Annotated in this window: 53 protein-coding genes (2 of these 53 cut by a window edge); 35 read left to right on the forward strand and 18 right to left on the reverse strand. The window is 69.6% G+C overall.

What is annotated here, in order from left to right; all coding sequences use genetic code 11:
* The 7 genes from FHW79_RS22885 to FHW79_RS22915 all read left to right on the forward strand — a co-directional run.
* A protein-coding gene (locus FHW79_RS22885; protein ID WP_183181026.1) for an ABC transporter ATP-binding protein crosses the window boundary here: on the forward strand, nucleotides 1-638 show its 3' portion. 424 nt of this gene lie to the left of the window's left edge; only the last 638 of its 1062 coding nucleotides appear in the window; its start codon lies beyond the left edge, outside the window; it ends in the stop codon at nucleotides 636-638.
* A complete protein-coding gene (locus tag FHW79_RS22890; RefSeq protein ID WP_035682465.1) occupies nucleotides 635-1489 on the forward strand; it encodes an ABC transporter permease in 855 nt (284 codons plus the stop codon). Before FHW79_RS22885 ends, FHW79_RS22890 begins: the two co-directional genes overlap by 4 nt.
* Nucleotides 1489-2289 carry an ABC transporter permease gene (locus FHW79_RS22895; RefSeq protein WP_183181027.1) on the forward strand — a complete coding sequence of 267 codons (801 nt, stop codon included), beginning with the start codon at nucleotides 1489-1491 and terminating at the stop codon, nucleotides 2287-2289. The genes FHW79_RS22890 and FHW79_RS22895 overlap by 1 nt, the downstream gene beginning before the upstream one ends.
* 45 nt (nucleotides 2290-2334) lie before the next feature.
* Complete coding sequence (gene speB / locus FHW79_RS22900; protein WP_183181028.1) at nucleotides 2335-3390, forward strand: agmatinase; 1056 nt, start codon at nucleotides 2335-2337, stop codon at nucleotides 3388-3390.
* A gap of 4 nt (nucleotides 3391-3394) precedes the next feature.
* Nucleotides 3395-4201, forward strand: a complete 807-nt coding sequence (locus tag FHW79_RS22905) for a carbon-nitrogen hydrolase family protein (protein ID WP_183181029.1) — start codon at nucleotides 3395-3397, stop codon at nucleotides 4199-4201.
* Nucleotides 4202-4213: 12 nt separating this feature from the next.
* Nucleotides 4214-5458 carry a threonine ammonia-lyase gene (locus FHW79_RS22910; protein ID WP_183181030.1) on the forward strand — a complete coding sequence of 415 codons (1245 nt, stop codon included), beginning with the start codon at nucleotides 4214-4216 and terminating at the stop codon, nucleotides 5456-5458.
* 202 nt (nucleotides 5459-5660) lie between these two features.
* The gene (locus FHW79_RS22915; protein WP_211108434.1) at nucleotides 5661-7022 is read left to right on the forward strand and encodes a nucleobase:cation symporter-2 family protein; all 1362 of its coding nucleotides are present in this window, start codon (nucleotides 5661-5663) and stop codon (nucleotides 7020-7022) included.
* Nucleotides 7023-7184: 162 nt separating this feature from the next.
* On the opposite strand, the gene FHW79_RS22920 is transcribed toward FHW79_RS22915, so the two are convergent.
* On the reverse strand, nucleotides 7185-8624 hold the full coding sequence (locus tag FHW79_RS22920; RefSeq protein ID WP_183181031.1) for an aldehyde dehydrogenase family protein: 1440 nt from the start codon (nucleotides 8622-8624) through the stop codon (nucleotides 7185-7187).
* A gap of 336 nt (nucleotides 8625-8960) precedes the next feature.
* On the opposite strand from FHW79_RS22920, the gene FHW79_RS22925 reads away from it, so the two are divergent.
* The 6 genes from FHW79_RS22925 to argE all read left to right on the forward strand — a co-directional run bounded on the left by FHW79_RS22925 (nucleotide 8961) and on the right by argE (nucleotide 15825).
* On the forward strand, nucleotides 8961-10559 hold the full coding sequence (locus tag FHW79_RS22925) for an ABC transporter substrate-binding protein (RefSeq protein WP_247884552.1): 1599 nt from the start codon (nucleotides 8961-8963) through the stop codon (nucleotides 10557-10559).
* A 189-nt stretch (nucleotides 10560-10748) separates the two neighbouring features.
* Nucleotides 10749-11726: an ABC transporter permease gene (locus FHW79_RS22930; protein ID WP_183181033.1), complete on the forward strand. Its 978-nt coding sequence runs from the start codon at nucleotides 10749-10751 to the stop codon at nucleotides 11724-11726.
* The gene (locus FHW79_RS22935; protein WP_183181034.1) at nucleotides 11723-12625 is read left to right on the forward strand and encodes an ABC transporter permease; all 903 of its coding nucleotides are present in this window, start codon (nucleotides 11723-11725) and stop codon (nucleotides 12623-12625) included. Before FHW79_RS22930 ends, FHW79_RS22935 begins: the two co-directional genes overlap by 4 nt.
* Before the next feature lie 13 nt (nucleotides 12626-12638).
* Entirely contained in the window at nucleotides 12639-13628 is a 990-nt protein-coding gene (locus FHW79_RS22940) for an ABC transporter ATP-binding protein (protein WP_183181035.1), read from the forward strand.
* Complete coding sequence (locus tag FHW79_RS22945; protein WP_183181036.1) at nucleotides 13625-14632, forward strand: oligopeptide/dipeptide ABC transporter ATP-binding protein; 1008 nt, start codon at nucleotides 13625-13627, stop codon at nucleotides 14630-14632. Before FHW79_RS22940 ends, FHW79_RS22945 begins: the two co-directional genes overlap by 4 nt.
* On the forward strand, nucleotides 14629-15825 hold the full coding sequence (gene argE, locus FHW79_RS22950) for an acetylornithine deacetylase (protein ID WP_183181037.1): 1197 nt from the start codon (nucleotides 14629-14631) through the stop codon (nucleotides 15823-15825). Before FHW79_RS22945 ends, argE begins: the two co-directional genes overlap by 4 nt.
* Before the next feature lie 83 nt (nucleotides 15826-15908).
* Here argE and FHW79_RS22955 read toward each other — a convergent pair whose 3' ends face one another.
* The gene (locus tag FHW79_RS22955) at nucleotides 15909-16166 is read right to left on the reverse strand and encodes a hypothetical protein (RefSeq protein WP_014199902.1); all 258 of its coding nucleotides are present in this window, start codon (nucleotides 16164-16166) and stop codon (nucleotides 15909-15911) included.
* A gap of 335 nt (nucleotides 16167-16501) precedes the next feature.
* Nucleotides 16502-17329 carry an NAD(P)-dependent oxidoreductase gene (locus FHW79_RS22960; RefSeq protein WP_183181038.1) on the reverse strand — a complete coding sequence of 276 codons (828 nt, stop codon included), beginning with the start codon at nucleotides 17327-17329 and terminating at the stop codon, nucleotides 16502-16504.
* 170 nt (nucleotides 17330-17499) lie between these two features.
* Here FHW79_RS22960 and FHW79_RS22965 point away from each other — a divergent pair, with 170 nt between their 5' ends.
* Nucleotides 17500-18234, forward strand: coding sequence for a hypothetical protein (locus tag FHW79_RS22965; RefSeq protein WP_183181039.1), 735 nt, complete (start codon nucleotides 17500-17502; stop codon nucleotides 18232-18234).
* 24 nt (nucleotides 18235-18258) lie between these two features.
* A complete protein-coding gene (locus tag FHW79_RS22970; protein ID WP_183181040.1) occupies nucleotides 18259-19251 on the forward strand; it encodes a BMP family ABC transporter substrate-binding protein in 993 nt (330 codons plus the stop codon).
* An 8-nt stretch (nucleotides 19252-19259) separates the two neighbouring features.
* On the opposite strand, the gene FHW79_RS22975 is transcribed toward FHW79_RS22970, so the two are convergent.
* Nucleotides 19260-20444, reverse strand: coding sequence for a pentapeptide repeat-containing protein (locus FHW79_RS22975; RefSeq protein WP_183181041.1), 1185 nt, complete (start codon nucleotides 20442-20444; stop codon nucleotides 19260-19262).
* Nucleotides 20445-20573: 129 nt separating this feature from the next.
* Complete coding sequence (locus FHW79_RS22980; protein WP_183181042.1) at nucleotides 20574-21326, reverse strand: isochorismatase family protein; 753 nt, start codon at nucleotides 21324-21326, stop codon at nucleotides 20574-20576.
* Between the two features lie 279 nt (nucleotides 21327-21605).
* Between FHW79_RS22980 and FHW79_RS22985 the strand changes: the two genes are divergently transcribed.
* The gene (locus FHW79_RS22985; protein ID WP_183181043.1) at nucleotides 21606-22166 is read left to right on the forward strand and encodes a hypothetical protein; all 561 of its coding nucleotides are present in this window, start codon (nucleotides 21606-21608) and stop codon (nucleotides 22164-22166) included.
* Nucleotides 22163-22771: a hypothetical protein gene (locus FHW79_RS22990; protein ID WP_183181044.1), complete on the forward strand. Its 609-nt coding sequence runs from the start codon at nucleotides 22163-22165 to the stop codon at nucleotides 22769-22771. Before FHW79_RS22985 ends, FHW79_RS22990 begins: the two co-directional genes overlap by 4 nt.
* Before the next feature lie 55 nt (nucleotides 22772-22826).
* Here the strand turns inward: FHW79_RS22990 and galU are convergent, their stop codons facing one another.
* The 3 genes from galU to FHW79_RS23005 all read right to left on the reverse strand — a co-directional run bounded on the left by galU (nucleotide 22827) and on the right by FHW79_RS23005 (nucleotide 25347).
* Entirely contained in the window at nucleotides 22827-23696 is an 870-nt protein-coding gene (gene galU, locus FHW79_RS22995; protein WP_145687224.1) for a UTP--glucose-1-phosphate uridylyltransferase GalU, read from the reverse strand.
* Nucleotides 23697-23829: 133 nt separating this feature from the next.
* A complete protein-coding gene (locus FHW79_RS32820) occupies nucleotides 23830-24567 on the reverse strand; it encodes a DnaJ domain-containing protein (protein WP_183181045.1) in 738 nt (245 codons plus the stop codon).
* A 33-nt stretch (nucleotides 24568-24600) separates the two neighbouring features.
* Nucleotides 24601-25347, reverse strand: coding sequence for a VWA domain-containing protein (locus tag FHW79_RS23005; protein ID WP_183181046.1), 747 nt, complete (start codon nucleotides 25345-25347; stop codon nucleotides 24601-24603).
* A gap of 181 nt (nucleotides 25348-25528) precedes the next feature.
* On the opposite strand from FHW79_RS23005, the gene FHW79_RS23010 reads away from it, so the two are divergent.
* Nucleotides 25529-26239 (forward strand): RNA pseudouridine synthase, encoded by a 711-nt coding sequence (locus tag FHW79_RS23010; RefSeq protein ID WP_183181047.1) that lies wholly within the window; start codon nucleotides 25529-25531, stop codon nucleotides 26237-26239.
* Nucleotides 26240-26242: 3 nt separating this feature from the next.
* On the opposite strand, the gene FHW79_RS23015 is transcribed toward FHW79_RS23010, so the two are convergent.
* Nucleotides 26243-27313 carry a BMP family ABC transporter substrate-binding protein gene (locus FHW79_RS23015; protein ID WP_247884553.1) on the reverse strand — a complete coding sequence of 357 codons (1071 nt, stop codon included), beginning with the start codon at nucleotides 27311-27313 and terminating at the stop codon, nucleotides 26243-26245.
* A gap of 177 nt (nucleotides 27314-27490) precedes the next feature.
* Nucleotides 27491-27922: a GIY-YIG nuclease family protein gene (locus FHW79_RS23020; RefSeq protein ID WP_183181049.1), complete on the reverse strand. Its 432-nt coding sequence runs from the start codon at nucleotides 27920-27922 to the stop codon at nucleotides 27491-27493.
* Between the two features lie 93 nt (nucleotides 27923-28015).
* Here FHW79_RS23020 and bioF point away from each other — a divergent pair, with 93 nt between their 5' ends.
* The 8 genes from bioF (at nucleotide 28016) to FHW79_RS23060 (ending at nucleotide 38719) form a co-directional block, all read left to right on the forward strand.
* Nucleotides 28016-29197 (forward strand): 8-amino-7-oxononanoate synthase, encoded by a 1182-nt coding sequence (gene bioF, locus FHW79_RS23025; RefSeq protein ID WP_183181050.1) that lies wholly within the window; start codon nucleotides 28016-28018, stop codon nucleotides 29195-29197.
* On the forward strand, nucleotides 29194-29982 hold the full coding sequence (locus FHW79_RS23030; RefSeq protein ID WP_183181051.1) for an alpha/beta fold hydrolase: 789 nt from the start codon (nucleotides 29194-29196) through the stop codon (nucleotides 29980-29982). The genes bioF and FHW79_RS23030 overlap by 4 nt, the downstream gene beginning before the upstream one ends.
* Nucleotides 29979-31388: a dethiobiotin synthase gene (bioD, locus tag FHW79_RS23035; RefSeq protein WP_183181052.1), complete on the forward strand. Its 1410-nt coding sequence runs from the start codon at nucleotides 29979-29981 to the stop codon at nucleotides 31386-31388. The genes FHW79_RS23030 and bioD overlap by 4 nt, the downstream gene beginning before the upstream one ends.
* The gene (gene bioA / locus FHW79_RS23040) at nucleotides 31385-32689 is read left to right on the forward strand and encodes an adenosylmethionine--8-amino-7-oxononanoate transaminase (protein ID WP_183181053.1); all 1305 of its coding nucleotides are present in this window, start codon (nucleotides 31385-31387) and stop codon (nucleotides 32687-32689) included. Before bioD ends, bioA begins: the two co-directional genes overlap by 4 nt.
* A gap of 40 nt (nucleotides 32690-32729) precedes the next feature.
* A complete protein-coding gene (bioB, locus tag FHW79_RS23045; RefSeq protein WP_211108445.1) occupies nucleotides 32730-33710 on the forward strand; it encodes a biotin synthase BioB in 981 nt (326 codons plus the stop codon).
* Nucleotides 33711-33765: 55 nt separating this feature from the next.
* Nucleotides 33766-34473: a DUF2270 domain-containing protein gene (locus tag FHW79_RS23050; protein ID WP_183181055.1), complete on the forward strand. Its 708-nt coding sequence runs from the start codon at nucleotides 33766-33768 to the stop codon at nucleotides 34471-34473.
* 406 nt (nucleotides 34474-34879) lie between these two features.
* Complete coding sequence (gene ppdK, locus FHW79_RS23055) at nucleotides 34880-37573, forward strand: pyruvate, phosphate dikinase (RefSeq protein WP_183181100.1); 2694 nt, start codon at nucleotides 34880-34882, stop codon at nucleotides 37571-37573.
* A gap of 63 nt (nucleotides 37574-37636) precedes the next feature.
* Nucleotides 37637-38719 carry a serine hydrolase domain-containing protein gene (locus FHW79_RS23060; RefSeq protein WP_183181056.1) on the forward strand — a complete coding sequence of 361 codons (1083 nt, stop codon included), beginning with the start codon at nucleotides 37637-37639 and terminating at the stop codon, nucleotides 38717-38719.
* Nucleotides 38720-38725: 6 nt separating this feature from the next.
* Here the strand turns inward: FHW79_RS23060 and FHW79_RS23065 are convergent, their stop codons facing one another.
* Nucleotides 38726-39385 (reverse strand): chemotaxis protein, encoded by a 660-nt coding sequence (locus FHW79_RS23065; protein WP_183181057.1) that lies wholly within the window; start codon nucleotides 39383-39385, stop codon nucleotides 38726-38728.
* A gap of 109 nt (nucleotides 39386-39494) precedes the next feature.
* Nucleotides 39495-40019 (reverse strand): cold-shock protein, encoded by a 525-nt coding sequence (locus FHW79_RS33325; RefSeq protein WP_282184019.1) that lies wholly within the window; start codon nucleotides 40017-40019, stop codon nucleotides 39495-39497.
* 297 nt (nucleotides 40020-40316) lie between these two features.
* On the opposite strand from FHW79_RS33325, the gene FHW79_RS23075 reads away from it, so the two are divergent.
* The 9 genes from FHW79_RS23075 to pth all read left to right on the forward strand — a co-directional run bounded on the left by FHW79_RS23075 (nucleotide 40317) and on the right by pth (nucleotide 49291).
* On the forward strand, nucleotides 40317-42017 hold the full coding sequence (locus tag FHW79_RS23075) for a long-chain fatty acid--CoA ligase (RefSeq protein ID WP_247884560.1): 1701 nt from the start codon (nucleotides 40317-40319) through the stop codon (nucleotides 42015-42017).
* Nucleotides 42018-42140: 123 nt separating this feature from the next.
* Entirely contained in the window at nucleotides 42141-43127 is a 987-nt protein-coding gene (gene rfaD, locus FHW79_RS23080) for an ADP-glyceromanno-heptose 6-epimerase (protein ID WP_183181059.1), read from the forward strand.
* A 58-nt stretch (nucleotides 43128-43185) separates the two neighbouring features.
* Complete coding sequence (gene lgt / locus FHW79_RS23085; protein ID WP_183181060.1) at nucleotides 43186-43992, forward strand: prolipoprotein diacylglyceryl transferase; 807 nt, start codon at nucleotides 43186-43188, stop codon at nucleotides 43990-43992.
* Between the two features lie 17 nt (nucleotides 43993-44009).
* Nucleotides 44010-45152 carry an SAM-dependent methyltransferase gene (locus tag FHW79_RS23090; RefSeq protein WP_183181061.1) on the forward strand — a complete coding sequence of 381 codons (1143 nt, stop codon included), beginning with the start codon at nucleotides 44010-44012 and terminating at the stop codon, nucleotides 45150-45152.
* A gap of 31 nt (nucleotides 45153-45183) precedes the next feature.
* Nucleotides 45184-45951 (forward strand): peptidoglycan editing factor PgeF, encoded by a 768-nt coding sequence (gene pgeF / locus FHW79_RS23095; RefSeq protein WP_183181062.1) that lies wholly within the window; start codon nucleotides 45184-45186, stop codon nucleotides 45949-45951.
* 120 nt (nucleotides 45952-46071) lie between these two features.
* Nucleotides 46072-46536, forward strand: coding sequence for a hemerythrin family protein (locus FHW79_RS23100; RefSeq protein ID WP_183181063.1), 465 nt, complete (start codon nucleotides 46072-46074; stop codon nucleotides 46534-46536).
* 199 nt (nucleotides 46537-46735) lie between these two features.
* Entirely contained in the window at nucleotides 46736-47671 is a 936-nt protein-coding gene (locus FHW79_RS23105) for a ribose-phosphate pyrophosphokinase (RefSeq protein ID WP_014199935.1), read from the forward strand.
* A gap of 344 nt (nucleotides 47672-48015) precedes the next feature.
* Nucleotides 48016-48627, forward strand: coding sequence for a 50S ribosomal protein L25/general stress protein Ctc (locus FHW79_RS23110; protein ID WP_183181064.1), 612 nt, complete (start codon nucleotides 48016-48018; stop codon nucleotides 48625-48627).
* An 88-nt stretch (nucleotides 48628-48715) separates the two neighbouring features.
* Entirely contained in the window at nucleotides 48716-49291 is a 576-nt protein-coding gene (gene pth, locus FHW79_RS23115; protein WP_109469403.1) for an aminoacyl-tRNA hydrolase, read from the forward strand.
* 18 nt (nucleotides 49292-49309) lie between these two features.
* Here the strand turns inward: pth and yjfF are convergent, their stop codons facing one another.
* The 6 genes from yjfF to FHW79_RS23145 form a co-directional block, all read right to left on the reverse strand.
* Nucleotides 49310-50287, reverse strand: a complete 978-nt coding sequence (gene yjfF / locus FHW79_RS23120) for a galactofuranose ABC transporter, permease protein YjfF (RefSeq protein ID WP_183181065.1) — start codon at nucleotides 50285-50287, stop codon at nucleotides 49310-49312.
* A 4-nt stretch (nucleotides 50288-50291) separates the two neighbouring features.
* Complete coding sequence (locus tag FHW79_RS23125; RefSeq protein WP_183181066.1) at nucleotides 50292-51332, reverse strand: ABC transporter permease; 1041 nt, start codon at nucleotides 51330-51332, stop codon at nucleotides 50292-50294.
* On the reverse strand, nucleotides 51329-52879 hold the full coding sequence (ytfR, locus tag FHW79_RS23130; RefSeq protein ID WP_183181067.1) for a galactofuranose ABC transporter, ATP-binding protein YtfR: 1551 nt from the start codon (nucleotides 52877-52879) through the stop codon (nucleotides 51329-51331). Before ytfR ends, FHW79_RS23125 begins: the two co-directional genes overlap by 4 nt.
* Before the next feature lie 38 nt (nucleotides 52880-52917).
* On the reverse strand, nucleotides 52918-53883 hold the full coding sequence (ytfQ, locus tag FHW79_RS23135; protein ID WP_183181068.1) for a galactofuranose ABC transporter, galactofuranose-binding protein YtfQ: 966 nt from the start codon (nucleotides 53881-53883) through the stop codon (nucleotides 52918-52920).
* A gap of 176 nt (nucleotides 53884-54059) precedes the next feature.
* Nucleotides 54060-55646, reverse strand: a complete 1587-nt coding sequence (locus tag FHW79_RS23140) for an aldehyde dehydrogenase (NADP(+)) (protein ID WP_247884554.1) — start codon at nucleotides 55644-55646, stop codon at nucleotides 54060-54062.
* A gap of 34 nt (nucleotides 55647-55680) precedes the next feature.
* Nucleotides 55681-56096: the final stretch of a dihydrodipicolinate synthase family protein gene (locus FHW79_RS23145; RefSeq protein WP_183181069.1), read on the reverse strand. Its footprint extends 505 nt past the window's final position; the window shows 416 of its 921 coding nt (coding positions 506-921); the start codon falls outside the window, past its right edge; it ends in the stop codon at nucleotides 55681-55683.

A 56096-nucleotide genomic window follows, 5' to 3' on the forward strand; every position in this document is an offset into this window, starting at 1 on the left:
TCGCGATCGCCCGCGCACTCGCCCTGTCGCCCAAGCTGTTCCTGCTGGACGAGCCGCTGTCGGCGCTCGACGCCAAGCTGCGCGAGGCCATGCAGATCGAGCTGAAGCAGCTCCAGCAGCGGCTCGGCATCACCACCATCGTCGTCACCCACGACCAGCGGGAGGCGATGACCATGGCCGACCTCGTGGTGGTGATGTCGCAGGGGCGCATCCATCAGGCCGCCCCGCCGATGGAGGTCTACCGCCAGCCCGCCGACGCCTTCGTCGCCGACTTCATCGGCATGACCAACCTGCTGGAGGGCGAGGTCACCGCCCCTGGCACCGCCGCCGTGCCCGGCGGCACCCTGCATCTGCCCGACCTGCCGCCGACCGGCCGCGTCCTGCTGTCCGTCCGGCCGGAGGACGTGGTCGTCCACCCCGCCGGGACGGACGGGCCGAACCGGCTGACCGGCACGCTGTCCTTCATGCGCGACCTCGGCGCCAGCGTGGAGTTCCGCATCGACGTCGCCGGGCGGGAGATCGTCGCGCTGTCGCGCCCGCAGGACCGTCCGCCGGTCGCCCCCGGCGGCGCCCTGTCGGTGGAGTTCCCCCCGGCGGCCTGCGTCGTGCTGCCGCCGATGGCGGAGCGCCCGCAATGATCCGCCGCGCCCCCCGCGGTCTGGCCGAGCACGCGCCGATCCTCTTCCCGGCGCTGATGCTGGTCGTCTTCTTCGTCATCCCCTTCAGCCTGATGATCGCGGTCAGCGTCTTCCGGCGCGTGCCCGGCGGCTTCTACGAGCCGGACCTCGTCTTCGCCAACTACGAGCGGTTCCTGACCGCCTTCTTCGGCGGGGTGATGTCCTTCTCGCTGGGGCTGGCGGCGCTGGTCGCGGCGCTGTCGGTGGGCATCGCCTTCCCCTTCACCTACCGGCTGGTGAAGCTGTCGCGCGGGGCGCAGATCCGCTGGCTGGTCTTCCTGCTGTCGATCCTGTCGCTGTCGGAAGTCATCATCGGCTTCGCTTGGTCCACCCTGCTATCGCGCACGGCGGGCATCACCAACCTGTTCGTGGCGCTGGGCCTGATGGCCGAGCCGCAATCGCTCAGCCCCAGCTTCGGCGCGCTGCTGGCCGGGCTGGTCTATCAGGCCTTCCCCTACACGGTGCTGGTGCTCTATCCCGCGCTGGCCCGCCTCGATCCCTATCTGGAGGAGGCGGCGCGCACGCTCGGCTCCTCGCCGCTGCGCGCCTTCTTCACGGTGGTGGTCCCGGCGCTGCGCAACACGATCGTGGCGACCACGATCATGGTGTTCGTCTTCGCGCTCGGCTCCTACCTGCTGCCGCAGCTTCTGGGACGGCCGCAGCACTGGACGCTGTCGGTGCTGATCACCGATCAGGCGATCTACCAGTCCAACATGCCCTTCGCGGCGGCCATGGCCGTCTTCCTGGTGCTGGTCAGCCTCGCCCTCGTCGGGCTGGCGCTGCTTGCCGGGCGGCGGGAGGAGACGGCCTGATGCTGATGCGCACGCTGAACTCAGTGGCCGCCGGCCTGATTGCCCTGGTCCTCGCCGCCCCCATCCTCGTGGTGGCCGGCGTCTCGGTGAACGAGAAGAAATCGCTGACCTTCCCGCCGCAGGGCTTCTCGCTCGCCTGGTACGCGGAGGTCTTCACCGATCCCGGCTGGCGCGGCGCGCTGATCACCAGCCTCGTCGTCGCCACCCTGTCGGCGGCGCTGGCGGTGCTGATCGCCTTCCCCCTGGCCTGGTTCCTGTGGCGCTGGCGGGCCCCCTGGGCGCGCGCGTTCGAGGTGCTGGGGATGACCCCCTTCATCCTGCCGCCGGTCATCACCGCGCTGGGCTTCCTCAGCTTCTGGGCAGCGGTCGGCGAGTACGGATCGCCCTGGACGGTAGTGGTCAGCCACGCGGTGTTCTTCGTGACGCTGCCGCTGGTCACGCTGTCGCTGGGCTTCGGGGCGGTGGACCGCTCCTATGTCGAGGCGGCGGCCACCATGGGGGCGGACGACCGCACGGTTCTGCGCACGGTGGTGATGCCGCTGGTGCGGCCCTACGTGATCTCAGGCTTCGCCTTCGCCTTCGTGCTGTCGCTGAACGAGTACATCGTGGCCTACATGGTGGTCGGCTTCACACTGGAAACGCTGCCCATCAAGATCTTCAACGCGCTCCGCTACGGCTACACGCCGACCATGGCCGCCGTGACGGTGCTGTTCGTGACGCTGACCGCGGTGGTCTTCGGACTGATCGCGTGGTTCGGCGACCTGCCCCGCCTGCTCGGCGCCTGGGCCAAGAATGACTGACCGCCAAGAACGACTGACACCCTTTTCCTCAGAGAGATTAGGACGATGATCGACCCTCAGAAGCTTGATCGTTTGCGTACGAAGTACAGCGGCTCCGGCGGCGACGACTTCCACGATCCGGAATTCCAGCGGGTGGCCGCCCTCCAGTTCTCCGGCGGCAAGCGGGTGCAGCCCTTCGCCGGGGTCTCCACCCTGCTCGACGCCCCCTACCGCCCCGACGCGGCGGAGGCCGCGGACTTCGGCGGGCTGGACATCGCGCTGATCGGCGTGCCGATGGACCTCGGCGTGACCAACCGGGCCGGCGCCCGCCTCGGCCCGCGCGCCGTGCGCGGGATGGAGCGCATCGGCCCCTATGAGCACGCCCTGCGTATGGTCCCGGCGGCCTCCTGTAAGCTGGCCGACGTCGGCGACGTGCCGCTGTCCAGCCGCTTCAGCCTGGAGGCCTGCCACAGCGACATCCTGGCCTTCTACAACCGCGTGATGGACGCGGGCGTCGTCCCGCTGTCGGTGGGCGGCGACCATTCCATCACTTACTCGATCCTGAAGGCGCTGGGCCGCGAGCGTCCGGTGGGCATGATCCATTTCGACGCCCATTGCGACACCGGCGGCCCCTACGAGGGCGCCAAGTTCCACCACGGCGGCCCCTTCCGGCAGGCGGTCCTGGACGGCGTGCTGGACCCGGAGCGCACGGTGCAGATCGGCATCCGCGGCAGCACCGAGTATCTGTGGGAGTTCTCCTACGACAGCGGAATGACCGTGATCCACGCGGAGGACATCCCGGAGCGCGGCATCGCCAGCGTCGTCGAGACGGCGCGCAAGGTGGTGGGCGACGGGCCGGTCTACGTCTCCTTCGACGTGGATTGCCTGGACCCGGTCTTCGCCCCCGGCACCGGCACCCCGGAGGTTGGCGGCCTGACCACGCGGGAGGCCCTGGCGATCCTGCGCGGGCTCGACGGGCTGGACATCATCGGCGGCGACGTGGTGGAGGTGGCGCCGCAGTACGACGCCACGACCAACACCGCCCACGCCGGCGCGCAGATGCTGTTCGAAATCCTCTGTCTGTCGGTGCGCGCCCTCGCCAACCGCCAGAAGCAAGGCTGATCGCATGCGGCTGACCCTGTTCCAGGCGGACGCGGAGCCCGGTGCGCCGCACCGCAACCTCGACCGTCTGGAACGGGCGGCGGCGGAGGCGGCGGATCGCGGCTCCGCCCTGCTGGTCGGGCCGGAAATGGGCCTGACCGGCTACGACATCGGCGCGGAGGCGGTGCGCGCCCTGGCCGAGCCGGCGGACGGGCCGATGGCCGCGCGGGTCGCCGCCATCGCCCGGCGGCACGGCGTCGCCATCCTCTACGGCTATCCGGAGCGCGGGGCGGACGGCGCCGTCCACAACGCCGCACAACTGATCGGGGCGGACGGTCGGCCCCTGCTGAACCAGCGCAAGGCGCATCTCTACGGCGACCTCGACCGCAACGCCTTCGCGCCGGGCGGCGATTCCTTCCCGACCGCCGAGGTCGGCGGGCTGCGGGTCGGCGTGGCGATCTGCTACGACGTGGAGTTTCCGGAACTGGTGCGCCGCCACGCCCTGGCCGGGGTCGACGTTCTGCTGGTGCCGACCGCGCTGATGACGCCCTACGAGGTCGTCGCCACCACCATCCTCCCGGCCCGCGCCTTCGAGAACGGCATCTTCGTCGCCTACGCCAACCGCTGCGGGCGGGAGGGGACGCTGCGCTATTGCGGGCTCAGCAGCGTGGCGGCGCCGGACGGATCGGTGCTGGCGCGGGCCGACGACGGCGAGGCGCTGCTGACCGTCGATCTGGACCCTGCCCTGCGCCAAGTCGGCACGCATCTGGCGGACCGCCGCCCGGACCTGTACGGTGCGGTCTCCAGCGCGCCTGGGAAGGGCGGTTCGTAGAGGAAGCACAGCATGCCGGTCACCATCGACGACATTCACGCCGCCGCCGAACGGCTGGCCGGACGCATCAGCCGCACGCCCTTCCTGCGCTCGGAAACCCTGTCGCAGATCACCGGCGCCGAGGTCTGGGTCAAGCTGGAGAATCTTCAGTTCACCGCCTCCTTCAAGGAGCGCGGGGCGGCCAACCGGCTGCTCCACCTGACTCCGGAGGAGCGGCAGGCCGGGGTGATCGCCATGTCGGCCGGCAACCACGCCCAGGCTGTGGCCTACCACGCGAAGCGGCTGGGCATCGCGGCGACCATCGTCATGCCGCGCTTCACCCCCTTCGTGAAGGTGAAGCGCACGCGCTATCACGGCGCCACCGTCATCCTGGAGGGCGATTCCCTCGCCGAGGCCGCGGCCTTCGCCCACGACCTCGCCAAGCGGGACGGGCTGGTCTTCGTCCATCCCTACGACGACGACGCGGTGATCGCCGGCCAAGGCACCGTGGTGCTGGAGATGCTGGCGGAGGTGCCGGACCTCGACGCGCTGGCCATCCCGGTGGGCGGCGGCGGTCTGGCCGCCGGGGCCGCGGTCGCCGCCCGTGCGCTGCGGCCTGGCCTGGAGGTCGTCGGGGTGGAGGTGGAGACCTACCCCGCCGCGGCGCAGCGCCTCGCCGGGCAGCCGGTCAAGGTCGGCGGCCCGACGGTGGCCGAGGGCATCGCCGTGCGCGACGTCGGCGACCGGCCCATGGACATCCTGAAGCAGAACGGCTGCGACGTGGTGCTGGTGCCGGAAGCGGTGATCGAGCGCGCCATCGCCATGCTGATCGAGGTGGAGAAGACCGTGGCGGAGGGCGCCGGGGCCGCCGGTCTGGCCGCCCTGCTCTTCCACCCCGAGCGCTTCCGCGGCAAGCGGGTCGGGCTGATCGTGTCGGGCGGCAACATCGACACGCGCACGCTCGCCAACGTGCTGATGCGCGGCTTCGCCCGTGACGGGCGCCTGATCAACCTGGACATCGACGTGGCCGACCAGCCCGGCGCGCTGGCCCAGGTGGCCCGCATCGTGGCGGAGTGCGGCGGCAACATCATCGACGTGCAGCACCAGCGCCTGTTCGGCGCCTTCTCCGTCAAGTCCGCCGAGGTCGCCCTGCTGATCGAGGTGGAGGACGAGGGCCACGGCGACCGCATCACCGAAGCCCTGCGCGGCGCCGGCCTGCCCGTCCGCAAGGCGGTGGTGGCGGAAGCCGCGCAGCCATTGTCCAGCGCGCGGACCTGAGCCGAGCCCCTTCGCTTGCGGTGCAACAGCCCTCTCCCCTCCGGGGAGAGGGGATAAGAATGTGCCCAATCGTTGCGCGTCTCTCCCCGGCACCGCCATTTTTCGCGGCACATCCTGGGGGACCGCGCATGGATCTCCCGCCCCGCCGGTTGTGGCACGCGCCGTGCACTTCGCGCCTGTTCATTCGCGGAGGTCATGGATCATGTCGTCGCTGGAATCACCAACCCGACCCCACCCGGTTGACGAGAATCTTCCGCTGCTGCGCCTGCTGGCGCTGGGCATGCAGCATGTGATGGTGATGTACGCGGGGGCCATCGCCGTGCCGCTCATCATCGGCGGCGCGCTGAAGCTGCCCAAGGACCAGATCGCGCTTCTCATCAACGCCGACCTGTTCGCCTGCGGCATCGTCACGCTGATCCAGACGCTGGGATTCTGGAAGTTCGGCATCCGCCTGCCGGTGATGATGGGCGTCACCTTCGCCGCGGTCGGACCGATGGTCGCCATGGCGGGAAATCCGTCGCTGGGGCTTCTCGGCATCTACGGCGCCGTGATCGGGGCCGGCGTCTTCGCCACGCTGGCCGCCCCGCTGGTCGGGCGCCTGCTGCCGCTGTTCCCGCCGGTGGTGACAGGGACCGTCATCGCCATCATCGGCATCTCGCTGATGCGGGTGGGCATCACCTGGGCCGGCGGCGGGGCCGGGAACCCGAATTTCGGCGATCCGCTCTATCTCGGCGTCGCGCTGTTCGTTTTGGCGGTGATCCTGCTGGTGACCAAGTACGCCAAGGGCTTCTGGGCCAACATCTCGGTCCTGTTGGGCATCGTCGCCGGTTTCGCCCTGACCATGGCGTTAGGGCTGGTCAGCTTCGACGGGGTGGGACAGGCCAAGTGGGTGGACGTGATCTACCCGTTCCAGTTCGGCATGCCGGTGTTCGAATTCTGGTCGATCCTGACCATGTCGCTGGTGATGATCGTCGTGATGATCGAGTCCACCGGCATGTTCCTGGCGGTCGGCGAGATGGTCGGCCGCCCCGTGACGCCGGAGCAGTTGACCCGTGGCCTGCGCACGGACGGTCTGGGCACGCTGATCGGCGGCGTCTTCAACACCTTCCCCTACACCTCCTTCTCGCAGAATGTCGGGCTGGTCGGAATCACCGGGGTGCGCAGCCGCTGGGTCTGCGTGGCCGGCGGCGTCATCCTGGTCGCCTTCGGCCTGTTCCCGAAGCTGGCGCACGTCGTCGCCTCCGTCCCGACCTATGTGCTGGGCGGGGCCGGTCTGGTGATGTTCGGCATGGTCGCGGCGACCGGCATCAAGATCCTGGCGAAGGTCGACTACACGACCAACCGCGGCAACATCTACGTCGTCGCCATCAGCATCAGCCTGGGCATGGTGCCGCTGGTCGCCGACAAGATCTTCCAGAAGATGCCGCCCTTCCTGTCGCCGCTCCTGCACAGCGGCATCCTTCTTGGCACCATCGCCGCGGTTCTGCTGAACCTGTTCTTCAACGGGCTGGGCAAGGCCGACGCGAAGGAATTCGTCGCCGCCGCCAAAACCGCGGAGGCGTGACCCTCTCCCGCCCCGGGAGAGGGAGGGGCCCGCCGCGAAGTGGCGGGAGGGTGAGGGTTCGGCCAAGGATCATCGCACGGATTCTCGCATGACCCTCACCCGCCCGCTTCCGCGGGCAACCCTCTCCCGGGGCGGGAGAGGGATTATTATGACGTCAGACCCTTACGCCGCCGGCTCGCTGCCGTAGACCGACTTGGTCTCCAGGAACTCCTCGAACCCGACCTCGCCCCACTCGCGCCCGATGCCGGACTGCTTGTAGCCGCCGAAGGGCGCCGCAAGGTCGATGGAGGCGCCGTTCAGATGCACCATGCCGGTGCGCAAACGTTTCGCCACGGCGCGCGCCTCGTCCACCGTGCCGGCGTAGACGTAGCCGGACAGGCCGTAGAGCGAGTCGTTGGCGCTGCGGATCGCCTCCTCGATGTCCTCATAGGGGCGGATGGTCAGGACCGGGCCGAAGATCTCCTCGCGCATGATGGTCATGGTGTCGGTGGCGCGGCTGAAGACGGTGGGCTTGGCGTAGAAGCCACGCTCCAGCCCGTCCGGGCGGCCCGGGCCGCCGCACAGCAGGGACGCGCCCTCCTCGATGCCGGCCTGGATCAGCCGCTGCACCCGCTCATACTGGCGCTGGTTGGCGATCGGGCCGACGCCGGTGCGGTCGCCGCGCGGGTCGCCGACCACCAGACGGGCGCAGACCTGGGCGGCGATCTTTTCCGCCTCGTCCAGACGGGAGGCCGGGACATACATGCGCGACGGCGCGTTGCAGCTCTGCCCGGTGTTGGACATCATCGACCGCACGCCGTGGGTCACCGCCTTGGTGAGGTCGGCGCTCTCGCAGATGATGTTGGCGGACTTGCCGCCCAGTTCCAGCGACACGCGCTTGATGCTGTCGGCGGCGTTGTGGGACACCGACGCCCCGGCCCGCGTCGAGCCGGTCAGCGACACCATGTCGACCAGCGGGTGCGAAGCCAGGACCGGGCCGACCACCGCGCCGTCGCCGTAGAACATGTTGAAGACGCCCGCCGGCACGCCGGCCTCGTGCAGGATCTCGGCGAAGATCCAGGCCGAATAAGGGGCGAACTCGCTGGGCTTCAGCACCATCGTGCAGCCGGTGGCGAGCGCCGGGGCGACCTTGCAAGCGATCTGGTTGATGGGCCAGTTCCACGGCGTGATCATGGCGCAGACGCCCACCGGCTCGCGCAGGATGCGGGTGGTGCCGCGGGTCCGCTCGAACGGGTACTCGCGGGCGGCCTCCAGCGCGGTCTTGAAATGGGCCAGCCCCATGAAGGCCTGTGCCGGCTTGGACAACGCCGCCAACGGCGCGCCCATCTCCTCGGTGATGGCGTTGGCCACCTCGTCCATGCGCTTCTCGAAGAGCGCGCAAACGGAGGCCAGCAGCTCCAGCCGCTCGTTCAGGGAGGTGCGGGAAAAGCCGTCGAAGGCGGCGTGGGCCGCCGCCACCGCGCGCTGCGCGTCCTCCGGCCCGCCGAGCGCCACGGTGCCCGACACCTGCTCCGTCGCCGGGTTCAACACCTCCATCACGGTGGCGCCCGCCGCGGGTTCGGTCCAGGCACCGCCGATGTAGAAGGATTGGCAGGTCTTCATCTCTAATCCCCTCGCTCTCTGCGTTGGCGTTTTCGGGTGAACCGATCCTGCCCCGTCCGACGCCGTTTGCCAAAGCTTTCCATCGGGAAAAACCGGATAGGTCAGAAGACCGGACCCTGTTGACAGATCAATGGTTTCACGGTCTGATCGTTGAACACATACGCGCCGCCGCCCCACTTACGGCGAGCCGAACGACAAGAATCGGGCCGCAACAACCGCGGTCCAAGGGCTGGGAGCCTGCTTCACGGGTACACATCAAACGTACAATCAGGGGGACGAGGGATGGCCTTACGTGATCGGCATCGGCGTCTTGCGGATGCGCTGCGTTCAGGAACCTTGAAACACACCCTGCCGGCGGTGGCTGCCCTGGCCCTGCTGGCCGCCGTCCCGGCGCCGGCGCGGGCGGCGACCCTGACGGTGGGCACCTCGGCGGAACCCAGCGCGCTCGACCCGCACTACCACAACCTCGGCCCCAACACGCGCGCCCGCAAGCATGTGTTCGAATCGCTGGTCAGCATGGACGCCAAGATGCGGCTCCAGCCCGAACTGGCGGAAAGCTGGCGCGCCGTCGACGAGACGACCTGGGAATTCAAGCTGCGCAAGGGCGTGACGTTCCACGACGGCACCGAGTTCACCGCGCAGGACTTCGTCTACACGGTCTGCCGCATCCCGAACGTCGCCAACAGCCCGTCCTCCTTCACCGTCTACACCAAGGGCATCGCGGGGATCGAGGCTCCGGACCCGCACACCCTCATCATCAAGACCGGCAAGCCCTACCCGCTGCTGCCGGTGGAACTGTCGACCTTCGGCATCATCTCCGCCAAGGCGGCGGGCGGCGAGGCCGTCACCTTCGACAAGGCGGGCTGCAAGGCCGATTCCTGGCCGACGACGCAGGCCTTCAACGACGGCTCGCTGATGATCGGCACCGGGCCGTTCAAGCACAAGTCCTACACCAAAGGTGACCGGCAAATCCTGGAGCGCAACCCCGACTACTGGGGGCCGCAACCGGCCTGGGACACGGTGGTCTTCCGCCCGATCACCAGCGACGGGCCGCGCGTCGCCGCCCTGCTGGCGGGTGACGTGGATATGATCGAATCGCCCCCGGTGCAGGACATCGAGCGGCTGAAGTCCGCCCCCAACGTCTCCCTGGCCCAGGCCCAGTCGAACCGCGTGATCTATCTGGCGCTGGGCGTCCAGGACACCCCGCCGACCATCACCGGCACCGACGGCAAGAACCCGCTGAAGGACCCGCGCGTCCGCAAGGCGCTGTCGCTGGCGGTGGACCGCGACGCCATCGTGAAGCGCATCATGATGGGGGTGGCGGAGCCGGCGAACCAGTACCTCCCCGCCGGCTTCTACGGCAACAACCCGGAGGTCACCGTCGCCACCGACGCCAACAAGGCCAAGCAGCTCCTCGCCGAGGCCGGCTACCCGAAGGGCTTCCAACTCACCCTCGGCACGCCGAACGACCGCTACATCAACGACGACAAGGTGGCCCAGGCGGTCGCCCAGATGTTCACCCGCATCGGCGTGCAGACCCAAGTCGACGCGACCACCGCCAACGTTTTCTTCTCGAAGCGCAACAAGCAGGAATACAGCGTCTTCCTGGCCGGCTGGGGCGCCGATTCGGGCGAGATGTCGTCGCCGCTGAAGGCGCTGATCGCCACGCCGATCAAGGAGAAGGGCTACGGCACGACCAACTACACCAGCTACTCCGACCCGGAGCTGGATGGGATGCTGGACACCGCGCTGGCGACGGTGGACGACGCGAAGCGGGAGAAACTGCTCCAGGCCGCGGTGAAACGGGCGGTGGACGCCGACATCATCATCCCCCTGCATTACGAGGTGACGGTCTGGGCGATGAAGAAGGGGCTGAGCTACGAACCGCGCGCCGACCAGTACACGCTGGCCCAGAAGGTGACCCCCGCGAAGTGAGCGTTCATTCCCTCTCCCGCCCCGGGAGAGGGTGCCCGCGCAGCGGGCGGGTGAGGGTCGTGCGAGGATCAGCACCCTTATCCTTGGCTTTACCCTCACCCTCCCGCCGCCATGCGGCGGGCCCCTCCCTCTCCCGGGACGGGAGAGGGAGCCTACTCCTACCCGTCACACCCGTGGGGTAAAGGCGCCATGCTTGTCTTCATCCTCCGGCGGCTGGCGCAGAGCGCGGTCGTCGTGGTGGCGATGTCGGTGCTGGTCTTCGCCGGCATCTTCGCCATCGGCAACCCCATCGACGTGCTCATCAGCCCCGAGGCCGACGAGATCGAACGCGCCGCCGCCATCGCGCGGCTGGGGCTCGACAAGCCCATGCACGAGCAGTTCATCCGCTTCGTGGACAGCGCGCTCGGCGGCGACCTCGGCACCAGCTTCGTGCATGGGGTGCCGGCGCTCGGCCTTGTCCTCCAGCGCTTCCCGGCGACGCTGGAGCTGGCGCTCTGCGCCATGCTGGTGGCGGTGGTGCTGGGCATCCCCCTGGGCCTCTGGGCCGGGCTGAAGCCGGACAGCCTGGCCGGGCGCGTCATCATGACCGGCTCGATCCTCGGCTTCTCGCTGCCCACCTTCTGGGTGGGGATGATGCTCATCATGGCCTTCGCGGTGACTCTCGGCTGGCTGCCGGCCGGCGGGCGCGGCGAGACGGCGAGCCTGCTCGGCGTGCAGTGGAGTTTCCTGACCGCCGACGGGCTGGCCCATCTGATCCTGCCCGCCGTCAATCTGGCCCTGTTCAAGCTGTCGCTGGTCATCCGTCTGGCCCGCGCCGGCACGCGGGAGGTCGCCTTGCAGGACTATGTGAAGTTCGCCCGCGCCAAGGGGCTGGCGCCCGCGCGCATCGTCGGGGTGCACATCCTGAAGAACATCATGATCCCGGTGGTCACCGTCCTCGGGCTGGAGCTGGGCAGCGTCATCGCCTTCTCGGTGGTCACGGAATCGGTCTTCGCCTGGCCGGGCATGGGCAAGCTGCTGATCGACAGCATCCTCCAGCTCGACCGGCCGGTGGTGATCGCCTACCTGCTGGTGACGGTGCTGCTGTTCGTGGTCATCAACCTGATCGTCGATCTGGTCTATTCGGTGCTCGACCCGCGAATCCGGCTGGGCGGAGGACGGGCATGAGCAGCGTTACGGCCAGGGCTCCCGCGGTCGAGACGCCTTTCCTGCGGCTGGCGCGGGACTTCGCGCGGTCGCGCACGGCGCTGGCCGGGCTGGCGGTGCTGGTGCTGATCGTGCTGGCCGCCCTGTTCGCCCGCTGGGTGGTGCCGCAGGACCCCTACGATCTCGCGCAACTGGACATCCTCGACGGCATGATGGCGCCGGGGTCGCTGGGCGGCGGCGGCTGGACCTATTGGCTGGGCACCGACGACCAGGGGCGCGACATGCTGTCGGCCATCGTCTTCGGCCTGCGCACCAGCCTGCTGGTCGGGGTGGTCGCCACGCTGATCGCGCTGGCCGTCGGCGTGGCGGTCGGGCTGCTCGCCGCCTATGCGGGGGACCGGGTGGACGGGCTGATCATGCGGCTGGTCGACATCCAGCTCTCCTTCCCGGCCATCCTGATCGCGCTGATCCTGCTGGCCCTGCTGGGGAAGGGCGTGGACAAGGTCATCGTCGCGCTGGCCGCCGTGCAGTGGGCCTACTACGCGCGCACCATCCGCGGCTCCGCCCTGGTGGAACGGCGCAAGGAGTACATCGAGGCCGCGCAATGCCTTGCCCTGCCCCACCGGCGGATCATGATGCGCCACCTGCTGCCCAACTGCCTGCCGCCGCTGATCGTCGTGGCGACGGTGCAGGTCGCCCACGCCATCGCGCTGGAGGCGACGCTGAGCTTCCTTGGCGTCGGCGTGCCGGTGACCCAGCCGTCGCTGGGGATGCTGATCGCGTCGGGCTACCAGTACATGCTCTCAGGCGATTACTGGGTCAGCCTGTTCCCCGGCCTCGCCCTGCTGGTCACCATCGTGGCGATCAATCTGGTGGGGGACCGGCTGCGCGACGTCCTCAACCCCCGCCTGAATCATTGAGAGGGGGCACGCGATGACCGAACCCCTGCTGCGCGTGGACGGGCTGAGGACCCATTTCCTCACCCGCGCCGGCACCGTGAAGGCGGTGGACGGGGTCGACCTGCGGCTCGACCGCGGCGAGATCCTCGGACTGGTCGGCGAGTCCGGCTCGGGCAAGTCGGTGACCGGGCAATCCATCCTCGGCCTCGTCGATCCGCCGGGGCGGGTGGTCGGCGGGCGGGTGCTGTTCCAGGGCGAGGATCTGGTGGGCGCCGGGGAGAAGCGGCTGCGCGCCATCCGAGGACGGCGCATCGCCATGATCTTCCAGGACCCGATGATGACGCTGAACCCGGTGCTGAGCATCGGCACGCAGATGGTCGAGGCCGTGCGGGCCCATGAGAAGGTCAGCCGGGCGGAGGCGTGGGAGCGCTCGCGCCGGGCGCTGGCCCGCGTCGGCATCGCCTCGCCCGACGAGCGGCTGGCGTCCTACCCGCACCAGTTTTCCGGCGGCATGCGCCAGCGCGTCGCCATCGCCATCGCCCTCCTCCACTCCCCCGACCTGATCATCGCCGACGAGCCGACCACCGCGCTCGACGTCACCATCCAGGCGCAAATCCTGTTCGAGGTGCAAAAGCTCTGCCGCGAGACGGGGACGGCGCTGATCTGGGTGACCCATGACCTCGCCGTCGTCTCGGCGCTGGCCGACCGGGTGGCGGTGATGTACGCCGGCCGGGTGGTGGAAACCGGGACGGTGGCCGAGATCATCGGCAACCCGCGCCACCCCTACACCCGCGGCCTGCTGGAATCGGTGCCCAGCCGCAACCGGCGCGGCGTGCCGCTGCGCTCCATCCCCGGCATGACGCCCTCCGTCCTCGACCTGCCGGAGGGCTGCGCCTTCCGCCCGCGCTGCGACCGGTCCAGCGGAGCCTGCACCGTCATGCCGGAGTTGACGGGAGAGCGCGAGAACCGCGCTTGGCGCTGCTGGAACCCCGTCGCGGCCGAAGCCCGGGGAGACGCCGCATGACCGCCGTTCCCATCATCGAACTGGACGGGCTGACCAAACGATTCTCGCGCAAGCTGGACGTGGTGGAGCGCTTCGCCCGCCGGCTGGGGGCGGCCATCGACGACCGTGCGGTGCAGGCGGTCAGCGGCGTGGACCTGTCCATCGCGGAGGGCGAGGTGGTCGGGCTGGTCGGCGAATCCGGCTGCGGCAAGAGCACGCTGGGCCGCATGGTCGCCGGCATCCTGCCGCCCAGCGCCGGCACCCTGCGCTGGCGCGGCCGCGACCTGCGGGAGCTGTCCCCGGCCGACCGTCACCACGCCAACCTGAAGATCCAGATGGTCTTCCAGGACCCCATGGCCTCGCTCAACCCGCGCCTGCGCGTCGCCGACATCGTCGGGGAGGCGCCGGTGGTCCACGGGCTGGTCCCGCGACGGCAGGCGGAAGAGTATGTGGCCGCAACCCTGCGGCAGGTCGGGCTGGACCCCGCCTATCTGCGGCGCTACCCGCACCAGTTCTCCGGCGGGCAGCGGCAGCGCATCGGCATCGCCCGCGCGCTGGCGGTGAAGCCGGACGTGCTCGTCTGCGACGAGTCCGTCGCGGCGCTCGACGTGTCGATCCAGGCGCAGATCATCAATTTGTTCATGCGCCTGCGCGAAGAGCTGTCGCTGACCTATCTCTTCATCAGCCACGACCTGGGCGTCGTGGAACACATTTCCGACCGCACCGCGATCATGTATCTTGGACGGATCGTGGAGTTGGCCCCGACACCGGAGCTGTTCGACAAACCCAATCATCCCTATGCCAAGGCGCTGTTGGACGAGGCGCCGCGCGTGTCCGTGGAGAAGCGGCGGTTCGCGCCGATCCGCGGAGAGATTCCATCGCCCCTCGACCCGCCGTCGGGCTGCGCCTTTCACCCGCGCTGCCCGCACGCGATGCCACGCTGTTCGGCGGAACGCCCGGCCCTGCGCGCGATCGCGCCCCGACGCTGGTCCGCCTGCCATCTGAACGAAACCACAGGTCCATGATGCCCTCACCCGATCCCGCCGGCCCATCCGCGTGCAGCCCGCGCACGCTGGAGCTGCTGCGCGACCTGATCGCCTTCGACACGACCAGCCGCAACTCCAACCTCGACCTGATCCACTACATCCGCGACCATCTGGCGGCGCTGGGGGTGTCCAGCACGCTGGTGTTCAACGAGGAGCGGACCAAGGCCAACCTCTACGCCACCATCGGCCCGATGGACCGCGGCGGCGTCTGCCTGTCCGGCCACACCGACGTGGTGCCGGTGGACGACCAGGACTGGTCCAGCGATCCCTTCACCCTGACCGAGCGTGACGGCAAGCTGTTCGGGCGCGGCACGGCGGACATGAAGGGCTTCATCGCGGCGGCGTTGGCCATGGCGCCGGATTTCCTGGCCGCCAACCTGACGACGCCGGTCCATTACGCCTTCTCCTACGACGAGGAGCTGGGCTGCCTCGGCGTACCCGGCCTGCTGACCCAGCTCGCCGGGATGGCGGTCAAGCCGCGCCTGTGCATCGTCGGGGAGCCGACGCGGATGCGGGTGATCGTCGGCCACAAGGGCAAGGTGGCGCTGCGCTGCCGCGTCCACGGCCACGCCTGCCACTCCTCGCTCGCTCCGCAGGGGGTGAACGCCGTGGAATATGCGGCGGAGCTGGTGTCCTTCCTGCGCGGCATGGGCCGCCGCTTCGCCGAGCAGGGGCCGTTCGATTACGATTACGACGTGCCCTACACCACGGTGCACACCGGGGTGATGGAGGGCGGCACCGCCCGCAACATCGTCCCCTCCGACGCCTCCTTCGAGTTCGAGATCCGCCATCTCGCCGACCACCCCGTGGCGCCAATGCTGAAGGAGCTGCGGGATTTCGCCCGGACGCTGGAGCCGGAGATGCGCGCCGTCCGCCCCGACGCCGGCTTCTCTTGGGAGACCCTGTCGGACAGCCCGGCGCTCGACACCCCGCCGGACTCGGAGGAGGTGACTCTGGTCAAGAACCTCGCGGAGCAGAACGGCCACGGCAAGGTGGCCTTCGGCACGGAGGGCGCGCTGTTCACCAGCATCGCCAACATCCCGGCCGTGGTCTGCGGCCCCGGCGACATCGAGCAGGCCCACAAGCCCGACGAGTATGTGGAGCTGAGCGAGCTCGCCCGCGCCGAGCGCTTCCTGCACCGGCTGAGGGATGCCGCGAAGAAGGGGCTGTAACAAACAGGGCTTTAACGCGGAAGGGCCGGAGCGTTGCCGCTCCGGCCCTTTTTAACTGTCCGTAGACCGTTGCGCTTCGCCGGTCAGTGGACCTCCACGCTGACGATGGCCGGCAGGGTGCGCAGGAAGTCGGCACCCGTGTCGGTCGCCTCGACGACGAGGTGACCGCAGCGGTCGTGCCCGCGCAGGCGGGCCTCCGCGCCCATGCCGGCGGTGCGCAGCACCTCCGACAGGTCGGACACCGCGGTGCGGACCCAGGCCCGATGCTCGGCCAAGCTCTTGTACGCCGTTGCTTCCGAGTGATTCAGGGTAACGGTAAAGGTGTGCAGCTCGATGGTCATAAGAGCTCCGGAATGAACCGATTGTTCTGGGACAAGCTCAGTGTTTGACGCTGTTCGAGCATCCGCTCCGCCCCAACCGGACGGTGTGTGACAACAAGCTGGAAAGGGACGTGCGGACACTTGCCGGTTGGCGGATTGAATCCGGGGATCAGCCGATCGGCGAAAAGGGTCCCTTTCGATTTGGGGAGCAAACAAACCGCAGTGTAATCGAAATCGGCGGCCGATGCTTGTGATATCGTGGGAACGCTGATCTGCGCCAAGAGCGTTCACGGGACGCAAAAGGGGTAGCCGCGGGCACGCCCTCCACGGCGCTCCACGGCTTCGTCGGTCCACCCTCAATCCAGGAAGATGTCCGGCGCCAGCGGGGCGCCCGGCTTGACCGCGTAGGGCTCCAGGTCGGTGACGCCCTCCTCCGCCAGCACCTCGTCGTCGATGAAGAAGTGTCCGGTGCAGGTCCTGGCGTCGCGGGTCAGGATGGCGTGGGCGGCGTCGGCCAGGATCTCCGGCTTGCGGCAATTGTCGAACTCGGCAGCGCCCTTCAGCATGGCGATGGCCGCCGTGCCGATGATGGTGCGCGGCCACAGGGAGTTCACGGCGACCTTGCCGCGGAACTCGGCGCTCATGCCCAGCGTGCACAGGCTCATCGCGTATTTGGCGATGGTGTAGGCGGTGTGGTGCTGGAACCAGCGCGGGTTCATATTCAGCGGCGGCGACAGGGTCAGGATGTGCGGGTTCGAAGCCTTCAGCAGATGCGGCAGGCAGGCCTGGGCGCAGGCGAAGGTGCCTCGCCCGTTGACCCCCATCATCAGATCCCAGCGCTTCAGCGGGGTGTCCAGCGTGCCGGTCAGGCTGATCGCGCTGGCGTTGTTGACCAGGATGTCGATTCCGCCGAACGCCTCCACCGTGCGGGCCACCGCCTCGGCCACTTGGGCGTCGTCGCGGATGTCGCAGAGGATCGGCAGCGCCTTGCCGCCGACGGCCTCGACCTCCTCCGCCGCGGAGAAGATGGTTCCGGGCAGCTTGGGGTGCGGCTCCGACGTCTTGGCGGCGATCACGACATTGGCGCCGTCGCGGGCGGCGCGCAGCGCGATCGCCTTGCCGATGCCCCGGCTGGCGCCGGTGATGAACAGGGTCTTGCCCTTCAGCGTGCGCGCGTCCGTCATGTCGCTTCCCTCCCCTTGGTTCTTCGGCCGCTGCCGGCCGGTTGCCGAGGATGCTAGCACACATCCCCGGGGCGCCGTCTAGACGCAAGCGTCATACAATTGACCTATGCGTCAATGCACCCTCCCCGTCTAGACTGCGCTCGCCCCCTTTCGCTTGGGAGTTCCGGCCGGTGCGCCGTCTTGCCCTTGCCCTCGCGTTGATCCTCGGTTCCGTGCCCGCCTTCGCGCAGGCGGTGGCGCAGCACCTGTTCTTCGAAGCCGTGCCTGCGGACGCCCCGCCCAACATGTCCTACGAAGCGCGGCTGCGCCTGACCGAGCGCGCCCGGACCGAGCTGTTGCCGGCCATCCTCGACGCCGCCGGCCTGGAGGGAGCGGGCGCGGTGGCCGACCTGCGGATGGGCGGCTACCGGCTCCGGACCAACCCGTCTCTCCACCTGACCCTGCGGCTGGAGGACACGCCCGCCGACCGGCTGGCCGGGGCCATCGCCTGGAGCTTCTCGCAGGAGAGCGTCCTGGTGACGGATTTCGACAGCGCGGACGGCGCCACCGGCTACGCCCTGGTCCGCTTTCCCGCGGGCAGCCTGACGCCGGACCGCGCCCAGCGCTTCTTCCTCGCCGCCGCGGCGGAGCATGAGGGGCTGGGCGGCGGCTACACCGCCTTCGGCGACACGCTGCTGTTCCTGAATCTGCGCGACGATGATGGAAAGCCCTACAGCGGCTTGCCCGACGACGCCTTCACGGAGCTCCTGCGCCGTGCCACCGACGCCTTCCCCGGCGCGGTCCTGGCCGCGACCGGACGCGCCGACGCGCGACTCATCCTCCAGCCGCCCCAGCCCGATCGCCTTGCCCTAGCCCCGCTGCGGGCGCGGCACACGGCGCTGGTTTCCGAAATCCTGAATCCCTGAAACCCTGACCGCCGAGCCCGCCCGATGACGACCCATCTCTCCCGCCGTTCCGTTCTGGCGCTGGGCGCCGCCGGCCTCGCCACGCTCGCCGCTCCGGCGCGGGCGCAGGACTTCGCGCCGGGACTGCTCTACGCGGTCGGGCAGAAGTTCGACAAGAGCTTCAACGAGGGCGCCTTCACCGGGGCGGAGCGGTTCAGGGAGGCCACCGGCGTCGCTTACCGCGACTATCTGCCGGCCAGCACGGCGCAGTTCGATCAGGCGGTGGCCGCCCTGCTCCGCCGCGGCGTGACCGACCTCGCGCTGATCGGCTTCTACTACGCCGCCCCGCTCGCCAGCCTCGCGCCGAAACACCCCGCCGTCCGCTTCACCCTCGTCGACGCGGTGGTGGAGGCGCCGAACGTCCAGTCCGTGACCTTCAAGGAGCAGGAGGGGTCCTTCCTCGTCGGCATGCTGGCAGCCATGGCCTCGCGGACCGGGACCGTCGGCTTCATCGGGGCCCTGGACATCCCGCTGATCCGCAAATTCATCGCCGGCTTCCAGCAGGGCGCCCGCTACGCCCGGCCGGACGTCGGCCTGCTGGTCAATTTCGTCGGCTCCACCCCCGCCGCCTTCAACGACCCGACCACCGGGGCGGAGGTGGCCAAGGCCCAGTTCCAGCGCGGCGCCGACGTGGTGTTCGCCGGGGCCGGCGTCTCCAACTTCGGCATTTTCGCGGCCGCCAAGGACGGCGGGCGCCTCGCCATCGGGGTGGACAGCAACCAGAACCACCTCTACCCTGGCACCATCCTGACCTCGATGCTCAAGCGGGTGGATCTGGCGGTGGAGCGCGCCTTCGCGGAGGGGCGCAGCGGCGCCTGGACGCCTGGCCCGCGCGCCCTCGGGCTGGCCGAGCGCGGCGTCGACTACGCGCTGGACGACAACAACCGCGCGCTGGTCACCCCCGCCATGAAGGACCGGCTGGAGGAGGCGCGCGCGGCCATCATCCAGGGCCGTATCCGGGTGGCGGACGCCGTGTAGGCGCCCATTCAGGCGTATTGCGGTTCGACCCCGACGGCGAAGCTCAGGTCGGCGCCGCGCAGGGTCTCCGCCGTGGCGCGGATGCGCGTCAGGTCGGTGCCGTGCAGGATGGCGCGGGCGAGGCTGGTGTCGCGCAGGTCGGCGCCGGTCAGACTGGCCTCGGCGAGGTTGGTCGGCCACAGGCGGCTGCCGTCCCCGGCGAGGTCCACCGGGCGCAGCCGCGCCCGCCACAGCTTCGCCCCCGCCAGATTGGCGCCGCGCAGATTGCAGCCGGACAGGTCGGCGCTGGTGAAGTCCGCCTCGCGCAGGTCGCAGTAGGACAGGTCCGCCATGACCAGCTTCGCCCCGGAAAAGTCCGCCCCGCGCAAGCCGCAGAAGCGCATCACGCAGCCGGCCAGGAGCTGGTTGGCGAAGTTGTAGCCACGCAGGTCGACGCGCTGCATCTCCAGCCGCAGGCCGGCGGCGGCGTTGCGCTCGACCCAGAGCTGGTGTGCGGAAATGCTCTCGGCCATCCGCCCCGCGAGGCTGACCAGCCCGGTGCCGTCGACGTCGATGCCGCGCCGCTCCAGAGTCTGGCGCAACTCGTCGTCCAGCCGGGCGCCGCACAGCAGGGCGCCCTGCATCTCCACCCGCTCCATCACCGCGCCGATCAGATTGGCGCCGATCAGGATGGTTCCGGTCATGTCGCTTCCGGAAAAGGTCGCGCCGCAGAGATCGCAGCCGGAAAAGTCGCACTGCGCCAGACGCGCGTCGGACAGGATGGCGCGGGCCATCTTGGACCCGATGAAGGTCGTGCTGCCGTCGGCGTTGCCCGCCGGCTTGCGCTCGTCCGCGCCCAGCATCATGCCCTTGCGCAGGTCGGCGCCGCGCAGATTGGCCTCCTCCATCAACGCGCCCTCCACCCGCGCGCCGCGCAGGTCGGCACCCTCCAGCGACGCGCCGGTGAGGTCGGCCTTGGACAGGTCGGCGCCGAACAGGTCGGTGCGGGACAGAACGGCTCCCGACAGCCGGGCGCTGTTCAGGTTCGCCCCGCTGAGCTTGGCGCTGCTGAGGTTGATGCGGCGCAGCCCCAGGCCCGACAGGTTGTGGAAGCTGAGATCGGCGCAACGGCCCTTCATGCTGGGGTCGCGCGTCAGCCATTGCTGATGCCGGACCAGCGCGTTGCGGATCGCCCTCAGATATCGCTCTTCCACGTGCGACGTCTCCGCGCCGTCCGGCCCCATCCGCCGGCGTCGCACGCCGGTTGAACGATCGGGACCCTTGCCACGCTGGGATGTTACCAGAGCCGCCGCGAAAAAGCGAAAGCCCTGATCCGCCTCGCCTCAGCGCAGCGTGTCGGCCAGCAGCGCGCCCCGCGACGCCATCATGTAGAGGCCCATGTGGTGCGCCGGCTCCTGCGGGTGGGCCGCCGTCTCCGGCAGGCCAAGTTCCTGCGCCGTTTCCGCCGGCAGGTCGTAGGTGGCGCAGCCCGGCTCGTAGACCACCACGTCCTTCAGCGTCGGCACCATGCCGTGGTTGCGGGCGGACAGCAGGGTCAGGACGAAATCCATCACGCAGACGTCGGTGCAGATGCCAACGGTGACGACCGATGTCAGCCGGTTGCCGTTGACCCAGTCCACCAGCCGGTTGCGCCCGGCCTTCCCATCCGCACCCATCTCCGTCGCGCCGATGAAGAAATTGATGCAGTCCTTGGCGATCAGGGTCGCCGAGGGCTCCGACTCGAGCCAGGCCAGTTCGGACACCAGTTCGTCATGGCCGGTACCGACCAGACAGTGCGGCGGATAGGGCGGCTCCGGCTTGTCCGGGTCGTGGCGGTCCAGCGAGGCGCAGATCGGCCAGCCGGCCCCGGCGAAGCGGCGGGCCAGACGGTCCGTCTCGGCGATCATGCGGTCGACCTGGGCGTTCGGGGCCGCCGGGGCGAGCGGGCCGCAACCGACGGCGGCGAATCCCTTCACCTCGTCGATGATCACCAGCCCGGTGCCCCCGGCGGGCATGGCGTAATCGCCGAGCGCCACCGGGAAGGTACGGTGGATGGTGTCCAGCGCCTCGTCGCTGCGAGTCATCAGGTCCAGCATGGGTCCTCCCCTTGAAATGTGGAAATGTCAGTCCTGTGACCGAAGGGGCGCAACATTTCAGGACTGTGTCCAAGCACTGCGACATTCTGGCCGAACGCTTGCGCATGGGTCAGAAAAGATCAATGGAATTCAGGCTGATCGACCGGTTGTTGCAATCGCGAGACATATTCCTGTCTGCATCCGCCGGCCCATGCGACGGAATACCGCAATGCCAAGCCGTGAAACCCGGTCCTCAATGACGACAATGTGAAGCTTCCGCCGCAACCATAAGGTACACCAATGGTTCTATCGGCCGAGTTCCTGGGCATGCTTCTGCTGGTCACCAGCGCCGCGGCGCTCGGCCTGTCCATCGTGATCGACGTCGGGCAGATCACGTCGGAAAAGGCGCGCCAGACCATGATGATGCGCCAGCACGACCGGAAAAAGACGGCGCTGGGCGAATGGACCCGCAAGCTTGAGCAGAGGCGGGAGGAGATGACCGGCTTCCAGGCCCGTTACACCGAATGCAACGGGCGGCGGCAGAAGGCGCTGTCGGAAATCCGGGCGCTGGAACTCACCAAGGTGGAGTTCGTGCATGAGCTGGGCGATGGCGAGGAGGCCAGCGGCTTCTGGGTCCGGCTGACCGTGCAGGACGAGTTCCCGTCCATCGAACGACGCGACGTGATCTTCGCCCGCCAGATCTGGAGCTACACCAACGTCGCCCATGTCTGGACCTATTCCGTCGACCAGGCGACGGTGATGGCCCGCGTCGCCTTCACCGTGAAGAACGGCGTTCTGCCGACCATGGTCGTCCCGCTTGCCCACGCACCCGAACCCGGCGCGGAAGGAGCCTCCGCATGACCGGGATGATGCTCTATCTCAGCCTTGGGCTGATGGTGCTGACGGTGCTGTCCAACCGTTACTGGCGGCGGCAATTGGAAGGTCTGCGGGAAGCCCAGTTCCGCATCCGCGAGAAGATGGAGGAGGTGGGAAAGGACGTGGAGGACATCGCCGCCGCCTACTCCCAGGTCGCCCAGAAGCACGCCGACGCCGAGAAGCGCGCCCTGAAGGCGGAGCAGGACATGCAGGCCGCTCTGAACGAGCTGGAGGCGCGGCAGGCAGCGCCGATCGTTCGCTATTACGTTTTCGACCGTTCCGAACCCCGTCCCGGCCGGTTCTGGGAGGCCGCGGTGCGCCATGTGCCGAGCGACGCCACGGTGATGACGGGCCAGCGCGGCTGGATGGGCATCCGCCGCTGTCTTCTGACCGCCGAGACGGAACGGGAGGTGCGCGAGCGCGTCAGCGCCCGCTACCCGCGCAAGGCGGGATTCCAGGTGTTGGAGGTGGTGCCCTGCCGGGTCGCCGGCCTCGCGGTGAACCGCATCCCGGAACTCAGCACCTTCCGTCGCTCCGCCGCTCCGGAGGACGCCGTGCGGGCTCCCCGCCGGGCCGCTGCCGGCGGCTGACGACAAGCCCGGCCCGCGGGGAAAAGGCAGTGCCTCTCCCCGCGGGCCGCCCGCATCAGCAGTACTTGCGCAGCATGTCGCGGACCTTGTCCGCCATGTCCGGACGCCGCAGCGCATGGGCCAGCGTGGCTTCGATGAAGCCGACCTTGTCGCCGCAGTCGTAACGGGTGCCTTCGAAGCGCAGGCCGTGGAATGGCTGCGTGCCGATCAGCTTGGCCATGGCGTCGGTCAGCTGGATCTCGTTGCCGGCGCCGCGCTGCTGCTTCTCCAGATGGTCGAACACCTCCGGCTGCAGGATGTAGCGGCCGATGATCGACAGGGTGGAGGGCGCCTCCTCCGGCTTCGGCTTCTCGACGAGGCCGCGGACGGTGGCCAGACGGCCGTCGTCCTTCTCCACGTCGAGAATGCCGTAGCTGCTGGTCCGCTCGCGCGGGACGTCCACGACGGCGACGATGTTGCCGCCCACCTCGTTGTAGGCGTCGACCATCTGCTTCAGGCAGGGTGTGTCGCCCTGGACGAAGTCGTCGGGCAGGACGATGGCGAAGGGATCGTTGCCGATCACCGCCCGCGCGCACCACACCGCGTGGCCGAGGCCCAGCGGGACCTGCTGGCGCGTGTAGAAGCAGCGGCCCGGCGCGATCTCGCTGTGGCGCACCACGTCGAGGGCATCCTGCTTGCCGCGTTCCTCAAGGGTGCGGTTCAGTTCCGTGTCGGTGTCGAAATGGTCTTCGATGGCGCGCTTGCTGCGGCCCGTGACGAACACGAAATCCTCGATGCCGGCGGCCCGCGCCTCTTCCACGGCATGCTGAAGCAGAGGCCGATCGACCAAAGGCAGCATTTCCTTTGGAATCGCCTTGGTCGCCGGCAGAAAGCGCGTACCGAGACCGGCGACGGGGAACACCACCTTGCGCACAGGCTTTCGCATTGGGGTTCTCTTGTGGTTGCTTGAGGAAATACTTCGAATATGGAGACGATTCGCAGCTTTGCAAAACGCTCGTCCAGCTTTCTGCCACAGGCAATTCGGTGACGCAACTCCCCTTCCGTAACCCGGCAAAAGGTTAGTTGCGCAGCAGCAAATCCTTCGCTTGGTTGATCTTGGCGGCCAAATAGGTGGACCCCCCATGATCTGGATGCACTTTCATCATCAGCCGTCGGTGTGCATCCTTTACCTGTTCGGGTGTGGCTCCAGGTGACAACCCCAAAATATCATAGGCCTCGTCGCGGGTCATAGAACCGCCGCCGCGACCGCCGCCATTGTCCTTCGAACCGGGATTGTTTGACGACCCAGCGGCTTGATCCTCGGCCGTCTGCCAGCCGGGATGGGAACGCTCCAGCCACGCCTCCAGGACGGAAGCCGATTGCGGATCGTCGCGCCGGCACTCCTCCAGCAGCGCCAGCACCTGCCCCAGCGTCAGCGACTCCAGCGTCCGCCCGCGCCACGGCCCGTGCAGCACCTCCCCCGCCATTGCGCCGGTGTCGTGCTGAAGCGTCATGCGCAGATAGAGCGTCTCGATCTGCGAGGTCTGCCCGCCGCTCGCCGCTCCATAGGATGTGGGGCGGAAGGCGTCCCGCAGCGTCCGCCAGCGCGTCAGCAGCGGAAAGGCCAGCGCCCCCAGCATCATGGCGGTGCCCAGCCGCCCGGTCAGGGTCAGGATGACGACCGTCACCGCCGCCAGCGCGATGCCGCCATAGCGCACCGCCGTGGCCAGCGTGCGCGGGTCCGCGGACACGAAGACGCGGGCCAGCATGGCGAGGCCGGCCACCAGCGCGATGCCCAGGAGAAAAAACCCAAACATCCCGCTCTGCCCCATCTCTAGCCTAGTCCTGCTTTATGATGCATGGGTTTGGCCCCCGCGTCCTCCCTGACCGCTCCCGAGCTGGCTGGTGAGCAGCCGCACAGCGTCGCCCCGCCCGCGGCTGTAATGCTCCAAAGCCGCCCGGCCACCCGCCGCGTAGACGGCAACCGCGCTCAGCAGGTCCCGCAATTGCTGGGCGGACGAGCCGTCGAACGGGCAATAGGCCCCGCCGCTGAGCCGCGCGATGGTTTGGAAGGCGCGCTTGGCGATCAGGTCCCCCCGCTCGTGGAAGATGAAGACCGGGACACCCAACAACCCCAACTGGCCCGCCTGATGGGCGAGCTGATCGACGTCCTCCTCCATGCAGTCGCCGACGAAGACCAGCGCATTGACCTTGCGGTCCCGCGTCTGCTTGATGCAGTGCCCCAGCACCCGTGCGATCTGGGTCTGGCCGGCCATGCAGGACACCGCGGTCATCCGCCGCAGCAGGTCCTGCGCGTTGCCGACCCACGGGCTGGCCTGGCACTCCCGGAACCCCCGGTAATAGACGAGCTGGATGTCCAATCCGCCCAGCGCGGAGGTCGCCTGGAACATCTCGCCCTGGATCTGGCAGGCGCGGTCCCAGGTCGGCTCGCGGCTGGCCGTGGCGTCCATGGCGAACATCAGCCGCCCGCGCGGTCCTCCCGTCGTCCGCGGCAGGGCCGCCACGCGGCTCAGGAAGTCATCCACCTCGCTCTGGGAGGACCGCTGCTGCGCAGGCAGATTGTCGCGTTCGCCCATCGCCCGTATCCCTTCGCCACGGTGATTCGTCATTCCGTAAAGATGGGCGGCGCGGCGGCATGGGTCCAGGCTTGTCCACGGTGCCGCCCGTTGGGCAACAGGCTGTGCGCCGATCGGGTTCCGCGGCGCGAGACAGCCGACGGACTTGCCCCTCCCCCCGCGCCGTGCTTGGGTGGCGCCCATGAGCGACGCCGGACCCACCTTCACCCCCGCCACGCTGCGCGCCCGGATCCTGCACGAGGACGCGGACGTCTTCATCATCGACAAGCCCGCCGGGCTGGCCGTGCACAAGGCCGGGCGGATCACCGACCACCTCGACCTCTACCTGCCTTTCCTGGCGGAGGGGGACGGCACGCCGCCGCGGCTGGCCCACCGGCTGGACCGCGACACGGCGGGCTGCCTCGTGCTCGGGCGGTCGCTCTGGGCGCTGAAGCGTCTGGGCGACATGTTCGCCGCCGGCCATGTCGAGAAGACCTATTGGGCGGTCAGCGAGGGCATCCCGGAGGAGGCGGAGGGAATCATCGACTTCCCCTTGCTGAAGCTGCTGATCCCCGGCGCCTGGAACATCGTGACGCACCCCACCGGCCAGCCCGCCGTCACCCAATACCGGGTGCTGGGAACCGGCAACGGAAGGGCGTGGCTGGAGCTGCGGCCGCGGACCGGGCGCACCCACCAGCTCCGCGTCCACAGCGCGGCCATCGGCTGCCCGCTGGTGGGGGAGCCCTATTACGGACCGGTGCGCGTGCCGCCGGGGAACCTGCACCTGCTGGCGCGGTCGGTCACTTTCACCATGGCCTTCGACCGCGAACCCGTCACCGCCCTGGCGCCGCCCCCGCCGCACATGCGGAACGCGCTGGCCGCCTGCGGCTGGACGGACCCAAGCGGGACGTAAGGGTCAGCGCCCGACCTCGGTGACGCCGTCGGCCAGCCAGACCATGCGGCCAAGCTCCGCGTCGCCGCCGCGCAGGGCCTTGCCCTTGGCGACCACCGTCCGCCCGGTGTTGTCCTGGATCGGTCCGCGGAAGACGGCGGCGTTGCCGTTGGCGAGCTGCATCCGCGCCGCGTCGGCGTGCGCCCGCGCCTCCACCCCCACCGCCGGACCATAGGCGGTGTTGCGGACGAAGCCCTGATCGAAGCCGCCCTGGCGCAGATGCTTCCACGGCTTTCCCGCGGCAATCAGCGCGACAGCCTCGGCGTAGGCCTTCTCCCAGGCCCATTCGGCCCCGGTCAGGAATCCCTGCGGCGCGAAGGCCGACAGGTCGGTGTGCAGGCCGCAGCACAGGATGCCGTGCGCCTCCGCCACTTCGCAAACCGGGCGCCCCCCATCGAGCTGGGCAGCCAGCACGTCGGCCCCGCCCTCGGCCAGCGCGCGCGCGGCCTCGGCGATCTGCCGCGGCGTCGCCGCCTCGCCGACGAAGGCGACGCGCAGCGCGGTGGCGGAATCGGCGCGCCGGGCGCCCAGCGCGAAGGCGTTCACGCAGCGCAGCACGTCCGGCGCGGGGTGGGAGGCGACGAGTCCGATCGTCTTGGCACGGCTGGCGTAGCCGGCGACGAGGCCGGAGATGTGCTGCGCCTCGTCCAGATAGCCTTCGAAGAATCCGGTGTTGATCGGCAGCCGGTCGCGGTCCAGCGGCGCGCCGGAAAACAGGAACACGGTGTCGCGGTGGGCGTCGGCCTGGGCGAGCAGCCCCGGCAGGGCGTCGCCCGCGGCGGTGACGATGACGACCCGGCAGCCCTGGGGACCGACCAGTTCCTCCGCCATCGCGGCCAGCGTGCCGGCGGCGTGCTCCCGCTCCTCCAGCCGCAGGCCGGGCAGCCCGGCCAGGGCGCGGGCGGCCTCCGCATGGGCTTGATTGAAGCCGAAATCCGCACGGTCGCCGCAATAGAGGACGCCGACGCCCAGGTCAGGCTGCCCAAGGGTGGACGGCGCCGATTGCCCCAATGCCCGGGGTGCCGTCAGAAGCATGGCCGCAGCCCCGAAGGCGCCTCCGAAAGCCCGGAGGACATCTCGGCGGTTATGGGCTCGGCGGTTAGGGGTCAATGTCTTCATGCCCGCCTCCCGATGACGGGGGACTATAACCTCCGGATGGCGGCCGAACCAAGCAATTCGCCTCAATTCCCGCACCGGAACCCATCCGGAGCCTCAAAGCCGGGATCTCGGGAGCGGAATCGGCGTCCCGTCCGGCCAATGCAGCAGGTGGCTGGCGCAGCGGCGGCAATCGCTGCTGCCGAAGCCGGGGACCGGCACCGGCAAACCGGACAGCGCCGCGACCAGGGCGCACTCCCCGCCGCCGGGAACGATCCAGGCGCCGAGCGTCCGGCCGGCCGCGGTCAGCCGGTCGATGTGCCAGCGCTCCGGCTTGCCCTGGCGGAAATGGCGCCCGACCCGCGCCCGCAGCCCTCCCGGCCCCCGCGCGCTGCCGCAATAGAGGTAGCGGCCCGGCGCCAGCACGCGCTCCGGCTTGCCGGGCAGGCGAAGCGGCAGCTCCCGGTCCAGTGCGATCAGCAGCACGTAGGCGCCGGGCTCGGGCGGCAGGCTGTCGGGGCGGTCGTGAAATTGCGGATCGGGCGGCATGGCCGCACCAATCTAGCGCCGCCGCCGCGTCGAGGCACCTGCGCTATTCGGGCCTTTCGCCCCAGCGGCGCGCTCTGCTATCACGCCCGCATCATGTCCCTGCTCGACCCGCTGTTCCACCAGCATCTCGACCGCCTCGACCGGCGCCACGCGCGCCGCCATCTGCTGCCCGTGCGCCCGGAGGGGGCGGGCCGCATCCGGCGCGGCGGGCGGACGCTGCTGAACTTCTCCAGCAACGACTATCTCGGCCTCGCCTCCCACCCCCTGCTGACGGAGCGCGCCGGCGAGTGGGCGCGGCGCTGGGGGGCGGGGGCGACGGCGTCGCGCCTCGTCTGCGGCACGCTGGAGCTTCATGCGGAGGTCGAGGCGAAGCTGGCCCGGCTCAAGGGCACGGAGGCGGCGCTTCTGTTCAATTCCGGCTGGCAGGCCAACGCCGCAGTCCTGCCGGCGCTGTTCGACCGGGAGCTTCTGGGTGGTGACGCGCTGGTCTTCACCGACCGGCTGAACCACGCCAGCCTGCACCACGGCTGCGCCGCCGCCGGGGTACGGCAGATCCGCTTCCGCCACAACGACCTCGGCCATCTGGAAACCCTGCTGGCCCAGCGCGCCGGCGAGCCTGGCGCGCGCTTCATCGTGACGGAAAGCGTCTTCAGCATGGACGGCGACCGCGCCGACGTGCCGGCGCTGGCCGCGCTGGCGGAGCGGCACGGCGCCTTCCTGTTCCTCGACGAGGCCCACGCGACCGGCGTGCTCGGCCCGCGCGGGATGGGGCTGGCGGCGCTGGGCGGCGGGCGCGTGGACCTCGCCATGGGCACGTTCAGCAAGGCGCTGGGCGGCTTCGGCGCCTATGTGGCGGGATCGAAGGCGCTCTGCGACTATCTGGTGAACCGCTGCGGCGGGCTGATCTACGCCACCGCCCTGCCGCCCGCCGTTCTGGGGGCGATGGACGCGGCACTCGACCTCGTGCCGACGCTGGACGCCGAGCGCGCCCGGCTCCAGGCCATGGCCGAACGGCTGCGCGCCGCCTTCCACAGGCTGGGCATCGACACGGCGGGGTCGAGCACCCAGATCGTCCCGGCCATCATCGGAGCGGAGGAGGACGCGCTGGCGCTCAGCCGGCGGCTGGAGGAACGCGGCATCCTGGGCATCGCCATCCGCCCGCCGACCGTGCCGCCGGGCACCAGCCGCTTGCGCTTCGCCCTGTCCGCCGCCCACACGGACGCCGACCTGGAGACGTTGGTGAGCGCGGTGGCCGACGCCTGGAGCCGGCGATGACCCAGCCGCTGTTCGTCTTCGTCCACGGCTGGGGATTCGGCCCCGCCGTCTGGGACGGGGTGCGGAATGCCCTTTCCGAGGGGGAGAGCGTGGCGGTCAATCTGGGCTTCTACGGCCCGCCGTCGCTTCCCGAGATTCCCGCCGGGCGCCCCGTCGTCGCGGTCGGCCATTCCTTCGGGGGGCTGTGGCTGCTGCACGAGCAGCCCTTCGCCTGGGACGGGCTGGTGCTGGTCAACGGCTTTCCCCGCTTCACCGAAGGGGACGGCTTCGTCCCCGCCACGCCGCGCCGGCTGCTGGACCGCATGATCGCGCGCTTCAACACCGCGCCAGAGGCGGTGACCGCCGACTTCCTGCGCCGCTGCGGCGTTGAGGCCCCGCTGCCTGGGGGGCTGGATGCGGCCCGGCTGGGCGAGGCCCTGCGGGCGCTGCGCGACTGGGACGCCCGCGATGCGCTCACCGGCCCGGCGCTGGTCCTGGCGGGGGCGCAGGACCCGATCGTGCCGCCGGCCATGACCGAACAGGCGTTTCGCGATCACTCTGTCCCTCGCCCCTCCGGGGAGAGGGGGGCGCCGAAGGCGCCGGGTGGGGAGGGTCTTGGGAAACCGGACGATCAGGCATTGCGCAACCCCCTCACCCTAACCCTCTCCCCAGGGGGGAGAGGGGATGGTGGATGCGCTGGGCTTTCGGTCGAGTGGCACCCGGAGGGCGGGCATCTGCTGCCGCTGACCGCGCCGGGCTGGTGCGCGGAACGGATCGCCGCGTTCGCGGCCGGACTGACGGCATGACCGCCAACCCGCGCAAAGCCGCCATCGCCGCCGCCTTCGGCAAGGCCGCCCCCCGCTACGAGGAGCACGCCGCCGTGCAACGCATCGCGGCGGAGCGTCTGGCGGAGCGCGTCGCCCGCCTCTCCTTGCCGCCCCGCCCCCGCGTGCTGGAGATCGGCTGCGGCACCGGCTTCCTCAGCCGCGCCCTGCGCGAGCGGATCGGACCGGCGGACTGGCTGCTCACCGACCTGTCGCCGGACATGCTGGCGCGCTGCCGCGCCGCCTTGGGCGACCCGGCCGATTCCGAGTTCCGGATCGTGGACGGGGAACAGCCGGACCTCGACGGATCCTTCGACCTCATTGTCTCAAGTCTCGCCCTGCAATGGTTCCGCGACCCCGCCGCCGCCCTGGCGCGCTGGGCGGGACTGCTGGCGCCGGGCGGGCGCATCGCCATCGCCACACTCGCCGCCGACAGCTTCCGCGAGTGGCGGGAGGCCCACCACGCGCTGGGGCTTGAGGCCGGAGTGCCCACCTACCCCACCCGCCATGGCCTCGACCGGCTGTGGCCCGCCGGGGGCAGCGGATCGATGGAGGAGGAGCGGCTGCTCCGCCGTCACACCGACGGGCTGGAGTTCCTGGCCGAACTGAAGGGCATCGGCGCCCATCTTCCGGCGGAGGGCCGCCGTCCTCTGCCGTCGGGCGCTCTGCGCCGCGTGCTGCGCCGACTGGAACGGCCGGAAGGACTGACCATGACCCACCACATCGCCTACGGCCTGTTCCGCAAGGACGGCGCCCGCCCGAACGGGGTGTTCGTCACCGGCACCGACACCGGCGTCGGCAAGACGCTGGTGTCCGCCTGCCTCACGCGGGCCTGGGACGCCGCCTATTGGAAGCCGTTGCAAACCGGCCTGAAGGATGAGGCCGGCGACACCCCCACCGTCGCGACCCTCGCTGCCCTGCCCGCGGAGCGCGTGCATCCGCCGGCCTACGCGCTGGCCGAGCCGCTGTCCCCCCACGCCGCGGCGGAGCTGGAGGGCGTCGCCATCGACGCCGGCGCCCTGGCCCTGCCCGGCACCGACCGCCCGCTGGTGGTGGAGGGGGCCGGCGGGCTGCTGGTCCCGGTGACGGGGGACGTCTTCATCATCGACCTGATCGCCCGCTTCGGCCTGCCGGTGGTGCTGGTGGCGCGCAGCACGCTGGGCACCATCAACCACACGCTGCTCAGCCTGGAGGCGCTGCGGGCGCGCGGGCTGGCGGTCGCCGGGGTGGTGCTGAACGGCCCGCCCAACCCCGGCAACCGCGCCGCCATCGAGCGGTTCGGCAAGGTCCGCGTGCTGGCCGAAATTCCAACGCTCGACCGAATCGACGCCGAAACCGTCGCCGAGGCGGCGGCGCTCATTCCTTCCTTCGACAGCGTGTTCCCATGACCGATACCATCGTCCTGGATCGCCGCCACGTCTGGCACCCCTTCACCCAGGCGCAGACCGCACCGGAGCCGCTGGCCGTCACCCACGGCAAGGGAGTCAGCCTGTTCACCGAGAACGGGCGGGAAATCCTGGACCTCATCTCCTCCTGGTGGGTGAACCTGCACGGCCACGCCCACCCGGCCATCGCCGGAGCCATCGCGGAGCAGGCGCACAAGCTGGAGCAGGTGATCTTCGCCGACTTCACCCACAGCCCGGCCGCCCGCCTTGCCGGCCGGCTGGCCGAGGTGCTGCCGGGCAGCCTCGACCGCGTCTTCTACTCCGACAACGGCTCGACCGCGGTGGAGGTGGCTCTGAAGCTCGCCTGGCAGTACTGGCGCAACAAGGGCGAGGGCCGGCGCCGCCGCTTCCTGGCCTTCGAGGGCAGCTACCATGGCGACACCTTCGGTGCGATGGCGGCGGGGGTCGGCTCCGGCTTCTATGAACCGTTCCACGAGCTGCTGTTCGCCGTCGACCGCATGCCCTACCCCGCCACCTGGGACGGCGACCCGGAGGTCGAGGCCAAGGAGGCCGCGGCGCTGGACTGGCTCGACCGCTGGCTGGCCGCCAACGGGGTGGAGCTGGTCGCCGTCATCATCGAACCGCTGGTCCAGGGCGCGTCCGGCATGCGCTTCTGCCGGCCGGAGTTCCTGCGGGCCATGGCGGCGCGGGTGCGGGCGGCGGGCGCGCTGGTGATCTTCGACGAGGTGATGACCGGCTTCGGCCGCACCGGCGCCCTGTTCGCCAGTCAGAAGGCCGGAGTCGCCCCGGACCTGATCTGCCTGTCCAAGGGCCTGACCGGCGGGTTCCTGCCGCTGTCGGTCACCGCCTGCGGCGACGCGCTCTACGAGGCGTTCAAGGGCGCCGGCTTCGACCGGGCCTTCGCCCACGGCCACAGCTTCACCGCCAACCCGCTGGGCTGCGCGGCCGCCCTGGCCTCGCTCGACCTGACCACCTCGGCGGAGACCGCCGCCAACCTCGCGCGCATCGAGGCGCGGCACCGCGCCGCCATCGCCGACCTGTCCGGCCACCCCAAGCTGTCGCGCGGGCGCGTCATGGGCACCATCGCCGCCATCGAGGTGACCGACGCGCAGGGCTACACCGCCGCGGTCGGGCAGACGCTGAAGCGCTTCTTCCTGGAGCGGGGATTGCTGCTGCGCCCCCTCGGCCCCGTGATATACCTGCTGCCGCCCTACTGCGTGACGGACGGGCAGCTGGACCGCGCCTACGCCGCGATCCGCGACGCCGCCGATACCCTTCTCTGATTCGCTTTTCCCCCGAGGACCGACCATGCCCGACACCGCCATGCAGACCGCGGACTCCGCCACCACCACCATCATCACCCGGCGCTGGACCCGCGAGGACATCCTGGCCCTGTTCGAGCTGCCCTTCATGGAGCTGCTGCACCGCGCCCACGAGACGCACCGCCAGCACCATGACCCGAACAAGGTCCAGCTCTCCACCCTGCTGAACATCAAGACCGGCGGCTGCCAGGAGGACTGCAAGTACTGCGCGCAGAGCGTGAAGTACGACACCGGCGTCGAGGCGGAGAAGCTGCTGGACCGCGCCCAGGTGCGCGCCGCCGCGGAGAAGGCCAAGCAGGCGGGCGCCGGACGCTTCTGCATGGGTGCTGCGTGGCGGGAGCTGAAGGACCGCGACGTCGAGAAGCTGGCGAACATCGTCCGCGACGTGAAGGAGATGGGGCTGGAGGCCTGCATGACTCTGGGCATGCTGACCCGCCCGCAGGCCGACGCGCTGAAGGACGCCGGGCTCGACTACTACAACCACAATCTCGACACGTCGGAGGAATTCTACGAGCAGATCGTCTCCACCCACAGCTACCGCGACCGGCTGGACACGCTGGCCAACGTCCGCGACGCCGGGCTGAAGGTCTGCTCGGGCGGCATCGTCGGGCTGGGGGAGAGCCGCACCGACCGCGCCGGCCTGCTGGAGACCCTGGCGAACCTGTCGCCGCAGCCGGAGAGCGTGCCGATCAACAAGCTGGTGTCGGTCGCCGGCACCCCGCTGGGCGGTGTGGACGCGCTGGACGCCTTCGAGTTCATCCGCACCATCGCGGTCGCCCGCATCCTAATGCCGCGCTCCTATGTCCGCCTGTCGGCGGGCCGCCGCTCGCTCAGCGACGAGGGGCAGGCGCTCTGTTTCTACGCCGGCGCGAACTCCATCTTCTATGGCGACAAGCTGCTGACCACCGGCAACCCAGAGCATGAGGCCGACCGGCGGCTGTTCGACCGGCTGGGGCTGGAGGCCGACGGCGGCGCCCACTGACGCGCCGGCGTCCCCGGCCCCTGTGCCAAGAAAAGCCAGGGGGAGGACGCCGAGCATGGACGACATCGCCGCCAAAGCACCCAAGACCCACTACACCTCGGCCGAGGTCACGGCCCTGTCGCACCTCTACAGGGCCGAGATCTACCGCAGCACCGTCTGGCGGACCCGGCTGGACGCCACCACCAATTGGGCGGTGGTCACCACCGGGATCGCTTTGTCGCTGACCTTCAGCAGCGCCACCGCCTCCCCCCTGCCGCTGGTGCTGGTGGGGCTTCTGGTCGCCGTGTTCCTCTACATCGAGGCGCGGCGCTACCGGTTCTTCGACTTCTGGCGAATCCGCGCCCATGTGCTGGAGCTGTATTTCCTCGGCCCCATCCTGCGCGGCCAGGGCGACCAGTTCGCCCGGGGCTGGAACGAGACGCTGTTCCAGGACTACCAAAATCCCAACCTGCACATCACCTACCTGGAGGCGGTGGGCCGCCGGTTGCGGCGGAACTACGGATGGATCTTCCTGATCCAGGTGGTGGCCTATCTGGGCAAGCTGATGATCCACCCGGTCCCGCTGTCGAGCCTGGAGGAGCTGTTCGCGCGGGCGACCATCGGGCCGGTGCCGGGGGAGATCGTGCTGCTCTGCGGCCTCGTCTTCCACGGCACCTGGATGGCCATCGCCTTCCGGACCTTCCGCAGCCGCCGCGGCGCCGACCGCGAACGCCCGCCCCCGCCGGCCACCGACGCCGTGCTGGATCTGGCGCGGGGTCCTTGACCCCTCCCTCTCCCGCCCCGGGAGAGGGAGGGACCCGCCGCAAAGCGGCGGGAGGGTGAGGGTCCTGGCAAGAATCAGCAATTTGATCCTCGGCTTTACCCTCACCCGCCCGCTTCGCGGGCACCCTCTCCCGGGGCGGGAGAGGGGATTTATCAACCCCTTAGCAGCACCCCAACCGTCCGGCCTGCCCCTTTTGCGCGCCGTGGCATAAATGGGATCAGCACCGTCGCGCTCACGCTATGCAACGGATCGTCTTGTGTTCTCCTTCCGCGGGGGGCTAGAAGGGGCTCCATCGGATGCGGTTGCGCGGTCATACCAGAAGGACACCCGTTCGCAGGACGGATCTTCACCGGTTCCCCGCACAGCCGACGGCCGGACGACCATAGAGGTGAACGAGGATTTCACGATGGCGAGCCAGGGCGAGAACAAGTGGGTTTACTGCTTCGGTGCCGATGCCACCGAAGGCCGGGCGGACATGAAGAACCTGCTCGGCGGCAAGGGAGCCAATCTGGCCGAGATGGCCAATCTGGGCCTCCCGGTTCCTCCGGGTTTCACCATCACGACTGGGGTCTGCACCTATTTCTATGCCAACGGCCGCAACTATCCGCCGGAGCTGAAGGCCCAGGTGGACGGCGCGGTGAAGGGGCTGGAGCAGGCCATGGGTGCCACCTTCGGCGATCCGGCCAACCCGCTGCTGGTCTCGGTGCGCTCCGGCGCCCGCGCCTCCATGCCGGGCATGATGGACACGGTGCTGAATCTCGGGCTGAACGACGCGACCGCCGCCGGCCTCGCCAAGCGCTCGGGCGACGCCCGATTCGCCTACGACAGCTACCGCCGCTTCATCCAGATGTACTCGAACGTGGTGCTGGACGTTGACCACCACCACTTCGAGGAGATCCTGGACAACCACAAGCGCGACAAGAACCACAACCTCGACACCGACCTGAGCGCCGCCGACTGGCAGGCCGTCATCGAGGACTACAAGAAGGCCGTCGAGCACGAGCTCGGCAAGCCCTTCCCGCAGGATGTGCAGGAGCAGCTGTGGGGCGCCGTCGGCGCCGTGTTCGGCTCCTGGATGAACGCCCGCGCCATCACCTACCGCAAGCTGCACGACATCCCCGCCGACTGGGGCACCGCCGTCAACGTGCAGTGCATGGTGTTCGGCAACATGGGCAACGACTGCGCCACCGGCGTGGCCTTCACCCGCAACCCGTCCACCGGCGAGAACGCCTTCTACGGCGAATACCTCGTCAACGCCCAGGGCGAGGACGTGGTGGCCGGCATCCGCACGCCGCAGCACCTGACCATCGCCGGCAAGGAGGCCAACAAGTCCGACCTCCCCGCCATGGAAGAGGTCATGCCGGAGGTCTTCAACCAGCTGAACGAGGTCCGCCTCACGCTGGAGAAGCACTACCGTGACATGCAGGACATCGAGTTCACGGTCCAGCAGAACAAGCTGTTCATGCTGCAGACCCGCAACGGCAAGCGCACCGCCCCGGCGGCGCTGAAGATCGCCGTCGATCTCGCCGAGGAAGGGCTGATCGACAAGGCGGAGGCCGTGCGCCGCATCGACCCGGCCTCGCTCGACCAGCTCCTCCACCCGACGCTGGACCCGAAGGCGGAGCGCAAGGTCATCGCCAAGGGCCTGCCGGCGTCGCCGGGTGCGGCCTCGGGCAAGGTCGTCTTCACCGCCGACGAGGCGGAGACGCTGGCCGGCCAGGGCGAGGCGGTCATCCTCTGCCGCGTGGAGACCTCCCCGGAGGACATCCACGGCATGCACGCCGCCCGCGGCATCCTGACCACCCGCGGCGGCATGACCAGCCACGCCGCCGTGGTGGCCCGCGGCATGGGCCGCGCCTGCGTGTCGGGCGCCGGTGACCTGCGCGTGGACTACAAGTCCAAGATCATGTCGGTCCGCGGCGTCACCATCAAGGAAGGCGACATCGTCACCATCGACGGCTCGACCGGCGAGGTGATGCTGGGCCAGGTGCCGACGATCCAGCCGGAGCTGTCGGGCGACTTCGCCACTCTGATGGGCTGGGCCGATTCGCTGCGCCGCATGAAGATCCGCACCAACGCGGAAACCCCGCTGGACGCCCGCACCGCGCGGAAGTTCGGCGCCGAGGGCATCGGCCTGTCGCGCACCGAGCACATGTTCTTCGACCCGGACCGCATCCTGGCGGTGCGCGAGATGATCCTGGCGGAGAGCGAAGCCGGCCGCCGCGCCGCGCTCGCCAAGCTGGAGCCCTTCCAGAAAAAGGACTTCGCCGAGCTGTTCACGATCATGTCAGGCCTGCCGGTGACCATCCGCCTGCTCGACCCGCCGCTGCACGAGTTCCTGCCCAACACCGAGGCGGAGATGGCGGAGGTCGCCAAGGCCACCGGCACCGACCAGCTCAAGGTGAACCACCGCGTGGTGCAGCTCCACGAGGCGAACCCGATGCTCGGCCATCGCGGCTGCCGCCTCGGCATCACCTACCCCGAGATCTACGAGATGCAGGCCCGCGCCATCTTCAGCGCGGTCGCCGAGGTCTCCCAGACCACGGGCGAGACGGTGATGCCGGAGGTCATGATCCCGCTCATCGGCACCAAGAAGGAGCTGGACATCCTCAAGGCGGTCGTCGACCGCGTCGCCAAGGAAGTCATGGACTCGACCGGCGTCACGTTCGAGTACATGGTCGGCACCATGATCGAGCTGCCGCGCGCCGCGCTGAAGGCCGATGAGATCGCCGAGACGGCGGAGTTCTTCTCCTACGGCACGAACGACCTGACCCAGACGACCTTCGGCCTGTCGCGCGACGACGCCGGCGCCTTCCTGCCGGAGTACCAGCGCCAGGGCATCCTGGAGCACGACCCGTTCCAGACGCTCGACCAGGACGGCGTGGGCGAGCTGATCGCCATCGCCACCGAGCGCGGCCGCAAGGTCCGCCCGAACATCAAGCTCGGCATCTGCGGCGAGCATGGCGGCGACCCGGCCTCCATCTCCTTCTGCGAGAAGGTCGGGCTGGATTACGTCTCCTGCTCGCCCTACCGCGTGCCGATCGCCCGTCTGGCCGCCGCCCAGGCGGCGCTCGACGCCGACACGGTGAAGCGCGACTGACCGGTACCCGACGACGCGAAGGCCCCCACCCCTGGGGGCCTTCGTTTTTTGAGGGATGGTTCCGTGGACACTGACGCCGCCCTGCCGACCCGGCACATCGACCGCTTGACCGAACGCCTCGCCGCCTGCCTCGACGAGGGCGACGGCCCCGCCGCCGCCAACGCCGCGGTGGTGGCGATCCGTTCGGGTCCACGTTCCTGGACCGCCGGCCTCGCCCGCGGCGGCGCGGCGCCTCCGCCGGTCACCGCCCGCTTCCTCGTCTACAGCATCACCAAGACCCTGACCGCCGCCGCCCTGCTGCGCTTGTGCGGGCAAGGCCTGATCGACCCCGACGCCCCACTGGACCGCTGGCTGCCCGACTTCGCGGCGGCCGACCGGATGACCCTGTCTCAGCTCCTTTCCCACCGCGCGGGTCTGCGCAATTACGGCGGCAGCCCGGCCTACCATGCGGCTGTGCGCGCGGGCGAGACGCCGTGGAGCGAGGACGGCTTCCTGGAGCGCTGCCGCGCCACCGACCTGTTCGCCCCGCCGGGGCGGGAATTCTCCTATTCCAACATCGGCTATCTGCTGGCGAAGCGGGTGCTGGAGCGCGCCTCCGGCCTGCCCTTCGCCCAGGCTCTCGACCGCGAGCTGTTCGCCCCGCTGAGCCTGACCGGCTGGTCTGTGCCGACGGAGCGCGGCGACCTGTCCGGCCTGTGGACCGGCCCCAGCCCCTATCTCGGCGGCAAGGACGGGCCGCCCGCCGACGTGGCCGCCCTCTACCATCCCGGCTGGGTGGCCCATGGCGTGGTGGCCGCAACGGCGCGGGACATCGCCGGCCTGATCCACGCTCTGTTCGCGGACGGGCTGCTGCCCGGCGCCCTGGCGGCGCGGATGCAGGAGGCTTTCCCGGTGCCGGGAACGATGCGCGGCCGCCCTTGGGTCGAGCCGGGCTACGGCCTCGGCCTGATGGTGGAACGCGACGGGCAGGCCGGACCCTATTGGGGGCACACCGGCGGCGGACCGGGCGGGTCGGCCTGCGCCTATCACTTCCCTGCCCGCGCTGCGGGCGACGAGCCGGTGACGGTGGCCCTCTTCACCGATGGCGAGGACAACGACCAAGCGGAATGGATGACCGTGGAGGCCGCGGAAATCCTGCGCGAGTGAACCCCGTCAGCGCTGCTCGAACAGCTCCATCTCCCCCTCGACCGGGGTGCGCCGCAGCGCCTGGAGATAGTCCATCTCCTGATGCACCGTCTCCCGCTCCGCCTCTGGACGCAGCAGGCGGCGGAAGGCCCGTCCGGTGGCCGGGAAGAAATGGATGCGCCGCCCCTTATCTCCGCCCAGGTCGCGAACAGCCAGCGCCAGCCCCTCCCGCCGCACATAGTCCACCGCGAAAGCGGCGTTGGCGGCGCCGACGTCCAGGCTGGTGTCGATGACGCGGGCCGCGCCGAACAGCTTGACCTCCATCCGCTCGCGCCGGGCGCCACGCTCCAGCAGGTCGTTGATCAGCCGCTCCATCGCCACGCTGCCGTAGCGGGTCGCCACCCCATAGCCCTCGCCGCCGGACGGGGAGCCGGGCAGCAGGAAATGGTTCATGCCGCCGACCCGGGCGACCGGATCGTTGATGCAGGCCGCAACGCAGGAGCCGAGCGTGGTCACCAGCATGTCGTCTTCCCGGCCGGAGATCCGGTGGTGGCCCAACACCACCGGGACCACGTAGGCGCCGAACTCGCGGTCCAGGTAGCTGCCGTCCGCGCGCACCCCGTCGCCATCCGCGCCGCGATGGTCAAATCCGGAGGATTGGAAATGAAGCGGTCCGGACAGGGGCATCACCGTCAGCCTGAAAAGGACAAGGGCGTCGACGATGGTAGTCAATGGTAATTAAAGAAAATACAACAGGTCCGTATGCCCCGCCGAACGTTCGGCGTCGGCGACCGCGTCACAGCAGCACGACCCAGGATGCCTCCCGCCCCTTCGGCGCGGCGCGCGCCCGCAACAGCACCCGCTGTCCGGACTCCAATCCGGTCAGGTTGCAGCGGCGCAGAACGCTCTTGTGGACGAAGACATCCTTGGCCCCGTCGTCCGCCGTGACGAATCCGAAGCCCTGCTCCGGCTTGAACCACTTCACGGTGCCCGTCAGCTCCTCCTCGGGACCGGACGCCGCGGGGCGGCGCGCGTTGCGGCTCTCGGCGGGCGTGCCGGCGCTCAACACCTCCAGGATGTCGGCCACCTGCGGCCCCTTGGCCCCCGGAACCACCCGGCACACAAGTTCCGCCCCCTCGCCGACCTCGTGCAGCCCGGCCCGGTTCAGAACCGAGATGTGAAGGAAGGCGTCGGACGTTCCGTCCTGAGGCGCCGCAAAGCCGAAGCCCTTGACCGGATCGAACCATTTCACCAGGACTTGGACGGCCTCGCCGGAGGAAAGGTCCAGGACGCCGCTGGAATGCGAATCGGCGGAAGGCAAGGGTCGGAACCTTTCGGTCGAGGCGTCGGGCGCGGTGGAACAAGCTCGGCGCCGCCCGGCATTGCCGGACCGTCCGCCGGACATGAATTTAGCCACACGGAAAGTATGGTTTCCAGCGTAATTTTTTCTTCACAACCGCCCTTTGCCTCTGGCGGCGGCACCGTCACAGGGACCATTTCTCCGGATGACGGGTTACAAAAAGGGCTACAATGCGCCAAAGGCCCCCTGAACACGATGGAACAAGCCCGAACGGGCGCCGGGGCCGAATAAGAACCGAACATGGGAGGGAAAACGATGATGGGGGATGCGGCCCGCACATTGCCGGACCAGAGCTGGACCCTGGGCTACCCGCCCGACGTCAACTGGAACGCGCCGATTCCGGTGAAACCGCTGACCGCGCTGCTTGAGGACGCGGCGGCCCGTTTCGCCGAACGTCCCTTCCTGGACTTCATGGGCAAGCGCTCGACCTACGCGGAGGTGGGGCGGATGGTGGACCGCGCCGCCCGCGGCTTCCAGGCGATCGGCGTCAGCAAGGGCGTGCGCGTCGGGCTGTTCCTGCCCAACACGCCCTATTACGTGATCTGCTACTTCGCGATCCTGAAGGCCGGCGGTACGGTGGTGAACTTCAACCCCCTCTACGCCGAGCGGGAACTGCACCACCAGATCACCGACAGCGGCGTCGAGCTGATGGTCACGCTCGACCTCAAGGTGCTTTACGGCAAGATGGCGCGAATGCTCGCCGAATCGGGGCTGAAGCGGCTGGTGATCTGCCCGATGGCCGACATCCTGCCCTTCCCCAAGAACTGGCTGTTCCCCATCGTGAAGCGGGCGGAGGTCGCGCGCATCCCCGCCGACGACCGCCACCTGTCCTTCCGCCGGCTCGTCGCCAACGACGGCGCCCCGAAGCCGGTCGCCATCGATCCGGCGGAGGACGTGGCGGTGCTGCAATACACCGGCGGCACCACCGGCGTGCCGAAGGGCGCGATGCTGACCCACGCCAATCTCTATGCCAACACCGAGCAGTGCAGCCTGTGGTTCGTCGGCGCGCGGCAGGGGGAGGAGCGGATGCTGGGCGTTCTGCCCTTCTTCCACGTCTTCGCCATGACCGTGGTGATGAACTTCAGCATCCGCATCGGGGCGGAGATCGTCATGCTGCCCCGCTTCGAGCTGGATCAGGTGATGGAGACCATCCACGCCAAGAAGCCGACGCTGTTCCCGGCGGTGCCGACCATCTACACGGCGATCAACCACCACAGGCATCTGGAGAAATACGACCTCTCCTCGATCCGCTACTGCCTGTCGGGCGGCGCGCCCCTGCCGGTGGAGGTCAAGGAGGCGTTCGAGCGGAACACCGGCTGCGTCCTGGTGGAGGGCTACGGCCTGTCCGAATCCTCGCCGGTCGCCACGGCGAATCCGGTGACCGGACTGAACAAGGCGGGCTCCATCGGCCTGCCGCTGCCCGGCACCCTGATCGAGATCGTCAGCCTGGAGGAGCCGCGCCGCGTCCTGCCCGTCGGCGAGAAGGGCGAGGTGTGCATCCGCGGCCCGCAGGTGATGAAGGGCTATTGGAACAAGCCGTCGGAAACGGCGCTGACCTTGGTGGACGGGCGCCTGCACACCGGCGACGTCGGCTACATGGACGAGGACGGCTATACCCACATCGTCGACCGCATCAAGGACATGATCCTGTGCAGCGGCTTCAACGTCTACCCGCGCAACGTCGAGGAGGCGATCTACCTGCACCCCGCCGTCGCGGAATGCGTGGTCGCCGGCCTGCCCGACGAGTACCGCGGCCAGACGGTGAAGGCCTACATCCGCGTCGACGACGGCAAGACCCTGACGCGGGAGGAGTTGATCGACTTCCTCAAGGACAAGCTCTCCCCCATCGAGATGCCCAAGGCGGTCGAGTTCCGCGGCGAACTGCCCAAGACGATGATCGGCAAGCTGTCGCGCAAGGCCCTGCTCGACGAGGAAGCGGAGCGGCGGAAGGGCGCATGAGGGGCGGCGTGCCCTTCCGGAACCGCAGGGTGGCCATACGCCCCACCCCACCTTGCGGCCCCGCCCCCCGGACCCTATAAGGACGCTCGTCCTTTCTTTCGGTCCGGCGGCAAGGAAAAGCGCATGATCGTGGTCACCGGTGGAGCCGGTTTCATCGGCTCGAACCTCGTGGCGGCCCTGGCCGCGCGCGGCATCACCAACGTCGCGGTGATCGACCGCTTCGGCGACGGGGAGAAGTGGCAGAATCTCGCCAAGCGGGAACTTGCCACCCTCGTCGCTCCAGAGAACGCGCTCGCCTTCCTCGACCAGCACGCCGCCGAGATCGACGTGATCTTCCACCTCGGCGCCATCTCGGCGACGACGGAGCGCGACGTGGACAAGATCGTCGCCAACAACGTGGCGCTGACGCTGGACCTGTGGCGCTGGTCCTCCTGGCGGGGGGCGCGGCTGATCTACGCCTCCTCCGCCGCGACCTACGGCGACGGCTCCGCCGGCTTCGACGACGACGGGTCGCCGGAGGCGCTGGCCGCCCTGCGCCCACTCAACGCCTATGGCTGGTCCAAGCATCTGATCGACCGCCGCGTCGCCCGCGTGGTGAGCGAGGGCGACATCGTGCCGCCGCAGTGGGCGGGCCTGAAGTTCTTCAACGTCTACGGCCCGAACGAGCGGCACAAGGACGACATGATGAGCGTCGTCGCCAAGCTGCACCCCAGGCTCAAGGCCGGGGAGCCGGCGCGCCTGTTCAAGTCCCACCGCCCGGAGTTCGAGGACGGCGGGCAGCTCCGCGACTTCATCTTCGTCGACGACTGCGTGGCCGTGATGCTCTGGCTGTACGACAACCCGCAGGTCAGCGGGCTGTTCAACGTCGGCACCGGCAAGGCCCGCAGCTTCAAGGATCTGGCGCTCGCCACCTTCGCCGCTCTGGGGCTGGAGCCGCGCGTCGAGTATTTCGACATGCCGGCCGAGCTTCAGGGCAAGTACCAGTATTTCACCGAAGCGCGCACCGAACGTCTGCGCGCCGCCGGCTTCGACCAGCCCTTCACCGAGCTGGAGGAGGGCGTGCGCCGCTACGTCCAGGATTTCCTGTCGCAGCCCGACCCCTACCGCTGACGGTCTCGTCTCTCCCCGACCGGGGAAACGCCCAAACAACATAAGGCACCTGCCGCGCATGCTCGCCATCGCCTTTCCCGCCATCGACCCCGTGGCGTTCGAACTCGGGCCGATCGTCATCCGCTGGTACGCGCTGGCCTATCTGGCGGGCTTCGTGCTCGGCTGGCGCTACTGCCTGGCGCTGGCCCGCAGCACGCCGGGCCGCCCCTCGGCGGAGGATTACGACGACTTCCTGACCTGGGCCGTGGTCGGCGTCATCCTGGGCGGGCGGATCGGCTACGTGCTGTTTTACAACCTGCCCTTCTACCTCCAGAATCCGCTCGACGCCCTGATGGTCTGGCACGGCGGCATGTCCTTCCACGGCGGGCTGATCGGCGTGCTGGGCGCGATCCTGCTGTTCTGCTGGAAGCGCGGCCTGTCGCCGCTGGCCTTCGGCGACCTGATCGCCGCGGCGGCCCCGATCGGGCTGTTCTTCGGCCGCATCGCCAACTTCATCAACGGCGAGCTGTACGGCCGCCCGGCGCCCAACGTGTCCTGGGCGGTGGTGTTCCCGCGCGACCCGCTCCAGGTGCCACGGCACCCCAGCCAGCTCTATGAAGCCTTCCTGGAGGGGGCGGTGCTGTTCGTCCTGCTGGCCATCCTGGTGCGGATGCCCGCCGTGCGCGGGCGGGCCGGCATGACGGCGGGCATCTTCTTCATCGGCTACGGCCTGTCGCGCATCATCGCGGAGTTCTTCCGCGAGCCGGACGCCCAGCTCGGATTCCTCTACGCCGGGGCGACGATGGGACAACTTCTGTCGGTGCCGATGGTTCTGTTCGGTGTGTGGCTGGTCGCCCAGGCCCGCCGCCGTCCCGCCGCCGTCTGAGGTCGGAAGGTTCCGTCATGAGTGATGCCGCCCCGGACAGCCTCGCCCACCACCTCGCCCGCCGCATCCTGATGGACGGGCCGCTGTCGGTCGCCGCCTTCATGGCGGAGGCGCTGGGACATCCGCGCTTCGGCTACTACATGCGCCAGGACCCCTTCGGCGTGTCCGGCGACTTCACCACCGCCCCGGAAATCAGCCAGATGTTCGGCGAGCTGGCCGGGCTGTGGTGCGTCGACAGCTGGGCGCGGCTGGGCGGCCCCGCCCCATTCCATCTGGTGGAGCTGGGGCCGGGCCGCGGCACGCTGATGCAGGACGCCCTGCGCGCCGCCGCGCTCGTCCCCGCCTTCCGCGAGGCCGCCCGGGTCCATCTCGTGGAGACCAGCCCGACGCTGCGCGCCCGCCAGAAGGACACCCTGGCCGGTGTTCCGGTCGCTTGGCACGACCGGCTGGAGGACGTGCCCGAAGGCCCGACCCTGATCCTCGCCAACGAGTTCTTCGACGCCCTGCCCATCCGTCAGGTCCAGAAGACCAACCACGGCTGGTTCGAGCGGCTGATCGACATCGACAGCACGGAATCCACGGACGAATCCACGGACACGCCCCGCTTCCGCTTCGTCCTGGAGGCCTTTGGCAGCGCCGGCGCCCGGCTGATCCCGCCGGCCCTGCGCGACGCCCCGGAGGGCAGCGTGGTCGAGGTCTCCCCGGCGTCCCAGGCGGTCGCCCGGCTGATCGGGGAGCGTCTGGCCGCCCATCCCGGAGCGGCGCTGGTCATCGACTATGGCTACCGCGGCGGACCGGCGGTCGGCGACACGCTCCAGGCGCTGCGCCGCCACGCCTACGCCCCGGTGCTGGACGCGCCGGGCGAGGCCGACCTGACCGCCCATGTGGACTTCGCCGCCATCGCCGCCGCGGCCCGCGACGGCGGAGCGGAGAGCTTCGGTCCGGTGGATCAGGGCGACTGGCTGGTCCGGCTGGGCATCCAGCCGCGCGCCGCCGCGCTGAAGCGCAGCGCCACGGCCAAGCAGGCCGCGGACATCGACTCCGCATTGGCCCGCTTGATCGCGCCCGACCAAATGGGCACCCTCTTCAAGGTTCTGGCCCTCGCCTCCCCCGGCCTCGGGCCTCCGGCGGGCTTCGAAAGCCCGGATTTGGCATCCTAACAAGAGATCGCGACAGCAAAGGGACGGGTTCGTGATTACGCTTGGCGCGCTGAACGACATCACCCACATCCGACACGCCTTCTTCACCCGCACCGGCGGCGTGTCGACGGGGCTGTACGCCTCGCTGAACGTCGGCTACGGGTCCGGGGACGCGCCCGCCGCCGTGGCGGAGAACCGCGCGCGCGCCGCGGCCCGCATGGACGTTCCGCCGGAGCGGCTCGTCACCTGCTATCAGGTGCACAGCCCGACCTGCGTCGCCGTCACCGAGCCCTGGACGCCCGATCAGGCGCCCCACGCCGACGCCATGGCGACCGACCGTCCGGGCATCGCGCTGGGCATCCTGACCGCCGACTGCGCCCCGGTGCTGTTCGCCGACGAGAAGGCCCGCGTCATCGGCGCCGCCCACGCCGGCTGGAAGGGCGCCAAGGGCGGCGTGTTGGAGGCGACCATCGCGCGGATGGAGGAGTTGGGCGCCAAGCGCAACCGCATTGTCGCCGCCATCGGCCCCTGCATCGCCCAGCGCTCCTACGAGGTCGGTCCGGAATTCCCCGCCTCCTTCCTGGATGAGGACCCGCGCAACCGCGATTACTTCGCGCCGGCCCGCCGCCCGGATCATTTCCTGTTCGATCTGGCCGGCTACATCACCCGCCGCCTGGGCGACACCGGGGTGGAGATCATCCAGCGCTGCCCCAACGACACGGTGGTCGAGGAGGATCGCTTCTTCAGCTACCGCCGGTCCTGCCTGCGCGGCGAGAAGGACTATGGGCGCGGCCTGTCGGCCATCGTCCTTCAGGGCTGACCACGCACAGAGAATCCTTCGCCTCAAAATTGTTCTTACCTCTGACTGATTGCGATACGACCCATTTCGGGTAAGATCAGTTCTCAATGGTTAGGACATTCCGGAGAGGGGGACGTCGGCATGACAATGGACGTGCACCGGGAGGAGACGCTGGGGGGCGAGGGGCGGAGCGACTGGCGCAGCGCGCGGATGGTGCTCGACAACGGCGGGCTGGACGCCGACCACCGGATGCAGCACGAGTTGATCCGCCGCTTCGTCGCCCTGCCGGGCGAGGAAGCCGAACGCAAGCCGGCGCTGGCCTTGCTGAACGAGCTGCGCCGCGTCTCCGTCCGCCATTTCCTGCGGGAGGAGCGGGTCCAGGCCTCGATGCGCTACCCGCATCTGGAGGAGCACAGGGCGCAGCACCGCCGGCTGGCCACCCTGCTGGACGACATCATCGGGCAGGTGGACGCCGAGGAGTCGGCCTTCGAGTACAGCTATGTGAAGGCCAAGGCGGACGAGCTTCTGCAATTCTGGTTCTTCGACCATTTCGTGAAGGCCGACCTGCCCATGAAATCGCACCTTGCGAAGTTCGCCGTGCGGTGATGCGCAAGCGTCCTGCCGCCACGCTTGCGCCATGCGGGAATCGCAGAGCCGGCTGGCTGCGGCGTCTTGAACCGCCCGTCATGGAACGTTTACATGGGTGCGGCCCTTTGTTATGGTCCGCCGCGTTTTCAAGGGGCGGCGTCGGCAAGGAACTGACGGGCGCACCGGAACCTATTCCCTGCAGAGAGAGCCGACTGCGATGAAGGTGCTTGCCGGCAACAGCAACCGTCCGCTGGCCGAGGCCATCTCCACCTGTCTCGGCGTGCCGCTGACCAAAGCGAGCATCCGCCGTTTTTCAGACATGGAGGTGTTCGTCGAAATCCTGGAGAACGTGCGCGGCGAAGACGTGTTCGTGGTCCAGTCGACGTCGTTCCCGGCCAACGACAACCTGATGGAGCTGCTGGTCACCATCGACGCCCTGCGTCGCGGGTCGGCCCGGCGCATCACGGCGGTCCTCCCCTACTACGGCTATGCGCGCCAGGACCGCAAGACGGGCCCGCGCACGCCGATCTCGGCCAAGCTGGTCGCCAACCTCATCACCCAGGCCGGCGCCAACCGCGTGCTGACCATGGACCTGCACGCGGGCCAGATCCAGGGCTTCTTCGACATCCCGACCGACAACCTGATGGCCGCCCCGGTGTTCGAGAAGGACATCCGCGCGACCTTCGAGGACATCGGCGAGGTGACGATGGTGTCGCCCGACGTCGGCGGCGTGGTGCGCGCCCGCTCGCTGGCCAAGCGGCTGGACGCCGATCTCGCCATCATCGACAAGCGGCGTGAGCGCGCCGGCGTGTCGGAGGTGATGAACATCATCGGCGACGTCAAGAACCGCCGCTGCATCCTGCTCGACGACATCGTGGATTCGGGCGGCACGCTGTGCAACGCCGCGGTGGCCCTGATGGACGCCGGCGCGAAGTCGGTCCACGCCTATTGCACCCACGGCGTCCTGTCCGGCGGTGCGGTGGCCCGCGTGGCCGTGTCGCCGCTGGAGCAGCTCGTCACCACCGACAGCATCCAGGCGACCGAGGCCGTGCGCGTGTCCCGCAACATCCGCCAGCTCACCATCGCCCCGCTGCTCGCCGACGCGATCACCCGCATCAGCGAGGAGCGTTCGGTGTCGAGCCTGTTCTCGTAACGGCATACCCGATCTTCGGACGGTGATGAACGGAGCGGCTTCGGCGGCTCCGTTTTTCATTTCCGGAAAGCCGCGCGGAGGGAAACAAGATTGACACGAACTTCACGGATCGGAGCACGGATTTCACGGAATTTGGCTTCCGCGCTTTCATCCGGAGCAACAAGATCCGTGTCATCCGTGTGTGATTCCGTGAAATCCGTGTCGATCTTGCCCGCGATTCCACGGCTCCACCCATGAGCCGGCCACTCCGCGCTTGACGCCGCGCCCCGCATGGCTTAATCACCGCGCCCACGCGTCAGCACCCCTGGAGGCTGGCGCTTTTTTCCGTTCAAGGAGTTCTTCCGATGACGCAGATCGTTCCGCTCAGCGCCGAAGCGCGCGACCGGGCCGGCAAGGGGACCGCCCGCCAGACCCGTCGTGATGGCCGTATCCCGGCCGTGATCTACGGTGGCAAGCAGGCCCCCATCATGATTTCGCTGGAGAAGTTCGCGTTCACCCGCGTTCTGAACCAGGCGGGCTTCTTCACGCACCTGTTCGACGTCACCGTCGATGGCGCCACCCACCGGGTCCTGCCGCGCGACGTGCAGTTCCATCCGGTCACCGACGTCCCGCTGCACGTCGACTTCCTGCGCGTCTCCGCCGACACCCGCACCACCGTGCAGGTTCCGGTCGAGTTCGTCGACCAGGAGAAGTCGCCGGGCCTGAAGCGCGGCGGCGTGCTCAACATCGTCCGCCACGAGCTGGACGTGACCGTCTCCGCCGGCAACATCCCGGAGCAGATCACGATCTCCTGCGAGGGCTACGACGTCGGCGATTCGATCCACATCTCGGCGGTGAAGCTGCCGGAGGGTGTCGCCTCGACCATCACCGACCGCGACTTCACGATCGCCACGATCGTTGCCCCGTCGGGCCTGAAGTCCGAAGAGGCCGAGAGCACCGAGGCCGCCGCTTCCTGATCGGAAGCCGCCTTTGGGGTTGCGACAGGGGGCTTCGGCCCCCTGTTTCGTTTCCGGCTTACGCCGTTCCGAGATGAGGAGATGCGCCATGCTGCTGCTGGTGGGATTGGGCAACCCTGGCGCCGAATACGCGCGCAACCGGCACAACATCGGCTTCATGGCGGTGGAGGAGATCGCCCGCCGTCACGGCTTCGGCCCCTGGCGCAAGCGCTTTCAGGGCCAGACCGCCGAGGGCACGATCGGCGGCGAGAAGGTGATCGCCCTGGAACCGCTGACCTTCATGAACCTGTCCGGCCAGTCGGTCACCGCGGCCGTCCAGTTCTTCAAGCTGAAGCCCGAGGACGTGGTCGTCATCCATGACGAGCTGGACCTCCCACCCGGCAAACTCCGGGTGAAGAAGGGCGGCGGGCATGGCGGGCACAACGGCCTGCGCTCCATCGACGCGCATCTCGGCAAGGAGTACTGGCGCATCCGCCTGGGCATCGGGCATCCGGGCGACAAGGACCGGGTCAGCGGCTATGTGCTGCACGATTTCGCCAAGGCCGAGCAGAGCTGGCTCGACCCGCTGATTGACGCCGTCGCCGACGCCTTCCCGCTGGTCGTCAAGGGACAGGCGGAGAACTTCATGAACAAGGTCACCCTGGCGACCGCGCCCGCCAAATAGCCCCCCGCACCGGCAGGATCACGCCTCCGCCGGGGCGCCGCCGCGGCCGGTCCAGACCGCCAGCAGGCCCTTCTGCAGCAGGATGAAGACGAACAGCAGGACGCCGATGGCGATCTTCGTCCACCAGCTGCTCAGGCTGCCGTCGAAGGTGATGTAGGTCTGGATCAGCCCCTGGATCAGCACGCCGATGAAGGTGCCGATCACGTAGCCGTAGCCGCCGGTCAACTGGGTGCCGCCGATCACCACCGCGGTGATGGTGTCCAGCTCCACCCCGGTCGCCGCCAGCGAGTAGCCGGCTCCGGTGTAGAGCGAGAAGACGATCCCCGCCAGCCCGGCCAGCAACCCGGACAGGGCGTAGACCGCCACGGTGGTGCGGCCCACCGGCACCCCCATCAGCTCTGCCGACTGGCGGTTGCCGCCGAGCGCGTAGAGGTTGGCGCCGAAGCGCGTCCAATGGGCGCAGACCACCGCGGCGGCGACCACCCCCAGCATCAGCAGCGCCGGGAGGGTCAGCTTCCCCCCACCGTCGAAGCGCAGCGCCAGATCGCCCAGCTCGGCGTAGAGCGGGTGGTTGATCGGGATGGAATCGGTGCTCAGCACGAAGCCGAGGCCGCGGGCGACGAACATGCCGGCCAGCGTGACGATGAAAGGCGGCATCTGGAAGACGTGGATGACGGCGCCCATTGCCGCCCCGAAGCCGCCGGCCACCGCCAGCGCCACGGCGAAGGCGGAGACGGGGTGCCAGCCGCCCTGCTCGATCAGCACCGCCAGCAGCACGGTGGTGAAGCCGATCACCGCCCCCACCGACAGGTCGATGCCCCCCGACAGGATCACGAAGGTCATGCCGACCGCCGTGATGCCGAGGAAGGCGTTGTCGGTCAGCAGGTTGCCGACGACCCGCAACGAGGCGAAGGCGGGGAACTGCGCGGCGCAGAGCAGGAAGCCGACCACCAGGACAGCGCTGGTCACCAGCAGGGGAAGGAAACGGTGGATCATGACGTCACGCTCCCGCGCTCGGGCTTGGGCTCTCGGGCTTGGCCGGCGGCCGGATTGGCCGGGGACTTGCCGGACGCGGCAGGAACAGCGTCAGGGTCGGCGACTGCAGCAGCAGGACGACCATCAGGACTCCCGCCTTGACGATCAGGTTGAACTCCGGCTTGAAACCGCTCAGCAGGATGCCGGTGTTCATCGCCTGGAGGATCAGCGCCCCGACCACGGACCGCAGCAGCCCGAACCGGCCGCCGAGCAGGGACGTGCCGCCGACCACCACCGCCAGGATGGCGTCCAGCTCCAGCCATAGTCCGGCGTTGTTGGCGTCGGCGCCGCGGATGTCGGCGGCGACCACCAGACCGGCAACGGCGGCGCACAGGCCGCACCAGACATAGACGGCGACCAGGACGACGGGCGTGTTGACGCCCGCCCCGGCGCTGGACAGCTGGTTGACGCCGACTGCCTCGATCATCAGCCCCAGCGCGGTCATCCGGACCAGCAGCGCGGTCACCCCCAGCAGGACGGCGGTGATGACCACCGGCATCGGCACAGTCAGGAAGGACCCGCTGCCGATGAAGGCGAGGCCGGGGCTGGTGAAGGTGACGATCTGCCCCTCGGTGACCAACTGGGCGATGCCGCGGCCGGCGACCATCAGGATCAGCGTGGCGATGATCGGCTGGATGCGCAGGACCGCCACCAGCAGCCCGTTCCACAGCCCGCAGAGCAGGCCGGCGCCCAGCGACGCTGCCAGCACCGGGGCCAAGCCCCAGCCCGCTTGGGTCAGGGTGGCGGCGACCGCGCCGGAGATCGCCATCACCGCCCCCACCGACAGATCGACGCCGCGGGTGGCGATGACCATGGTCATGCCGATGGCGAGCAGCGCCACCGGGGCGCCGCGGTTCAGCACGTCGATCAGGCTGCCGAACAGCCGGCCGTCCTGAAGGCGGATGGAGAAGAAGTCGGGGAAGAGCAGCCAGTTGGCCAGCAGCACGGCGGCCAGCGCGCCGTATTGCGGCAGGTTGCGCGACGGGCCGGGGGCCGGCCGCGTCATGGGCGGGGCTCCACGGGAACGGGCTCCGACGCGATGGCGGCGACGATGCGGTCCACGGCGACCTCCCCTCCCCTCAGCTCCGCCACATGGCGGCGGTCGCGCAGCACGACGACGCGGCGGCTGTAGGCGACGATCTCCTCCAGCTCCGACGAGACGACCAGCAGGGCCATGCCGTCGGCGCACAGCCGCTCGATCAGGCGGATGATCTCGGCGTGGGCACCGACGTCGATGCCGCGCGTCGGCTCGTCGAGGATCAGCAGGCGCGGCTCGGTCGCCAGCCAGCGGGCCAGCAGCGCCTTCTGCTGGTTGCCGCCGGACAGCAGCTGGATCGGCTGCTCCGCGTGCGGCGTGCGGATGTCGAGCAGGCGGATGAAGCGGTCGGCGATCTCCTCCTGGCGGCGGCGCGGGATCGGCCGCAGCCAGCCCTGGCGGGCCTGGAGCGCCAGGATGATGTTCTCGCGCACCGACAGCGCGCCGACGATGCCCTCCTTCTTGCGGTCCTCCGGGCAAAAGCCGAAGCCGAGCCGGATGGCGTCGCGCGGCCCGCGCAGCCGCACCGCTTGACCGTCCACCGCCGCCTCGCCGCGGTCGGCGCGGTCCATGCCGAAGACCAGCCGCGCCGTCTCCGTCCGTCCGGAGCCGAGCAGCCCGGCGAGCCCGACCACCTCGCCGGGGCGGATGTCGAGGTCGAAGGGCTCGACGCTGCGCGCCTTGCCGTAGCCGCGGAAGCGGACCAGCGGCGGCCGAGCGTCCTCCTCCCCGTCGTTCCCCGGCGGGGCGATGCGGTGGGCTGCCGCCTCCAACTCCCGCCCCAGCATCATGGCGACGAGATCGAGGCGCGGCAGCTCCGCGGTGCGCCGCTCCCCGACCAGAAGGCCGTTGCGCAGCACGGTGATGCGGTCGCACAGCGCGTAGACTTGGTCGAGGAAATGGGTGACGAAGACGATGCCGATGCCACGCGAGCGCAGGGTCCGCATCACCTTGAACAGGACCGCCACCTCCTGCGCGTCGAGGCTGGCGGTCGGCTCGTCGAGGATCAGCACCTTGGCCGACATGTCCACTGCGCGGGCGATAGCGACGATCTGCTGCGTCGCCACCGAGAAGCGGCCGAGCGGCGCCGTCACGTCCAGGGACAGGCCGTAGGGGATCAGCACCGCCCGCGCCCGCCGCCGCATGGCGCCGCGGTCAACCAAGCCGAATCGCATCGGCTGGCGGCCAAGGAACAGGTTCTCCGCCACCGACAGGTTCGGCAGCAGGTTCACCTCCTGGTACACGGTGCCGATGTGCAGGCGTTGCGCCTCCTCCACGCCGCGGGGGGCGATGGCCCGCCCTTCCAGCGTCACGGTGCCGGCGTCGCGCTGGTAGACGCCGGTCAGCGTCTTGATCAGCGTCGACTTGCCGGCGCCGTTCTCGCCGAGCAGCGCGTGGATCTCGCCGTGGCGCACGGTGAAATCGACGCCGTCGAGCGCCTGGACGCCCAGGAAGGCCTTGGACAGGCCGCGCACCGCCAGCAGCGGCGGCGACGCGGTGGGGGTGGGGTCCGTCATGCGGGGGGCCTCGCCGGCGGTGCCGTGGGACGGCCGGGTCAGTAGGCGTCCTTGCGGCGTTCGTACTCGGCCTTGGCGGTGTCGGGGGTGAACAGCGCCGATTCCGTCTGGATCCATTTCGGCGGCGCCTTGCCGTCCTTCTTGAACGCGACCAGGGCATCGAAGGCCGGGCCGGCCATGTTCGGCGTCAGCTCCACGGTCGCGTTCGCCTCTCCCTCGGCCATCGCCTTGAAGATGTCGGGCACGCCGTCGATGGACACGACCAGGATGTCCTTGCCCGGCTTCAGCCCGGCCTCCTTGATCGCCTGGATGGCGCCGACTGCCATGTCGTCGTTGTGGGCGTAAACCGCGCAGATGCCCTTGCCGCCGTTCTCCGCCTTGATGAAGCTCTCCATCACCTCCTTGCCCTTGGCGCGGGTGAAGTCGCCGGACTGGGTGCGGACGATCTTCATGCCGGAGTTCTTGGCGACGACCTCGTCGAAGCCCTTCTTGCGGTTGATGGCGGGGGAGGAGCCGACGGTGCCCTGGAGTTCCACCACGTTGCAGGTGCCGCCGGTCTGCTTGGCCAGCCATTCGCCGGCGACCCGGCCCTCAAGCACCGTGTCGGAGGTGACGGCGGTCATGTAGAGGCCGGGGTCGCGGGTCTCGATCTGGCGGTCGAGCAGGACGACCGGGATCTTCGCCTCCTTGGCCTCCTTCAGCACCGAATCCCAGCCGGTCGCCACCACGGGCGCGATGAAGATGGCGTCCACCCCCTGGGCGACGAAGGAGCGCACGGCCTTGATCTGGTTCTCCTGCTTCTGCTGGGCGTCGGAGATCTTCAGGTCGATCCCGCGCTTCTCGGCCTCCGCCTTGGCGGTCTTGGTCTCGGCGGCGCGCCAGCCCGATTCCGAGCCGATCTGCGAGAAGCCAACCACCAGCTTCTTGTCGGCGGCCTGCGCACCGCCGAGCCCGATCAACAAGGCCGCGGCGGCAGCGGCGGAGATCAGCCATGTCCTGGACATACCGTTTCACTCCCCTGGGGTGTCTTGTCATCGATCCGGGCGGCGCCCGTTCGCATCTGTTCGTTGCGCCAACATTAGGCGCCGAAAACCATATCTGTCCAATACGATTCTCGACCGAAGCGATATCCAAACCGGCATGATCGCCCGATGCGGGCAAAGCGTTGCCGATCCTCCTCTCAGCCCCGTCCGGGCACGCCGTCGATCCGCCGCCACAGGCCGAGCGGGTTGCCGTCGCGCAGCGCCTCCGGGAGCAGGGCGGCGGGGATGTCCTGGTAGCAGACCGGACGCAAGAAGCGCCGGATCGCCAAGGTCCCGACCGAGGTGGTCCGGCTGTCGGAGGTCGCCGGGAAGGGGCCGCCATGCACCATGGCGTGGCAGACCTCGACGCCGGTCGGCCAGCCGTTGGCCAGGATGCGGCCCGCCTTGCGCTCCAGCGTCGGCAGCAGCGCCGCCACGGCATCGCCGTCCGCCGGTTCCATCTGCACGGTCGCAGTGAGCTGGCCCTCCAGCCGCTCGGCGACGGTCCGCATCGCCGCGACGTCCGGGCAACGGATCAGCAGCGACGCCGCCCCGAACACCTCGTCCTGCAGGGCCGTGTCGGCGAGGAAGGCGTCGGCCGTCGTGCCGAACAGGGCGGCCTGCGCCTGGTTGGGGCCGGAACAGGCCAGCCCGCGGGCGAGCGTTGCCACGGCGGCGCTGCCGGACAGCCGCGCCACCCCCGAATCATAGGCAGCCTGGATGGCCGGGGTCAGCATGGTCGCGGCGGCGCTGCCGCCCAGCGCGCCCACCGCGGCGGCCAGGAAGCGGTCGAGGTCCGGCCCGTCGACGCCCAGCAGGATGCCGGGGTTGGTGCAGAATTGGCCGGCGCCCATGGTCAGCGAGGCCACGAAGCCCTTGCCCAGCGCCTCCGCCCGCGCGGCCAGCGCCGCCGGCATCAGGAAGACCGGGTTGATGCTGCTCATCTCCGCATAGACCGGGATCGGCTCGGGCCGGCGGGCCGCCGCTTCCATCAGGGCAAGGCCGCCGCCGCGCGAACCGGTGAAGCCCACCGCCTTGATGCGCGGGTCGGACACCAGCGCCGTTCCGATGGGGTTGCCGACGCCGAACAGCAGCGAGAAGACGCCCTCGGGCAACCCGCAGGAGGCCACCGCTGCCTGGAGGGCCCGGCCGACCAGCTCCGACGTGCCGGGATGGGCGGAATGGCCCTTGACCACCACCGGGCAGCCGGCGGCCAACGCGGAGGCGGTGTCGCCGCCCGCCACCGAGAAGGCCAGCGGGAAATTGGACGCGCCGAACACCGCGACCGGGCCGAGCGGGATGTGGCGCTGCCGGACGTCGGGGCGCGGCAGCGGCTTGCGGTCCGGCTGAGCTGGGTCGATGCGGGCCTCCAGCCAGCCGCCCTCGCGCACCGTCTGGGCGAACAGGCGGAGCTGGCCAACGGTGCGTCCGCGCTCCCCCTCCAGCCGCGGGCGCGGCAGGCCGCTCTCGGCCATGGCGCGGACGATCAATTCGTCGCCGAGGTCGAGGATGTTCGCGGCGATGGTCTCCAGGAAGGCGGCCCGCGCCTCCAGCCCGGTCTCGCGGAAGGCGTCGAAGGCGGCCCAGGCCAGCGCGCAGGCGCGCTCGACCTCCGCCGCCCCACCGCCGCCGAAGACCGGCTCCAGTTCCGCGCCGGTGGCGGGATCGACGGCGCGGAAGGCGCCGTCGGAGCCGCGGTGGCTGTGGGCGCCGATCAGCATCTCGCCGGTGATGGTCGTCATCATGGGTCTCCCGGTTTGGCGAGGGGTGGCGCCGTTCTCAGCGCGCCCAGCGCAGGACCAGCGGGTCGAGGCGGCGGGCGGCGTCGAGCAGGCCGGCGCGGCTGGCCGGGTGCGGGTCCGCTAGCGGGTGGCGCACGGAGTCGCAGGCGATGATGCCGCCCTCCTTCATCAGGATCTTGGCGGTGGCGAGGCCGCATTGCCGGTTCTCGTGGTTGATCAGCGGCAGCCAGCGCCCGTAGGCCGCCACCGCCGCCTCGCGGTCGCCGGCCAGGAAGGGGTCGATGATCTGGCGGATGCCGTCGGGATAGCCGCCGCCCGTCATGGCGCCGGTCGCCCCGGCGTCGAGGTCGGCCAGCAGGGTGATCGCCTCCTCGCCGTCCCACGGCCCTTCGATGGCGTCGCCGCCCAGCTCGATCAGTCGGCGCAGCTTGGCGGCGGCCTGCGGCACCTCGA

Source organism: Azospirillum sp. OGB3 (genome assembly GCF_014192915.1).
Taxonomy (GTDB): Bacteria; Pseudomonadota; Alphaproteobacteria; order Azospirillales; family Azospirillaceae; genus Azospirillum.

What these genes read in the sequence shown, in the direction of transcription:
- ytfR (WP_183181067.1), bottom strand. Translation starts at nt 52,879, where the DNA reads ATGACGGACCCCACCCCCACCGCGTCGCCGCCGCTGCTGGCGGTGCGC.
- FHW79_RS23140 (WP_247884554.1), bottom strand. Translation starts at nt 55,646, where the DNA reads ATGATGACGACCATCACCGGCGAGATGCTGATCGGCGCCCACAGCCAC.
- FHW79_RS23020 (WP_183181049.1), bottom strand. Translation starts at nt 27,922, where the DNA reads ATGCCGCCCGATCCGCAATTTCACGACCGCCCCGACAGCCTGCCGCCC.
- galU (WP_145687224.1), bottom strand. Translation starts at nt 23,696, where the DNA reads ATGCGAAAGCCTGTGCGCAAGGTGGTGTTCCCCGTCGCCGGTCTCGGT.
- argE (WP_183181037.1), top strand. Translation starts at nt 14,629, where the DNA reads ATGATGCCCTCACCCGATCCCGCCGGCCCATCCGCGTGCAGCCCGCGC.
- bioA (WP_183181053.1), top strand. Translation starts at nt 31,385, where the DNA reads ATGACCGATACCATCGTCCTGGATCGCCGCCACGTCTGGCACCCCTTC.
- pth (WP_109469403.1), top strand. Translation starts at nt 48,716, where the DNA reads ATGCTGCTGCTGGTGGGATTGGGCAACCCTGGCGCCGAATACGCGCGC.
- FHW79_RS22895 (WP_183181027.1), top strand. Translation starts at nt 1,489, where the DNA reads ATGCTGATGCGCACGCTGAACTCAGTGGCCGCCGGCCTGATTGCCCTG.
- FHW79_RS22940 (WP_183181035.1), top strand. Translation starts at nt 12,639, where the DNA reads ATGACCGAACCCCTGCTGCGCGTGGACGGGCTGAGGACCCATTTCCTC.
- FHW79_RS22990 (WP_183181044.1), top strand. Translation starts at nt 22,163, where the DNA reads ATGACCGGGATGATGCTCTATCTCAGCCTTGGGCTGATGGTGCTGACG.
- FHW79_RS23100 (WP_183181063.1), top strand. Translation starts at nt 46,072, where the DNA reads ATGACAATGGACGTGCACCGGGAGGAGACGCTGGGGGGCGAGGGGCGG.
- FHW79_RS23005 (WP_183181046.1), bottom strand. Translation starts at nt 25,347, where the DNA reads ATGGGCGAACGCGACAATCTGCCTGCGCAGCAGCGGTCCTCCCAGAGC.
- FHW79_RS22910 (WP_183181030.1), top strand. Translation starts at nt 4,214, where the DNA reads ATGCCGGTCACCATCGACGACATTCACGCCGCCGCCGAACGGCTGGCC.
- FHW79_RS23050 (WP_183181055.1), top strand. Translation starts at nt 33,766, where the DNA reads ATGGACGACATCGCCGCCAAAGCACCCAAGACCCACTACACCTCGGCC.
- ytfQ (WP_183181068.1), bottom strand. Translation starts at nt 53,883, where the DNA reads ATGTCCAGGACATGGCTGATCTCCGCCGCTGCCGCCGCGGCCTTGTTG.
- bioF (WP_183181050.1), top strand. Translation starts at nt 28,016, where the DNA reads ATGTCCCTGCTCGACCCGCTGTTCCACCAGCATCTCGACCGCCTCGAC.
- FHW79_RS23015 (WP_247884553.1), bottom strand. Translation starts at nt 27,313, where the DNA reads ATGCTTCTGACGGCACCCCGGGCATTGGGGCAATCGGCGCCGTCCACC.
- FHW79_RS32820 (WP_183181045.1), bottom strand. Translation starts at nt 24,567, where the DNA reads ATGTTTGGGTTTTTTCTCCTGGGCATCGCGCTGGTGGCCGGCCTCGCC.
- yjfF (WP_183181065.1), bottom strand. Translation starts at nt 50,287, where the DNA reads ATGATCCACCGTTTCCTTCCCCTGCTGGTGACCAGCGCTGTCCTGGTG.
- bioB (WP_211108445.1), top strand. Translation starts at nt 32,730, where the DNA reads ATGCAGACCGCGGACTCCGCCACCACCACCATCATCACCCGGCGCTGG.
- FHW79_RS23125 (WP_183181066.1), bottom strand. Translation starts at nt 51,332, where the DNA reads ATGACGCGGCCGGCCCCCGGCCCGTCGCGCAACCTGCCGCAATACGGC.
- FHW79_RS22945 (WP_183181036.1), top strand. Translation starts at nt 13,625, where the DNA reads ATGACCGCCGTTCCCATCATCGAACTGGACGGGCTGACCAAACGATTC.
- FHW79_RS22915 (WP_211108434.1), top strand. Translation starts at nt 5,661, where the DNA reads ATGTCGTCGCTGGAATCACCAACCCGACCCCACCCGGTTGACGAGAAT.
- FHW79_RS22930 (WP_183181033.1), top strand. Translation starts at nt 10,749, where the DNA reads ATGCTTGTCTTCATCCTCCGGCGGCTGGCGCAGAGCGCGGTCGTCGTG.
- speB (WP_183181028.1), top strand. Translation starts at nt 2,335, where the DNA reads ATGATCGACCCTCAGAAGCTTGATCGTTTGCGTACGAAGTACAGCGGC.
- FHW79_RS22920 (WP_183181031.1), bottom strand. Translation starts at nt 8,624, where the DNA reads ATGAAGACCTGCCAATCCTTCTACATCGGCGGTGCCTGGACCGAACCC.
- FHW79_RS23010 (WP_183181047.1), top strand. Translation starts at nt 25,529, where the DNA reads ATGAGCGACGCCGGACCCACCTTCACCCCCGCCACGCTGCGCGCCCGG.
- FHW79_RS23105 (WP_014199935.1), top strand. Translation starts at nt 46,736, where the DNA reads ATGAAGGTGCTTGCCGGCAACAGCAACCGTCCGCTGGCCGAGGCCATC.
- FHW79_RS22970 (WP_183181040.1), top strand. Translation starts at nt 18,259, where the DNA reads ATGACGACCCATCTCTCCCGCCGTTCCGTTCTGGCGCTGGGCGCCGCC.
- FHW79_RS22890 (WP_035682465.1), top strand. Translation starts at nt 635, where the DNA reads ATGATCCGCCGCGCCCCCCGCGGTCTGGCCGAGCACGCGCCGATCCTC.
- FHW79_RS22960 (WP_183181038.1), bottom strand. Translation starts at nt 17,329, where the DNA reads ATGACGGACGCGCGCACGCTGAAGGGCAAGACCCTGTTCATCACCGGC.
- bioD (WP_183181052.1), top strand. Translation starts at nt 29,979, where the DNA reads ATGACCGCCAACCCGCGCAAAGCCGCCATCGCCGCCGCCTTCGGCAAG.
- rfaD (WP_183181059.1), top strand. Translation starts at nt 42,141, where the DNA reads ATGATCGTGGTCACCGGTGGAGCCGGTTTCATCGGCTCGAACCTCGTG.
- FHW79_RS23110 (WP_183181064.1), top strand. Translation starts at nt 48,016, where the DNA reads ATGACGCAGATCGTTCCGCTCAGCGCCGAAGCGCGCGACCGGGCCGGC.
- FHW79_RS22935 (WP_183181034.1), top strand. Translation starts at nt 11,723, where the DNA reads ATGAGCAGCGTTACGGCCAGGGCTCCCGCGGTCGAGACGCCTTTCCTG.
- FHW79_RS23075 (WP_247884560.1), top strand. Translation starts at nt 40,317, where the DNA reads ATGGGGGATGCGGCCCGCACATTGCCGGACCAGAGCTGGACCCTGGGC.
- FHW79_RS22955 (WP_014199902.1), bottom strand. Translation starts at nt 16,166, where the DNA reads ATGACCATCGAGCTGCACACCTTTACCGTTACCCTGAATCACTCGGAA.
- FHW79_RS22985 (WP_183181043.1), top strand. Translation starts at nt 21,606, where the DNA reads ATGGTTCTATCGGCCGAGTTCCTGGGCATGCTTCTGCTGGTCACCAGC.
- FHW79_RS23030 (WP_183181051.1), top strand. Translation starts at nt 29,194, where the DNA reads ATGACCCAGCCGCTGTTCGTCTTCGTCCACGGCTGGGGATTCGGCCCC.
- FHW79_RS22905 (WP_183181029.1), top strand. Translation starts at nt 3,395, where the DNA reads ATGCGGCTGACCCTGTTCCAGGCGGACGCGGAGCCCGGTGCGCCGCAC.
- FHW79_RS23090 (WP_183181061.1), top strand. Translation starts at nt 44,010, where the DNA reads ATGAGTGATGCCGCCCCGGACAGCCTCGCCCACCACCTCGCCCGCCGC.
- ppdK (WP_183181100.1), top strand. Translation starts at nt 34,880, where the DNA reads ATGGCGAGCCAGGGCGAGAACAAGTGGGTTTACTGCTTCGGTGCCGAT.
- FHW79_RS23065 (WP_183181057.1), bottom strand. Translation starts at nt 39,385, where the DNA reads ATGCCCCTGTCCGGACCGCTTCATTTCCAATCCTCCGGATTTGACCAT.
- FHW79_RS22980 (WP_183181042.1), bottom strand. Translation starts at nt 21,326, where the DNA reads ATGCTGGACCTGATGACTCGCAGCGACGAGGCGCTGGACACCATCCAC.
- lgt (WP_183181060.1), top strand. Translation starts at nt 43,186, where the DNA reads ATGCTCGCCATCGCCTTTCCCGCCATCGACCCCGTGGCGTTCGAACTC.